Below are 56,297 nucleotides of genomic sequence, written 5' to 3'. Positions count from 1 at the left end.
CGACCAGGACCGCACCGACCTCGCGCGCGATCTCGGCGAACGCCGGGAAGTCGATCGTGCGCGGGATCGCCGTGCCACCGGCGATGATCAGCTTCGGCCGGTGCTCCTTCGCCAGGTCGCGAACCTGGTCGAAGTCGACGCGGCCGGTCTCCTTGCGCACGCCGTACTGCACCGCGTTGAACCATTTCCCGGTGATCGACACCGACGCGCCGTGCGTGAGGTGGCCGCCGGCGGGCAGGCCCATGCCGAGCACCGTGTCCCCCGGCTGCGCGAACGCGAAGTAGGCGGCGAGGTTCGCCGGGGAGCCGGAGTAGGGCTGGACGTTCGCGTGGTCGGCGCCGAACAGCGACTTGGCCCGCTCGATCGCGACGGCCTCGAGCCGGTCGATGACCTGCTGGCCCTCGTAGTAGCGCTTGCCGGCGTAGCCCTCGGAGTACTTGTTCGTCAGTACGGTGCCGGTGGCTTCCAGCACCGCCTGCGAGACGTAGTTCTCCGAAGCGATCAACCGGATCTTCTCGGCCTGGCGGCGGGCCTCGTCCTCGACGAGCCCGGCGATGTCGGGATCGGCTGCGGTAAGGGTCGGAATCGGTGGCTGGTGCGTCATGTCTCTACTCCTGACACTGGCCACACCCAGGCGCGCGGTGCCGGCCTCGTCGGTCGCTTCCCGGTGGTGCTCCACCTCTACGGCGCCAGTCGCTGTACGGGAAGCCAGCTTAGTCGACCGGGGCTATTCCATTGGCGTGACGCCGGGCCAGGTCCTGGTAGACGGCCGCGTTGTGCTCGACCCAGGCGCGGGCCGAATCGGTCAGCGGCACGAACTTCTTGGCCGGGCTGCCGATCGCGATGTGCTCGGCGGGCACCTCCGTGTTCGGCGTCACGGTCGCACCGGCGGCCACGAGCGCGCGCTCCCCGATGACGGCCTGGTCGAGCACGGTCGAGCCGTTGCCGATCAGCGCCTGCTCGCCGACGGTGCAGTCGTGCACGAGGCACATGTGCCCGACGGTGACGTTGCGGCCGACCTCGCACACCCCGTCGTTCACGTGCAGCACCGAATTGTCCTGGATGTTCGCACCCTCGCGGATGACGATCTTGCCGAAGTCGGCGCGGAGCACGGCGCCGTACCAGATCGACACGTTCTTCTCGACGACGACGTCGCCGATGAGGGTGGCCGTGGGGGCGATCCAGGCGTCGGGGTGCACGGTCGGGCTGACGCCCTCGAACGAAAACAGAGGCATACCCGCACCTTATGCGAGGCAGAGCAGTTCGATCTCTTCGCGCAGGGTCGCGAACGGGCGGCGCCGGACGTTCTGCTGCACGATCGCGCCGAGCAGGTAGGACTGGAGCGCGCGGGCGCGGGCGCGCGGATCGTCGATGCCGAGGTCGCCCAGCAGGTCGGTGAGCAACTCGATCACCGAACGCAGCATCGCCTCGGCGGCGCGGACGTGTTTGGCGCGGCCGACCGCGACCCAGTACTCGAACCAGCCGAAAGCGGCGTTGGGGTTGCTCGCGAACGTGTCGAGGTACGCCTCGAGCACGGCCCACAACCGCTCTTCCGGATCGTCGTACTTCGTCGCGACGGTGCGAAGCTCGGCGAGGAAGTCGGTGACGAGCGCGGCCATCGCGCGGTCGATCAACAGGTCCAGATCGGAGAAGTAGTAGTGGATGGCACTCTTGGTGAGCGGGCTGGCGTCCGCGATCGCGCGGGCGGTGCACCCGGCGAGGCCGTCCCGGACCAGCACCCGGCGCGCGGCGTCCACGATCTGCTCCTGCTTGGCCAGTTGATTGGGCGAAAGCGCTTCGCGCAGGCCCGGCGGCGTCACGGCCATGAGTCCTCCCTCCGGTTCGGACGATCAGCCTACCTTTCGGGACGCGTGTCCTGAGGGGCGCCCGACCACAGTGGACAGTAGTGTTCGGCCATGATCGCTCGCGCGTGGTTCGCCGTGACCGCACTGGTCGTGCTGGTGGGTGTGGCGGTGCAACTGGTCGACGCGGCGCATGCGACGGGCGGGCTGTTCGCCTCGCCGGCCGCACGGGTCGCCAACGTGTTCTGCTACTTCACCATCCTGTCCAACCTGATCGTCGGCGGGACGAGCCTGCTGCTGGCGATCCGCCCGGATCGTCCGTCCACCGCGTTCCGGACGCTGCGCCTCGACGGGGTGCTCGCGATCGCGGTGACGGGCGTCGTCTACCACCTCGCGCTCGCCGGACTGGTCGAGCTGACCACCGCCGGCGCGGTCGCGAACCAGTTGCTCCACACGGTCTCGCCGATCCTCGGGGTGCTCGGCTGGCTGCTGTTCGGCCCACACGGGACGCTCGGCCCGCGCATCGTGTGGTGGAGCCTCGCGTATCCGCTGTTGTGGCTGGTGTTCACGCTCATCCGCGGCGCGGCGACCGGGTTCTACCCGTATCCCTTCCTGGAAGCCGATTCGCTCGGCTACGCGCGGGTGACGCTGAACTGCGTGCTCATCGCCGTGCTGTTCCTCGCGCTGGCCGGCCTGCTGATGCCGCTGGACCGGCGGCTCGCGCGGCCGGCCTGAGGGTCGCGGTAGGCCCTGCGACGGTCAAGGCCATATGCCATGATTGCGCAGGTGACCAGCAGTCCGGACGTCGAACAGCACCTGCGCGACCTCGCGCGGCTGCGCCGAGTCCGCGACCGGATCGACCGCGAGTACGCACAACCGCTGAACGTCGAGGCGCTCGCCCGCGACGCGCACATGTCTGCCGGGCACCTCAGCCGCGAGTTCCGGCGCGCCTACGGCGAATCGCCGTACAGCTATCTGATGACGCGGCGCATCGAGCGTGCGATGGCCCTGCTGCGCCGTGGCGGCCTCAGCGTCACCGACGTCTGTTTCGAGGTCGGCTGCTCTTCGCTCGGTACCTTCAGCACCCGCTTCACCGAACTGGTCGGGATGCCGCCCAGCACCTACCGGAACGAGGGGGCCGGCGCGACGGAGGGGATGCTGCCGTGCGTCGCGAAACAGGTCACCAGACCGATCAGGAATCGAGAAGCGCCGTCCTCGGCCCGCGCTTAATGTGACCGTCATGGACATCACAATTCATTCAGCCCTCCTTCCGCACAACGACCCGGACGCCTCGTTGGCGTTCTACCGCGATGCTCTCGGCTTCGAAGTCCGCAACGACGTCGAATACGGCGGGATGCACTGGATCACGCTCGGCTCGCCGGACCAGCCCGGCACGTCGATCGTGCTGTACCCACCGGCCGCGAGCCCCGGCGTCACCGACGACGAACGCCGGACCATCTCCGAGATGATGGCCAAGGGCACCTTCGCCAGCATCAACCTGGCCACCAAGGACCTCGACAGCGCCTTCGACCGGCTGCAGTCCGGCGAGGTCGAGGTCGTCCAGGAGCCCACCGACCAGCCGTACGGCATCCGTGACTGCGCCTTCCGCGATCCGTCCGGCAACCTGGTGCGCATCCAGGAGACGCACTGAGCCTCGGCGGCGGGGGCGCCGCACCTGGTGCCCCTGTCGCCGGCCTGGGTGAACGAGCGGGTGGTGATCGCGCTGGACGGCCGCACCTTGATGCGTGACGGGCACTGGTTGGGCTGACCGAGAAGATGGAGAAACGCTGAGCATGGCCACGAGCAAGAGACCGCAGGCGCCGGCCGCCGACAGCCATGAGCTGATCCGGGTGCACGGTGCACGCGAAAACAACCTCAAGGACGTCAACGTCGAACTGCCGAAGCGGCGGCTGACGGTGTTCACCGGCGTCTCGGGCTCCGGCAAGAGTTCGCTGGTGTTCAGCACGATCGCGGCGGAGTCGCAGCGGCTGATCAACGAGACCTACAGCGCCTTCCTGCAGGGCTTCATGCCGACCCTCGCGCGCCCCGAGGTCGACGTGCTCGACGGGCTGACCACCGCGATCATCGTCGACCAGCAGCGGATGGGCGGTGACATCCGGTCCACGGTCGGCACCGCCACCGACGCCAACGCGATGCTGCGCATCCTGTTCAGCCGGCTCGGCAAACCGCATATCGGCTCGCCCAAGGCGTTCTCGTTCAACGTCGCCTCGATCAGCGGCGCGGGCGCGGTCACCCTGGAGCGCGCCGGGCGGACCGTGAAGGAGCGCCGCAGCTTCAGCATCACCGGCGGCATGTGCCCGCGCTGCGAGGGCCGCGGCTCGGTCAACGACATCGACCTGTCCCAACTGTACGACGACGGCAAATCCCTCAACGAGGGCGCGCTGACGATCCCCGGTTACAAGGCGGGCGGCTGGAACTACCGGCTCTACACCTCGTCGGGCCTCGTCGACCCGGACAAGCCGATTCGCAAGTACACGAAGAAGGAGCTGCAGGACTTCCTCTACCGCGAGCCGACGAGGATGAAGATCGAGGGCATCAACATGACCTACGAGGGCCTGGTCGTCCGGGTCCAGAAGTCGATGCTGTCGAAGGACAAGGAGTCGATGCAGCCGCATATCCGGGCGTTCGTGGAGCGTGCGGTCACCTTCACCACCTGCCCGGAATGCGAGGGCACCCGCCTGTCCGCGGACGCCCGCTCGTCGAAGGTCAAGGGGATCAGCATCGCCGACGCCTGCGCGATGCAGATCAGCGATCTCGCCGACTGGGTCAAGGGCCTCAAGGAACCGTCCGTGACGCCGCTGCTGACCGCGCTCGGGCACAGCCTCGACTCGTTCGTCGAGATCGGGCTCGGCTATCTCAGCCTCGACCGGTCGTCGAGCACGCTCTCGGGCGGCGAGTCGCAGCGGGTCAAGATGATCCGCCATCTCGGCTCCGCGCTCACGGACGTCACCTACGTCTTCGACGAGCCGACGATCGGGCTGCACCCGCACGACATCCAGCGGATGAACGATCTGCTGCTGCGGCTGCGCGACAAGGGCAACACCGTGCTCGTCGTGGAGCACAAGCCGGAGGCGATCGCGATCGCCGACCACGTGGTCGACCTGGGCCCCGGCGCCGGTACCGCCGGCGGCGAGGTCATGTTCGAAGGCACCGTGGACGGGTTGCGCGGCAGCGGCACCGTCACCGGCCGGCACCTGGATGACCGGGCCTCGCTGAAGCCTTCGGTGCGAACGCGTTCGGGCATGCTCGAGGTGCGCGGCGCCAGCACCCACAATCTGCGGGACGTCGACGTCGACATCCCGCTCGGCGTGCTGGTGGTGGTCACCGGGGTGGCGGGCTCGGGCAAGAGTTCACTCATCCACGGCTCGGTGTCCGGGCGGGACGGCGTCGTGTCGGTCGACCAGGCCCCGATCCGTGGCTCGCGCCGGAGCAACCCAGCGACGTACACCGGGCTGCTCGAACCGATCCGCAAGGCGTTCGCCAAGGCCAACAACGTGAAGCCGGCGCTGTTCAGCGCCAACTCCGAGGGCGCCTGCCCGAACTGCAACGGCGCCGGGGTCGTCTACACCGACCTGGCGATGATGGCCGGTGTCGCCACCACGTGCGAGGAGTGCGAGGGCAAGCGGTACCAGGCATCGGTGCTGGAGCACCACCTCGGCGGCCGCGACATCAGCGAGGTGCTCGCGATGTCGGTGGCCGAGGCCGGGGAGTTCTTCGGGGCCGGCGAGGCGCACACGCCCGCCGCGCACGCCATCCTCGACCGGCTCTCGGACGTCGGTCTCGGCTACCTCACGCTCGGCCAGCCGCTCACCACGCTGTCCGGCGGCGAGCGGCAGCGGCTCAAGCTCGCCACGCACATGGCCGACAAGGGTGGCGTCTACATCCTCGACGAGCCGACCACCGGGCTCCATCTCGCCGACGTCGAGCAACTGCTGGCCCTGCTCGACCGGCTCGTCGACGCCGGCAAGTCGGTCATCGTCATCGAGCACCACCAGGCGGTGATGGCGCATGCGGACTGGATCATCGACCTCGGCCCCGGCGCCGGCCACGACGGCGGCCGGATCGTCTTCGAGGGCCCGCCCGACGAACTCGTCGCCGCCCGGTCCACCCTCACCGGCGAGCATCTCGCGGCCTACGTCGGCTCCTGATGGCAGACGCAGCCGGTCAGCTGGTTCGACGCGCTCATCCTGCCGGATCAAGACTCTCGCCGGCCCCAGATCTGGGCGGGAATCCGGCTGAGCAACTCGGCCAGGAAGTCGGCAGGCGGGCCCAGCGTCTCGACGTGCAGGCCGCCCCTGTCGATGGTGCTGACGGCCGCCTGCACCGCGATCGGCAGCGCGATCGCAACGACGGTCCGGTGCTCGCGCCGCGGCCGCCGGGTGCCCGGTTCGCGCCATGTCCACTCGTACGCGAACGTGTGGAAACCCCGGTGCTGCCTGGACATCGCGACGCTGATCTCGTCGCCGTGCCCGAGCCCCAGCATCCGGGTCGCACCCGTCGGGTGAACGTCCCGGATCCAGTCCAGCGCCTGCTGATCCGGCTCGCCTGCGCGACCTCTTTCATCCGCCCGGAGATGTTGGTCCAGGTGTTCGCGACACCTTTTATGGTGTCCGGGTTGCCGGCCAACGCGGTGCCGATGGGGTCCAGTTCGACGGCGATCGTGCCGAAGAAGACACCGACGAGATCACGGTCCTTGATGGACTGGGCCAGCTGGTTGCAGTCGTCCCACAGCCCGGAACCCGCCCACCAGTCGCCGCCCGAGGTGATCGGCCTGGCGGGGCTCAGGTCCCCGCGCGCGATCTTGTCCGGGTTGGGGAAGTAGTCGTCGCGGTTGACCTGCGAATCCGGATCGACCAGCGGGTTGTCAGCGCCCATGGACCGCGGTGTCGTCGCCGACATTGCCGTGCATCCTCGTCGTACGTCCCGCACACCGTATCGAGCTTCTTGGGCGAAAGTGGGCCGAACCGGCCAAATCGCCACCGGCGGCGGTCCGGGAGCGGTCCCGGGTGCCGGTCCTATGGTCCGGCCCATGACGACTCCGGAAACCGGCGAGACTGGGAAGGGACGTCAACCGCGAATGCGCGGCCGGGGCTGGCTGCTCTCCTCCGGTGCGATCCTTTCGTGGGAGGCCGCGTTCCTGCTCTTCGGCTCCATCGCGTTCGGACCGCCGAGCGGCGATGCGTGGTATTTCACGGTGGGCCCGCAACTGGCGATGCTGCTGCTGTTCGGCACGCCGGTGACCTACCTCGTCGCGTGGCGCCGTCCCCGGCCGTTCCTCCATGTGCTGCTGTGGGCGCTGCCGGTGTTCGTGGTCCTGCTTGGCGTCACACGGCAATCCTGGTGACCGCCGCTACCGGTGGCAGGTCGCGCCCCGGATGGGCTTCGCCTGTGTCGTCCAGACCTGGTTGCCGTCCGTGGCCCGGAGTTCGAAGCGGTACTTCCGCACCCGGCTGTCCAAACACTCCCTCAACGACAACCTCATCCGCCATCTCATGGAAGACCACCACGCTCGTCCCGCAGACCTGCGCCTACTCGACGACGTCGACTGAGTCGGACGCCGACAGGAGTCAGGGGCCCTCCGAAGAGAGCCCTGGTGAGGGTTCGGCGGCGTGTCGCAGGCCGGGGCAGTGTTGTTGCGGCGCACGGCCGAAGCGGCCGGGCTGACCGCGGCCTTGTCGAGGGCGTTGTCATCGCGGTGAAAGCGCCGCGCCGTGCATGATCCGGGCAAGATCGTGCTGGATGCGGCGGTCGCAGTCGCGCTGGGCGGGGACTGCCTAGCCCATGCCGGTCTGCTGCGGGCCCGAGCCGGGCGTATTCGGGCAGGTGGCGTCGGATCCGACGATGTCCCGGCTGAAAACTCCGATGCCGACAGTTCGCATTGAGAAGGTCACGATCGCGGCGCTGGCGTCGTCGGAGCCAGGCGGAAGCCATTCCTTACCTGGAGTCCTACTCCGGATAGGTCGGCAGGCACCAGACCCCGGGAATGGCGCCGGAACCGGCGGGCTCAATGTCGCCGCTGCGGGACCGCGGCGGCCAGTGCGCGCCGGTGCTCCGGCCGGGGGAAGGCCAGCTTGACCGACAGGTAGGCGAAGACCGGTCCGAGGAAGTTCATGGCGACGACCGAAACCCAAGCGGCCCAGGGGTTTCCGGGGGCGAATCCGAAGCCGCCGAAGAAGGTGGCGAAGAAGGAGGCGAACCCGAAGAACATGCCCGGAATCAACGCGAACGGCTTGAGCCGTCCGGTGTACATGAGCAGGGAGTTGACCGCGAAGATGATCAAGGCCAGGACCGCGTCCTGAGCGACGCGGCTCGTACCGAGGGCGGTGCCGATGTTCTTGTCGATGAGCACGATGGCCAGCGCGAACGCGGAACCGGCCGGCATCGCCAGCCACAGGCGCTTGGCGTTGGCCATCGTGGGGCCGCCGAGGAGAAAAGTTCCCGCCCAGCTGATGAAAATCGCCCACGGCGGGAGGTTGAGGGTGGTGCCGCCGATGAAGGCGGTGGTCCCGGCCAGTACGGAGGCGACGATCTCGTGGGGGATCCGGTCACGCATGGGAGGGCTCCTTGAGGCGGGTGGTTCGGACGGTGGTGGCCACGACCCGGCCGTTTTTAATGACGAAGCAACGGTCAGGGCGGTCGAGAAGCACGTCGGCGACGCAGCGGGTCGATAGCACGACCAGGTTCGCGGCGCAGCCGGGCTGAATCCCGTAATTCGCCGAGATGCCAACGACTTTCGCCGCTGAATGGGTGGCCATGTCCAGCACGCGGGCCAGGTCGGCATGGCCGGACAGGTGGCTGGTCTGCGCGAGAAGCAGGCCGATGTCGAGCAGGTCCGCGTTGCCGTACGGGGTGAAGGCGTTGCGGACGTTGTTCGACGAGTAGGCACAGGTAACCCCGGCCTCCCACAGGTCGCGGACAGGCGCGACACCCCGGCGGACGTTCTCACCGTCCGAACGCCCCCCGAGGTGCAAGTCCGTCGCGGGCAACGGCACGACCGCGACGCCTGCGTCCGCGAGGCGGGCCAGGGTCGACCGGCGCTCGGCGACCGGCCGTCCGGCCAAGGAAGTCATGTGCCCCAACGCAACCCGGCCCGCCATACGCCGCCGGACGGTGTTCTCGGCGATGTAGTCCGCAAGTGCGAACCGCGGATCCGCGGCGTCGTCGGCGAAGTCGGCGTGTATGTCGGCCGGCACCCCGAACTCTTCCGCGAGATCGAAGACAGCCTCGATGTGGGCATGACATTCGGCCAGGCTGTTCTCGTTGTAGGCGCAACCGCCGATGACGTCGGCGCCGCGCTGCAGGGCTTCGCGAAGCAGCTCAAGCGTCCCGGGGGCCTTGAAGATCCCCTCCTGCGGAAAGGCGACGATCTGCAGGTCGACCAGGCCGCGGTAGTCCTCGCGGAGACCGAGCAGCACGTCGACGCCGAGCAGGCCGACGATCGGATCGACGTCGGGGTGGGCGCGGATGGCCGTCGTTCCGTTGCCGATGGCCTGCTCGATCACCTGGCTGGCCCTGGCCCGGACGTTCTCGGCGGTGAAGTCGCGCTTCAGCTCTCCGGTCACCGCGATCGCCCCGGCGAGCGTGCCGTCGCGGTTCGGTTTTTCCCGGTCCAGCAAGGCTTTGTCCAGATGCAGGTGGCTCTCGATGAGGCCGGGGATCACGACCCGGCCGGCGCAATCGATCTCCTCGGGCGCGGAGTGCCCGCCGTCCACCGAGACGTCGACGATCAACCCGCCCGCGATGGCGATGTCGGTGAGCGGGGCGTCGTCGGCAAGTCGCGCGTTGCGCAGGATCAGGTCCACCGGGGCTCCTCGTGATCGATGGAATTTGCCCACGGTCGTTCCGTCGTGTTTCCGTCTCTCGCCCCTTGGGTAACGCGCAGGTAAGACTTGGCCATACCAAGAAACCAAAGGCGGGAATGGTCTAGTCTTGGCCGGACCAAGGAGCCAACCGACTGGTGGGGAGACGCCAATGGCGATGCGACGCGGGCGCACGTTGAGCGCGGCAACGGCCGCCCACCTGGAGAAGATGGTCACCAGCGAGCTGTGTCCCGGGGACCGTGTCCCGCCCGAGCGGGTGCTCGCGGAGAACCTGGAGGTCTCCCGCACGACCATCCGGGAGGCACTCCACGAGCTGGAACAGCGGCGGCTGGTGTCGAGGGCGCCCGGGCGTGGCACCGTGGTGCTCCCGCGACCGGTGGCAGCGACCGCGATGCTCGAGACGCTCACCGATGACGACGCGGAACAGGCCAATGTGGCCGAGCTGCGAATGCTGATCGAACCGCAGGTCGCCAGCCTCGCCGCCGAGCGAGCAACCGAGTCCGACCTTCTCCTGCTCGAGGAAATCCTGGCGTCCACGCATGCTGGGCTGAACCCGGCCGAGTCACTCCGGCAGGACGTGGCTTTCCACGTGCAGCTGGCTCGCGCGTCGGGGAACCCGCTACTCGTATCGCTGTGCGAGCTCAGCAGCACCTGGGTCCATGAGGTCCGGGCCAGGTCGCACGCGACCCGCGAAGGGCGGCGCTCGTCGTTCAACTGGCACCGGACGATCTACCAGGCTGTCGAGCGCGGCGACCCAGATCCCGCCAGGCAGGCCATGGCCGACCATCTCGCCGACGTGGCGCGACTCGTCACCCGGAAGACCCGCTGACCCCCCGATCCTCAGGCGAGAGGACCTGCCAGTGTCCGACATCGAAACCCTGCAGCCTGGAAGCGGGCGAATCCCCGCCCGCCACTACCTGCCGACCGAGCCCGGCACCTACCTCTGGGGGCGTCTCCCCAGCGAGGCGGACGTTGCCGTCTTAAAGGTTTCACCCGGCGAGGAGGTCACGATCGATACGGTGAGCCACGAGGGCATCCTCGAGGACCAAGGCCGGGATCCGTTGGGGTTCTTCGGTTCTCACGGCGTCGACCCGGCGAACGTGCTCAGCGACGCGATCGCGATCGCCCGCAGCGGGGTCCGGGACACCGCGAACGACGGTCCACACGTCGTCACCGGCCCGATCGTGGTCGATGGGGCGCAGCCCGGCGACCTGCTCACGATGACTGTCGTCGAGACGACTCCCCGCGTCGGCTATGGGGTCATCTCCAACCGGCACGGTCGTGGCGCGCTCAGCGGCGAGTTCCCCCTGGGCGCCGGCAACATCAGCGTTTTCGCCGACGTGGCAACCGCCGTCGATGGCACGCTCGTCGGCCGGCTGCCCCTGACCGAGGGCGCCGAGCGGTCGATCCGGTTCCCGCTGGCGCCGTTCCTCGGGATCATGGGTGTGGCCACCAAGGGCGAGCGGCTGCACTCCGTGCCGCCCGGCGCGCACGGTGGCAACATCGACATCAACCTCCTGCAGGCCGGGGCGAGCCTGCACCTGCCGGTGCGGGTGCCCGGTGCGCTCGCCTACCTGGGCGACCCCCACTTTGCCCAGGGAGACGGCGAGGTTGCCCTCACCGCAATGGAAGCGTCCCTCCGGGCGACTGTCCGATTTGAACTGACCACCGCCGCGGAAGCGACCGAGCGCTTCGGTGAGCTCGCCGGTCCCGTTGCCGAAACCCAGGACTTTCTGGTCCCAACCGGGATGGACACCGACCTCGACGAGGCCGTGCGCGCCTGCGTCCGGCATGCGATCGCCATCCTCGGCGCCCGCTGGGGGATGGCAGAACATCTGGCCTACGCCTATCTGAGCGCCGCGACCGACTTCAACATCTCTCAGGTCGTCGACCTTGTCACCGGGGTGCACGCTCGGATCCGCAAATCCGACTTCTCGGGGGTGAGCCGATGACGTCCACTTCGGACACTCCGGCTCCGGAAGGACTGCTGGCAGCCCTTACCGGATATGAGGCCGCACTCATGGCGAATGATCTGCCCGCGCTCGACAGCGCGTTCGCGCCGGGGCCGGCAACACTGCGAGGCGACGAGAAGGCCCTGCTCGTCGGCCACGACGCGATCAGTTCCTTCCGCAGCGCCCGGGGCGGGGTGGCCCGTCGGCGAATCGGCCAAGTCGAGGTGCGCGAGCTCGGCCCGCATCTCGCCCTCGTCGTCTCGGTGTCGGAGTTCGCCACGGGCGGCCGGGGGCTGCAGAGCCAGCTGTGGCGGCGGACGGACGGAACCTGGCGGATCGAGGCGGCCCACGTCACCAGCCGCCCCGCCCCGCTCGACCGAACGATCTGGCGCGCTGTCGGTGATCCATTGATGGCTGCGACCGGTTCAGGTCCGCTGGACGGGCTCACGGTCGCGGTCAAGGATCTCTATGCCGTGCCAGGACAACCGGTCGGCGCCGGCAACCCGACGTGGCTTCGTGAGGCCGCCGTCGAGACCGAGGCGGCCGCGGCGCTCGCCCTCCTGCTGTCCGCCGGGGCGGCCATGCGCGGGATCGCCCGCACCGACGAATTCGCTTACAGCATCGCCGGGCGGAACGAGCACTACGGCACGCCACCGAACGGGGTCACGCCCCTGGCCATTCCCGGCGGCTCGTCGAACGGTTCGGCCAGCGCCGTCGCGCTGGGCCTCGCCGACATCGGGCTCGGCACGGACACCGGAGGTTCCGTCCGCGTTCCGGCCTCGTACCAGGGGTTGTGGGGCCTGCGTACGACGCATGGCCTTGTTCCCCGGGACGGGTTGCTCGCACTCGCGCCCAGCTTCGACACCGTCGGGTGGCTGACTCGCGACGGATCCGTCCTCTGCCGCGTGGCCGGCGTTTGCCTGCCAGGCGTGTCCGCGAGCGAACCACCTGCCGAGTTTCTGGTGGTTGAGGAGCTGCTTTCCTGTGCGGAACCGGCGACCGTCGCGGCGTTCGAGTCGTGTCTCGCCGACGTCGGCATCCCGGTCCGCCGTGTACGTCTTGCCGAGTACGGCATTCCGGAACCGGCGGCACTGCGGGAAACCTTTCGCCTGGTCCAGGCCGGGGAAGCCTGGGACGTGCGCGGCGAATGGATCGAAGCGCATCCGGGGGCGCTCGGGCCGACTATCGCGGCGCGTTTCGCGGCCGCACGCGACGTCGATCCGGGAACCCGGGCCGCGGCCGTGGACCGGCTTCCGCGCGACCGCGATGCGATCAGGAAAATGGTCGGCGACGGGATCGTGGCACTGCCCACTGTCCCGGGGCCGGCTCCGCTGCTCCGCGCCGACGCGGGGGCGCTAGCACGCACCCGCTCCGCAACTCTCGCAATGACCAGTCTCGCCGGAATCGGCGGCCTTCCCGCGTTGTCGGTCCCCGCGCTCACTGTCGCCGGCGCTGCCGGGCAGCCGACAGCGGTCGGCATCTGCCTCGTCGGAGCCGCTGGCACGGACCGCGGCCTGGTCGCCGCGGCAACGGAACTGTTCGACGCCGCGTGAGGCACGCACGCCAGCTTGGGTGATCACGTCGTCTTGAGTCGATCGTCGCTGCGGGTCTGCCCGGATGATCGCGGTGCTGGTGCGGTGCGTGTTGTCTGGCACGGTGTCACTTCAGACGGCCCAGAGTGCTTGGGTGGGGGACATGCGGGCGGCGCGGAGGGCGGGCAGGAGTCCGGCGAGGAGGCCGATGAGGATCGCGGCGCCCAGTCCGCCGGCCCAGGCGATCGTGGGCACGATGACGGCCCAGTGTTTGCTGGTGGCATAGAGGGTGGTGGCGCCGGCGCCGGTGGCGACGCCGAGGGTCCCGCCGAGTAGGGCGAGCAGCATGGCTTCGGTGAGAAACTGGGCGCGGATGTGGCCCTTGGCCGCGCCGAGGGCGCGGCGTAGCCCGATCTCGGAGCGGCGTTCGAGGACCGAGATGACCATGATGTTGGCGATGCCGATGGCGCCGACCAACAGTGAGACGGCGCCGAGGCCGAGGAACAGGCCGTTGAGGGCGCTTTGGGCGGCGGCGCGGGCGACGAGTGTGTCGGAGGGCCGGCTGACGGTGACCTGGCTGGGATTTTCCGGGTTGGCAGTGGCGGCGAGCACGGGTTGCACGGCGGTGACGCGGTCGGTCGCCGCGCGGACGTAGATGGTGGAGGGGTGTCCGTCGAAGCCGAGGTATTTCTTGGCGGCGGGGAAGCCGACGAGCACCGCCGTGTCGATCTCGGGGGCCAGCGCGGAGGGTGCGAGGATGCCGGTGAGGGAGAACCATTTCCCGCCGACCCAGATCCGCTCGCCGGGGTAAATGCGGTCGATGCCCAGGCGTTGTGCCGTGGTAGCGCCGAGCACCGCGACGGGGTAGCGGGCGGTCGCGGCGTTGAGGTAGCGGCCCTGCGCGACGCGGGTGCCGATGGCGTCCGGTAGTCCGAGGCTGGCGGCCTGGACGGAGATCGAGTTGGTGTTGACGGCCGGGATGTGGGGGCTGCGGTAGGCGTGAATGGTGTTGAGCGCGCCGACGGGTTCGACGGCGGTGACGGGGCCGATGCGGCGGATCATGCCGGGTGCGGCGGTGGGCAGTTCGGCGGTGCCGCCGACGAGTGTCCGCCCGTTGGCGACGGTGAGCAGGTTGGTGCCCAGCCGGTCGATCTCGGCGAGCAGCCCCGCTTGGGAGGAGGAGGACAGGCCGAGCACGGCGACGATGGCGGCCACCCCGATGGCGATACCGAGCGCGGACAGCGCGGCGCGCAGCTTGCGGGTGCGCAGCCCGACGCTGGCCAACCGGGCCAGGTCGCTGAGCCCGAGGTGTGCGAGTGCGGTCATTGCTGCCCCCAGTCGTAGCGGGTGGCTGTGGTGTCCGTGGTGATTTGTCCGTCGAGCATCTCGACACGACGGGGCATGCGGGCGGCGACGTCGCGGTCGTGGGTGATCACCACGATGGCGGTGCCGCGAGCGTGCAACTCGTCAAGCAGGGTGAGGATGGTCTGTCCGGTGGCGTGGTCGAGGTTGCCGGTGGGCTCGTCGGCAAGCACGATCCCGGGCTGGCCGACCAGTGCTCGGGCGATGGCCACCCGCTGGCGCTGCCCGCCGGACAGCTGGGTGGGCCGGGCCGTCAGCCGATCGCCGAGGTCGACCGCGGTCAGCGCCGCCGCGGCCTGCTCGCGGCGTTGCCGGTGACGGGTGCCCGTGTAGAGCAGGCCGTCGGCGACGTTGTCCAGGATGGTGGCGTGTTCCGCGAGGAAGAACTGCTGGAACACGAACCCGATGCGGGTGGCGCGCAGCCGGGCGAGTTCCCGGTCGGTCAGGTCGGAAGTGTCCAGGCCGGTGACCCGCACGCTGCCTGACGTTGGCCGGTCGAGGGTGCCCATGACGTGCAGGAGCGTGGTCTTGCCCGACCCGGACGGGCCGACGACGGCGACCAGCTCGCCGGCGGTGACGGTCAGGTCGACGCCGCGCAGCGCGGGTACCGGGGGGTGGCTGGGGTAGGTCTTGGTGACCGCGGCCAGCTCCAACACCCGCTGGGCGGTGGCGGGAGGGTGCTGGTGTGTGTCGGGGGTGGTGGTCACGCCGGCACCACCACGCGCTGGCCGGCCGCGAGCCCGGCTCCGGTGACCTGGACCAGCCCGGCGTCGTCGTCGAACAGCCCGAGTGACACCGCCACCAGGTGGCGCGTGCCGTCGGGGGCGAACACCTCGACGGCGTACCCGCCGCCGGCCAGGGCGACCAGCGCGGTCACGGGAACGGCGAGGGCGTCGCGGACGGTGTCGGTGGTGATCTGCACCTGCACCGGTGCCTGGTCCAGCGTGCCGGTGGCGGAGGCGTCGGTCGGGCTAATGTCGACCTCGACGGTCGGTCCGCTGGTCGAGTCGTTGGCCGGGGTGGTGGCGACCGTGCCCACCGCGCTCACCCGGCCGGTCGTGGTGCGCCCGTCCGGCAGGGCGATGCCGACCTGCTCACCGACCGCGATCTGCGACTGCCGGGTGGCGCCGAGGTTGACGGTGACCTGGCGGGTCGTCGAGCTGGCCTTGAGGATCGGGCCGCCGGTCTGCCCACCGAGGGTGGCCGACAGGCTGGTGACCCGGGCGGCGGTGGGCAGGAACACGACCTGGCCGAGGTCGAACCGGCCGGTCTCGGCGACGCCAAGGTGCTTCTGTAGCGCCTTAATGGCCGCCGTGGTGGCCCCGGTGAACTCGTTCGAGGACGGGTTCAGGGCTTTCGCGCTCGCGTAGCCGAGGGCCACCAGGTCGCGGTTGAGCTGTCGCACGTCGGTGCCGGTGACGTCGGAGGCCTTCTGCCCTTGGGCCAGTGCGCGGTAGGCGGGCGTCGACCCGTACAGCAGCACGACCGGTTGCCCGTCCACCCGGTAGAGCACCTCGCCCTGGCCGATCACCTGGCCGACCGAGGGTAGCCACGTCATCGTGCCATGGTCCGCATCGGTCACGGTGTAGTCCCCGGCGTAGCCCAGCGTGCCGGTCAGGCTGGTCCGCGCAGACAGCGACTGGCGGGCGACGGTCGCCGTCGTGGTCGCCGCACCGTTGCCGGTGCCAGCTGGATTGGCGGGCTGGCGGACGCCGAGCGGATGAGCGAGGCTGATCCCGTACGGATGGGCAATCTCCACCAAGGCGCCGGCACCGGCCAGGATCGCCAGCACCACCCCACCGATCGCGAGCCGACTGCGTCGACGGGCATGGCGCGGCTGGGGCGCCAGCGGTGCTTGGGGGTCGGTGGGCCGGGTCCTCATGATCCACCGCCGGCGCTGTTGGTCCCGCCAGCGCCGCCGCCAGGCAGGTACTGCTTGCAGGCGCCGTCGGCCGTCTTGTATCGCGGGTTGTTGATGTCGAGGTCGCTGCCCGGCGTCGCCTGGATCTTCAACTCGCCGGTTGGCTCCGGGTCGGGGAAATCGGAGATGCCGTGCGCCCGCATGCACTTGGCGTACTTCAAGGTCTGTGCATGGAGGTTCGTCGGCGGAGCCTGTGCTGGCAGCAGCGACTTGCAGGCGGTGTCGGCGGCCTTGAACGCCGGGTTGTCCGGGGCGAGATCCGACCCAGGACCGTCGGAAAGCCGCAGGTCGCCGTTGGGTTCCGGGTCGGGGAAATCGGAGATGCCGTGCGCCCGCATGCACTGCGAATACGCCAGCGCGCTCGCTGGCGTCGCCGATCCGTTCGATGAAGGTGCCGACGCCGACGAGGAGATGCTGGCCACGGGCGGGCCGCTCGAATCCGGGCTGCCGCATGCCCCGGCGAACAGCCCGCAGACGGCTAGGCTGGCGATCAGGAAAATGCGTCGATGTGTCATGGCGGTGTCCTTCGTCGATGTCCTCGGTTCGAGTAGTTTGTTGATGCCGTTGGTACGCAGGCGACGGTTTCGGGCCGGTATCGTCGGCCGGCGCGCGGGGGAAACCGCGGCGAAACCGTGTGGCGGGCATCCTGGGCCTATGCGAGTGTTGGTCATCGACGACGACGCGGAGCTGGCTGAGACGATTGCGGTCGGATTGCGCCGCGAGCGGATGGCCGTCGACCTGGCCGTTGACGGACCGTCCGGGCTGGACCGCGCCCTGGCCACCGACTACGACGTGATCGTGCTCGACCGAGACCTGCCCGGCATGCACGGCGACGACGTGTGCGCCGAGCTGATCGCGGTCAGCCGACGCGGCCGGATCATCATGCTCACCGCCGCCGGCAGCATGGACGACGTTGTCGGTGGGCTCGGCCTGGGTGCCGACGACTACCTGCCCAAGCCGTTCGACTTCCCGGTGCTTGTCGCCCGCATCACCGCACTGGCCCGCCGCGCCCAGCCGGCGATCCCACCCGTGCTGCGCCACGGGGACCTGCGCGTGGACATCGGGCGACGCCGCGCCTGGCGCGGCGACCGGCAACTCGACCTCGCACCCAAGGAGTTCGGCGTGCTGGAACTGCTGCTCTCCTCAGCTGGCCGCACCGTCTCCGCCGAGGAACTGCTGGAGCGCGTCTGGGACGAGCACGCCGACCCGTTCACGCACGCGGTCAAGATCACCGTCAGCCGACTGCGGGCCAAGCTCGGCGACCCGCCGCTCATCCACACGGTGGCCCGTTCTGGCTACCGGATCTGAGGCGCCTCATGGGTGACCGTCGCCGGCTCGTCGACCGCATCATCCGCGCCCGCGTGCCCCGCCACACGGTGAGGCTGCGACTGACCCTCTTCTATGGCGCTCTGTTCATCGTCTCCGGCGCGGCGCTGCTGGTCATCACCTACCTGCTCGTGGTCCACGCCACCAATGGGGTGATCTTCACCGGCCAGCACTCGAGCGTCGTGGTCGAGACAGGCCACGGATCGGCCGCGCCGGCCACACCACTGGCACAGCCGCACGGCCCCGGCGCCCAGCCACCGAACAACGCGCCGCAGGTCAGCCCGCAGCAGGCCGCGCAGCTGGCCCTCCAGCAGCACAGCGCCGAGCTACACCAACTACTGCTCCAGTCTGGCATCGCGCTGGCCATCATGACCGTCGTCTCGATCGGCCTCGGGTGGATCGTCGCCGGGCGTGTGCTGCGCCCCCTGCGCACGATTACCGCGGCGGTACGTGACATCTCCGCCACCAGCCTGCATCGCCGCCTCGCGCTCAGCGGCCCGCGCGACGAGCTCACCGAACTCGGCGAAACCTTCGACGGGCTACTCGCCCGGCTTGAGGCGTCTTTCCAGGCGCAGCGCCGGTTCATCGCCAACGCCTCGCACGAGCTGCGCACCCCGCTGGCCCGCCAGCGCGCCCTCGCCCAGGTCGCCCTCGCCGACCCCGACGCCACCGCCGAGTCGCTACGCACCGTCCACCACCGGATACTCGCCGCAGGAGCCCAGCAGGAGCGGCTCATCGACGCCCTGCTCACCCTCGCCCGCGGCCAGGCCGGCATCGACCGGCACGACCACATCGACCTCGCAGACCTGGCCCGGCAAGCCCTCGCCACCCGCGCCGCCGAGGCGACCACCCGCGACATCGACCTGCGCGCCACCCTGCGCCCGGCCCCCACCAGTGGCGACCCGCGACTGGTCGAACGCGTGATCACCAACCTCATCGACAACGCCCTGCAGCACAACCGACCCGCGGGGCACCTCAACGTCGACACCGACAGCCGCGACGGGCACGCCATGGTCACGGTCAGCAACACCGGCCCACGCATCCCAGCCGATGCCATCGACCGCCTGTTCCAGCCCTTCCAACACCTCGGCACCGACCGAGTCGGCGACCGGCTCGGACTCGGCCTCTCCATTGTGCAAGCCATCGCGAGCGCCCATCACGCCATGATCACCGCACAACCGCGCGCAGACGGCGGCCTGACCGTCACGGTCAGCTTCCCGGACCCGATCGGTCAAGTCGGCTCAAACCACGGGAGCACAACAAGAACTCAGCCGGACGAAGCCCACTCGAGATCGTCGTCGCGGTAGCCGGCCAACTAGGAGATCCGCCGCGGTGTCCACAGACTGGGCAGCCAAGGCATGATCGACTGGTCCCGCGCGGTCCTCGACGGAGCATCCGTCAGGGCCAAAAAGGGGGCGGACTGACTGGGCCGAGCCCAGTCGACCGCGGCAAACCCGGCTCGAAGATCCATGTGCTGTCCGACCGGGCAGGCCTGCCCCTGACCGTCGCCATCTCCGCAGCCAACACCCACGACAGCCACGCAAGCTTCGACGTGACTCCGACGGAGATTCTCGCCAGGTGCTAGTGGATTGTTCGTTCTCGTTTTGGTGTGGCGGTACGGAGCGCGCAAAGCTCGGCGGGCGGCAGAGACCGCGCGAGCAGGTGCGCGGGCCGTCTCGCTGGCCGGGCGGGTGTTGCTCATGGCGGCCGGGATGGTCGGCGTGCAGTGGCTCCTCGTCACGCACGCGTCCGACGTCACGTTGCGCGTGGTGGCGCTGGCTTTGCCTGACCTGATCGCCGCGCACGTCCTTACGCGGGCGCTGACGGTCACGGACCTCAGCACCAGGCGGCGAGGTGATCGGCGATGACCGGAACCGAGCGGCTGCCGTTCATGAACGGGGTGACCCGGTCATGAACGGCAACAAGTCGATGGAGAAGGCGGAACCGGTCCACGACGCCGAACTGGTCGACGACACGTTGCCACAGCCTCGCCGCCGAACGGCTCACGAGCGGTTCATGCAGTGGTGGCACCGCTCACCCCGGGTGCCGCGCAGCTTGAAGAGCCGCGCGCAAGCCCGGCAAGCGGCGAAGGACGCCACGGTCACGCTCGTGAAGCTGCCGTTCCGGTACCTCGGCTCCGTCGCGCGAGGGCTGATCACGGGTGCTCGCTGGTGGCGCCGCTGGGTCACGGTCCGGGACTACCGGGACGCCGCCGAGCAACAGGAGAAGCTGGCCGACAAGTTCGCGGACATCCGAGAACTGACCTTGTTCCGCTGGCGCGTCACCGGAGCCGTCGCGGTCGCCGGCGCGACCACATCCACGCTCGTGGTCGTGCTCTGGGGCTACGGACCACTGTGGATCGCGAGCGGGCTGCTCTCGGCATGCCTAGCGTTACTCGGCCGGAGGAAGGACGGAAGCCCAGGCAGGAAACCAGCGTTGGCAGGCCCGCGCACGCTCACCTGGACGATGGACCCTCAAGTTCTCGTCGACGCGTTCCGGGACGCAAAGCTGATCGGCAAGGACGAGGCCCTTCGGCTGGTCGAACGGGCGACGCGAGTAGGCGACGGTTGGGCGGTCACCGTCGACCTCCCGGCTACGCGCAAGGCCGCTGACGTGATCAAGAACCGGGAAGCGCTCGCCTCTGCCCTTGCCGTCGACGAGATCCAGCTGATCGTCGAACGCGTGCGCGGCAAGGGCGGACACGCGGGACGGGTCGCGATGTGGGTTGCCGACGAAGACCCATACTCGTCGCCACCCTTGCGGACCCCACTCCTCAACGTGGATCGATGGGACGCCTGGCGTCCTGTCCCCTTCGGACGAGATGCACGGGACCGCAGGATCGACCTGCCGCTGGTCTGGACTTCTGTGCTGGTCGGTGCGATCCCCCGGCAGGGCAAGACCTTCGCCGCCCGGCTCGCGGCGGCCGGGTTGATCCTCGATCCGCACACCCGGCTGTACGTGGCGGACTTCAAGGCCGGAAAGGACTGGGACGCCGCCGCACAGGTAGCTCACCGGTTCATGTCGGGCGACGAGACGGAGCACGTGCTCGCGCTCAAGGACTGGCTGGTCGAGCTTGTCGGTGAGGTCCAAGGGCGATATCGGCGTATGCGGACACTCGACGACGTCGTGTGCCCCGAATCGAAGATCACTCCGGAGATCTCGCGGGATACGAGCCTGAACATGCCGGTGACGGCGGTCGTCGTCGACGAGGTTCAGGTTCCGCTGGAGGATCGCACTCCTGTTGCGGCACAAGGAAAGATACTCACCGCGGGCGAGTACATCGACGAACTCCTGACCTGGCTGGCGAAGAAGGGGCCGGACTCGAAGACGATCCCGTCCGGCTTGCGCGCAGTGCTCGGGTCGCGGTTCGCGCTGCGAGTGATGGACTGGCGGGACAGCAACATCGTGCTCGGCGAGCAGATGAACACCAGAGGCTACGACAGCAGCCGCTTGCTTCCCTCGCACAAAGGGGTCGGGATCTTGCGGCCGGATGGAGATGTCGGCGGCGTCGATCTTGCGTGGTACGCGAGCGGCTCACGGACGTGCTGTTCTGACGTGTCAAGCCGGCCACAGCGGTAACAACGTTGGTGGGTCGCCCGTACCTTTGGCCATCACTCGGCCTAGCCTCACGCTACGAACGACCCGGAGCGGCTCTGGAATCAGGCGAGCAGGAGCAAGGCAAGTCCGCCGAGCCCTGCGACAAGCTGAACGAGCGCTAGCAGGGCCGCCTGCTTGCGGGTCCGCACGCGCGAAATTCCGACAATGCAGGCCACCACGACCACCGCGCATAGAAGCGGAAGCGCCAGGAGCGCGGTCTGATGCTGGATATACAGAAGCACCACCGACATGACGATGACAATGGCGATGGGGATCCCAGAAACACGCCAGCGCAGCGGCGCACGAAAACATTCGACGTCCGACTGATCCGTTTCATGCCCCGATGGGTTTTTCACGGCGCGGGGTCTCCCTTGAACGACGCCCCGGGAGCTCTGGACGCCAAGTTCTCCGACGACGCCAAACCCTTCGTCGAGAAGTGGGTCCATCTTGAGGGTGGCGACGGTGGCATGATCTTCAACTTTCTGGTGGGCAAGGTTGGCGAGGTCTGCGACCATCTGAACTCGGATTACGCCTCGATCACTTCCTGCCTGACGGGCTCCGCGGGCGGCCTGACGAGATCTGCGCAAGCATACCGAGCGCAGGACCGAGCCTCGGCTGCCCATCTGGACTCGATCTACAAGACCGGGGCCGTCACTCCCCTGGATGACGGTGTCGACTGGATGACGGTGTCGACGCGAAATCCCCTGAAGTCGACCCTTCTTCGAAGCTGACCGAACCGAGTAATGACGGTGCCGTACCTGACATGGTGCAGCAAATTCTTGACGGCGCGGGCTTCTTCAGCGAAAGCGAGATCGTCCTCAAGATCCTCACGCTATGTGGGCTCGACGTGGAAGACTGGGTCAAGGAACGGTTCTTCGGCAACTTCGAAGCCGTCGCAAAGAGCCGTAACGCCCTGAAGAACCTGGCGAATTTCGATACCGCTTCAGCAACGAACACCGCCGAAGGCGCCCAGACGATGTTTTCGTCGTGGCAGGGCAACGCCGCTGAAGCGGCCGCCGCACTGGCTGCAGCCGGGTGCCTACAAGAGATCCCCGGCGTCGACGTGCTGATAGACATCATCGGCGCCTGGCGGGTCACGAAGATCATCCTGAAGATCCACGATGTCGCGAACATCTGGAATGCCGTTTGGTCGGGAAGCGAGGGCATGATGGGGCTGATCACGGTGCTCGTCGGCGGGCTGTCAAGCTTCGACGCCTCCGCCAAGCTGCCGAAGATCGGCTACGCCAATGCCGCGCAGGGCGACAAGCCGAACAGTTCTCCGGCACCTCAACAGACGGGCGGGCTGCGCTGATGGAATCCGGTACCGATCCCTCCGGCATCACCAAGCTCGTCGGCGGAAACCCCGACGACGCCCGTGAACTACGCGCCAACCTCTCCCTGTTTGCCCGTCGTGCCGACACGCCTAATGTCCGTCGGCTGGTATCGGACGTGCTCGCCGGCCGGCGCAACGTGCGAGAGGTGTTCCGCACACCGGAATTCGAGCAGCTCGTCGCGAGCAGGGTGGCCAACATCGAAGCCGGCCTGGACCAACTGAACGACGAGGAACGCGCCGAGGTGTGGAACCAGGACCGGCCGCGTACGTCCCCCGAGGCTCTCGAATCCCTGCGCGCTCCTTACGATCCGCCAGCCGAACCCGCGGACACGAAGAAGGCGACAGTTTGGGACGAGCAAGACTTCTCGCAGAACTCGTATCTCCGCTGATCAACCGCACGCACCTACCACGCCCTGCCCGGCGCGACCTGCGGTGCTCAGAGCCGCTGGCGCGCACTCCACCACGTCACCCGGGCACCCGTCGGCGACACCGTGCGGCGACGGACTCCGGGGTGGCCTGATCGCGATCCTCGCGACCGGCGAGCTGCTCGCGCTTCAGCCAGGCGAACTCGTCGAGTTCCTCGTCGTCCACCACGCTGGCCTCTTTGTCGAGGTTGGCACCGGTTCGCGGGCTCCGCCTGTGGTCGACCTGGTTCAGCAGCTTCGTACGGAATCAACGCGCCATCTTCGAGACCGGGTCCCCGCACGCGTAGACCCTTCCACGTGCCCGCTTCCGAGGCCGCCATGGAGCCATGCCAAGTCGGTTTCGAGCCATGTATAGCGCCACGAATGAGACCAGGCCCTCCCCGGGAGACCGGAAAGGGCCTGGTCGCAGGTGGAGCCGCCTGGGGGAATCGAACCCCCGACCTGCTCATTACGAGTGAGCCGCTCTGGCCGACTGAGCTAAGGCGGCGGACCGGATTCAAGTGTAGCGGCATGACGCACGTCACTTTCCACCCCTGCCCTCGTTAGTCTCTCCGACGCCGGTCGTAGCCGCCCGGCCTGGTTTTCGTGGAGGACTTCACGTATGCGTCGACGCCTGTCTCGTACGCTCGCCCTGCCGATCACGGCCGCCGTCGTCGCGCTCTCGGCCGCCCCGGCGCTGGCGGACAGCACGATCCCGACGACGCCCATCCCACAACCCAAGAACCCGGGGCAGGCACCGATCGCCGCGCCGCAGGGGCCCCAGCCGCTGGGCCACGCCGTCGGGGACGCAGCCGCGGCCCTCGGGGTCCTGCGGCTGCTCCCCAACAGCGTCGGCACCAAGTCGATCCTCCCCGGCTACGAGCAGACGCTGCCCAAGCAGTCCGTCCTCGAAGCGGGGATGGGCCTCTCCAGCGCCCAGGCGAACTCCGAGTCCTACCTCAGCTACGAGCGGTCCATCGCCCAGTCCTCACCGCTCGGGCTCGCCGTCGAGGGCAACGCGCCGCAGGCGCCGGGCAGCCTGGTCCAGACCGCCTTACCGGACAACGAGAAGGGCATCAGCGGCGGCTTCACCGCACCGCAGAACCCGCTGCTGAACGTCGGCCTGCTCAACGGGTTCGTGCACGCGCGGTGGAGCGACACGCTCGGCCCCTGCGTCGGGACGATCGCGGACGCCAGGACGTCTATCGCGAGCCTGTCCCTGCTCAACGCCATCCCGACGCTGCCGAACCTGCCGCTGTCCGGCCTCAACGGCCTGCCGAAGCTGGCCGACGGGTTCGACGCGACCAAGGGCCTGCAGTCGCTCGGTGGCCTGCTGCCCGGGGCGGGCCAGACGGCCTCGGACGGTACCGGTTCGCTGCTGAGCCTGCCGAACACACTGTCCTCGCGGTCGGTGATGCAACTGGTCGACCTGCCGAACTCGAAGAACAAGGCCGTGCAGTCGGTGTCGACCATGCAGGCCGCGGACATCGAGATCCTCAAGGGCACCCCGCTCGAACTGTCGCTCAAGGTCGTCAGCCAGCCGACGCTCAAGGTCACCTCGACCGGCGACAAGGCGACCTCGACGGTCGACTACACCGCGCCGGTGATCACCATCCAGCGCGGCGACAAGGTGCTGTACACGCTCGACGCCGCTCACCCGACGAAGGACATCCCGATCGGGCTGCCGCTGCAATCGCTGTCCCAGCAGTTCGGCCCGGTCGAGAACCTTCCGGTCGTGGGCGGTCTGTTCGCCAACGCCGCCGGCCAGGTCCAGCAGGTCACCGACACCACGGGCAAGGTGCTCGACCTCGGTGTGCTCCGGCTGAGCATCGGCGAGCTCGACCAGAAGGGCCAGCAGCTGAGCACGCCGTTCGCCGGCTACCAGCTCGGCGCATCGGCCCGGATGCTGGACCTGCAGGTCCTGCCGACGAGCGGGCTCAAGAACCTGCTGCCGGCGGGGTCGGCCAGCTCACTGCCTTCGTCGCTGGCGCAGCTTTCGCTGGGCGAACAGATCGGCCGCGCGTACACGCCGACCGGCGGGGTGGTGTGCGGCAGTACGAGTCCGGTCGCGCCGGTGGTCAACCCGGCCCCGGGCGTGCCGAAGAAGCTCGCCTACACGGCAGGGGCGTACTCGGCGGTGCCCCTGTTCTGGGTCGGCACGGCGATGTTGCTGGTGGGCGTCCTCATGGTGGCGGCGTTCCCCGGCCGGCGCCGCAAGCCCGTGGCGGTGAAACCCTCACCGCGGCCACGGCCGGAGTGAGCGCCCTCAGCCGTGGCGCAGCGCCGTCACCATCGCTTCGACCGCGATCCGCGGCTTGACGTTCAGGAGGATCGCTTCACGGCAGGCGAGGACCGCTTCGAGCCGGCGTAGCGTCGACTCGGGCGTCCAGCTGCGGGCCGCTTCCGCGGCGTCGGCGGCGTGATCCGGATGGTTCAGGATCGCGTTCGCGCCGCTCGCGGTGACCAGCACGTCGCGGTAGAACGCGGCCAGATCGACCAGCGCGAGGTCCAACGTGTCGCGCTGGGTGCGGGTGGCGCGTGACTTCTGGCGCTTCTCGAGCGCCTTCACCGCGGCTTCGGCCGCCCGCTTGGCGCCCGCTACGCCCTTGCCGGTCGCGTCGCCGCCCATGGCGTTCCGCAACTCTGCCTTCTCCGACTCGTCGCGCGCCTTGCTCTCCTCGCTCGCGTCGCCTTCGGCGGCGGCGATCAGCTCATCCGCGGACGCGAACACGTCCGCGGGACGCCGCAGGCCGAGCGGGATCCTCAGCACGGTCTCGCGGCGCTTGCGCGACTGCTCGTCGGTCGCCAGACGTCGAGCGCGGCCCACGTGCCCGCCGCAGACCGACGCCGCCCACCGCGCCAGCTCCGCGTCCACGCCGTCCCGCTCGACCAGCACCCGCGCGATCGCCTCCGGCGGCGGCGTGCGGAGGTTCACCAGGCGGCACCGGGAGCGGATGGTCACCGACACGTCCTCGGGATGGTCCGACGGCGCGCACAGCAGGAACACCGTGCGCTCGGGCGGCTCCTCGACGGCCTTGAGCAGGGCGTTCGATGCGCCCTCGGTCAGCCGGTCGGCGTCCTCGACGATCACGACCTGCCACTGCCCGGTGGTCGGGCGGCGGGCCGCGGCCTGGACGAGCGCCCGCATCTCGGCGACCGAGATCGACAACCCCTCCGGGACGACCAGCCGCACGTCGGCGTGCGTGCCGTGCAGCGTGGTGCGGCAGCCCGTGCACTCACCGCAGCCGGTGCCGTTGACACATTCCAGCGCCGCCGCGAACGTCCGCGCCGCCACCGAACGGCCCGAGCCGGGCGGGCCGGTGAACAGCCAGGCGTGCGTCATGCCGCCGCCGGGCACCCGCTCCCCGGCGACGATCTTCGCCGCGGCGCCCGCGGCGGCCGAAAGCACCCCGACCGCGGGCTCCTGCCCGACTAGCTGCGACCAGACCGAACCCACCGAACCTCCGCGCGCCTCCGCCGTCATTTCCGGCTGATCCCAGTGTGGCGCATCAGGCCTCGACGACCTCCAGCGGCGCGAGTCCCGCGTGACGGCCCACCAGCACGGCCCGGACGGCGGTCTGGACACGCGCCGCGACCTCTTCGTCGGTGCCCTCGCCGTCCACCACGACGTAGTGGTCCGGATCGGCGGCGGCCATCTCGCTGAGCAGGTTCTGCACGCGCCACTGGTCCTTGAGCGAGATCGGCCCGGGCGGCGCCTCGCCGGGATTGGCGTCCAGCAGGACGGTCACATCCGGCCGTAACCGGCCCGTCGCCCAGTCCGCGAGGCCCTCGAGCTCCTTGGCGTCGAGCCCGGCGATCGCCGACAGATGCGCCAGCGGGGAATCGACGAACCGTTCCATCACGACGATCGAGCCGGAGTCCAGCGCGGGCTGCACGTCACGTTCGACGATGTCCGCCCGTACCGCGGCGGCGGCCAGCGCCTGCGCCCGCGCACCGGACAGCGACGCGCCGCTGACCAGTTGCGCGAGCCGCTTGTCGTCCAGCGCCGGATCGGCGGCGAGCACGACCGGACGGGGCCCGACCGAGCGCAGCCACTCGACAAGGCGCACGGCCTGACTCGCGGTGTCCGCGGCCGTGGTGCCCTCCAGCGCGATGAGCAGGCCGTTCACCCGGCGCGGACGGCGGCGGATCACGTTGCGCAGGTCGGACATGATCGTCTCGGCATGGCGCGAGTCCATCTGCCGGTAGGCGACCACCCCGACGATCGCCGCGAGAATCCCGCCGCCGAGCATCACCGGCCGGGTGCCGTCGATGATGATCGGATGGCCCCACACCTGCACCGTGCGCGGTTTGGTCAGGCCGATGAGCAGCGGCACGATCGCGGTGGACCCGAACACGATGATCTTCATCATCGACTGGTAGATCGCGTTGATCCGGCCGCGGATCGCGTCGTCCACCTGTGAGCCGATGATCGTGACGCCGGTCAGGAACGCCGCCCCGGCGCAGGCCCCGACGATCGCCACCGCCACCAGCGACACCGCGAGGTGCGGCGACACCGCGACCAGGATCAGCCCCAGGCCGGCGACGACGATCGAGATGCCGAACAACCGGTCGTGCGGCAGGCGCCGGGCCAGCTTGGGCGCACCGCCCATCCCGGTGGCGAGCCCGACGAACACCGCGACCAGCAGCAAGCCCCAGGCCGCGTCCCCGGCGAGCAGGCTCGACGAGTACGGCTTGGCCGAGCCGACCACGGCGCCGCCGGCCGCGAACGCTCCCGCCGCGCCGATCAGCAGGCCCCGCACCAGCGGCGTGGTGCGGACGAACCGCGCACCGTCGCGGATGAGCGTCTTCACGCCGACCTTGGCTTCCCCGGCCTCGGCCTGTTTAGGCGCCACCGCGGCCGACGCAGGCGCCATGCGCTTCGACAGCTCCGGAATCCGCGTGATGATCAAGGTCGCGCTGGTCAGGTACAGCAGGCCGATCAGCACCACGATGATCTTCGCGAAGCCCAGGTCGCCGAACACCGTCGGCGACAGGTGCAGGGTCGGCCCGATACCGGTGATGATCGTGTAGATCCCGCCCGCGGACAGCACGGCCAGCCCGTACGTCATCACCAGCCCGAGCTGGTTCGCCGTCTCGACCTGGTCCGGCCTGCGCAGCAGGTTCGGCACCGCGGCGTCCTTCGACGGGATCCACATCATCGCGCTGGCGCTGGCCAGGAAGTTCGCGATGTAGAGCCACCAGCCGGTGCCGACGAACGCGATCGACATGACGAACCCGCAGCGGAGCAGGTCGGCCACGAACATCACCTTGCGCCGGTCGAACCGGTCGGCGAGCAACCCGCCCAGCGGAGCGAAGATCAACCCGGGCAGCAACGCCGAAAGCAGCACGCCGGTGAACGCGAAGTTCTGTGCCGTGTAGTTGTGCGTCAGCTTCGTCGCCAGGCTGGTGACGCCCAGGATGGTGAGCCAGTCGGCGACGCTGCAGATGTACGTGACACCCCAGAGCCGGCGGAACGGCCGGATCGCCAGCACGCTGCGGGCGCGATGGATCGTGGATCGCTCGCGTTTGACCGGCGCCTCCGCACCGGGTTCCGTCTGCACGCTCTCGCTGATCCGACCCACCCCACTCGGTTGCCCGTGGTGCCGGTGCTCCCCTGCGTCTCCGCGTCACCGGACCGGTGTCGCCAGCGTAGCTCCGCTGGGTGGGGCACGACCGCTTCGGGCTCGCCAGTGTCCTGAAAGTGGGCCCTGTGTCTGTTCTGCGCCTAGTTGAACAGCCCGGAGATACTGCTGATCAGGCTGGCCAGGAACTCGATCGCGACGAACGCGTAGATGAGCACCAGCAGCACCGCCACGATGATGGCCGTCGACCCGCTCGACGGGCGCCGGACCTCGCCGACCTGTGGCATCCGGGGCATGCGCAGCTGCGGCCGCCGGAAGGAGGGCAGGCTGGGCCGCGCTCGCTGCCGCGGGAGCATGCCGAGCGGTGGCGCCGGCGGTATCGGCTGGGCCGGGGTCCCCGGCGGGGTGATGTCGAAGTGCGGGGAGCCGGTGAACTCGCCGGACGGCGACTGGCCCTCGGACATCGCGGCGTCCACCATGTCGCGCACCGCGGCCGGATCCGGCCGCACCGGCGAGGCGACCCTGGTCAGCGTGAAGTCGTCGTGGTCGTCCCCATCGTTCAGCGAGCCGGACAGCGCGTCGCCGAATTCCATCGGCGGCGACGAGCTCTGCGTTCCGTCGCCGAACTCGGCGTCGTCCTTCGCAGGCATCACTACTCCCTGTTTTCGGCCGGCCTACGCACGCGCAAGCTTCCCATCCAGCGTAGTCGCGAATCCGGCGGAGGCACTGGCCCATCCGGGTTGCGGCAAGATCACCCAGCGCAAGCTTGATCAACGGCATGCTGGCTCCAGGTGCCGCCGCACCGCCCACCGGATCCAGTGCCCAGCCGGGGCCGGCTCCCGCAGCCTGGCGACCTCCGCCGCCTGGACCCGCCCGAGCGGGTCCGCGTCGATCCGGACCAGCTCACCCGGCCCCGGCACGGCCCGCGCCAGCGGCCGGAGGATCTCGTCGACCAGCCCGAACACCGTCGGGGCCGAAGTCACATCGCTCATAGCCAGCAGTGTGCACCCGACCACCGACAGTTTTCGTCGAACGCCTGTTCGGCGGCTACTTCTTGGCGGTGGCCTTCTTGCGGGCGGGAGCCCGCCGCTTCGGCGCCGGACCCTTCGCACGCTTCTCGGCCAGCAGCTCGGCCGCCCGCTCCGCGGTCAGCTCCTCGATGCTGTCGGCCTTGCGCAGGGTCGCGTTGAACTCGCCGTCGGTCACGTACGGGCCGAACCGGCCGTCCTTGACCACCATCGGCTTGCCCGACACCGGATCATCGCCCAGCTCCTTGAGCGGCGGCTTCGCCGCTCCCTGCCGGCCGCGGCGCTTCGGCTCGGAGTAGATCTTCAGCGCCTCTTCCAGCGTGACGGTGAACAGCTGCTCCTCGGTCTCGAGCGAGCGCGAGTCCGTGCCCTTCTTCAGGTACGGCCCGTACCGGCCGTTCTGCGCCGTGATCTCGTCGCCGGACTCGGGGTCCTTGCCGACCACCCGTGGCAGCGACAGCAGCTTCAGCGCGTCCTCGAGCGCCACGCTCTCGATCGACATCGACTTGAACAGCGAGCCCGTGCGCGGCTTCGGCTTCTTCGCCTTGCTCGTCTTCTTGCTGTCCGCCGGCTCCTCCTGCTCGGGCAAGATCTCCGTGACGTACGGGCCGAACCGGCCTTCCTTCGCCACGATCTCGTGGCCGCTCACCGGGTCGGTGCCCAGTGGCCGCCCCTCCTGCGGGGTCGCGAACAGCTTCTCCGCGATCTCGACGGTCAGCTCGTCCGGCGGCAGGTCATCGGGCAGGTTCGCACGCTGCGACTTCTCGTCAGTATCTTCCCCGGCCCCCGCCCTGTGTCGTTCCAAGTACGGACCGTAGCGGCCGACGCGCACATACACCGTGCGCCCGGCGTCATCGGTGAACATCGGGATCGAGTTGATCTCCCGCGCGTCGATGTCCTCGACGCCCGTTCCGACCAGCTTCTTCAACCCGCCCAGCCGGCCGATCGAACCGTCCACGCCCTGCTCACCGCCGAAGTAGAACTTCGACAGCCAGCGCGTGCGCTGCTCGTCACCGGAGGCGATGCGGTCGAGCTCGTCCTCCATCGCCGCGGTGAAGTCGTAGTCCACCAGCCGCTCGAAATGCCGCTCCAGCAACCCGACCACGGCGAACGCCACCCACGACGGGACCAGGGCGGAGCCCTTCTTCCACACGTAGCCGCGATCCTGGATGGTGTTGATGATCGAGGCGTACGTCGACGGGCGGCCGATGCCCAGCTCCTCCAGCTTGCTGACCAGGCTGGGCTCGCTGTAGCGCGGCGGCGGCGTGGTGGCGTGGCCGTCCGGCGTCAGCTCCGCCGCGGTCAGCGCCTGGTCCTCGGTCAGGCGCGGCAAGCGGCTCTGCTTGTCGTCGGCGTCGCCGCCGGTCTCGCTGTCGACCGCCTCGACGTAGGCCTTGAGGAACCCGGGGAACGTGATCGTGCGGCCCGACGCGGAGAAGACGCACTCCTCACCCGAGGACGCGGTGCCAGCGATGCGGACCGACATCGTGGTGCCCTTGGCGTCGGCCATCTGCGAGGCGATGGTGCGCTGCCAGATCATCTCGTACAGCCGGAACTCGTCGGCCTGCAGCTCACCCGCGACCTGCCCCGGCGTGCGGAACACCTCGCCGGCAGGCCGGATCGCTTCGTGCGCTTCCTGCGAGTTCTTCACCTTCCGCGTGTACTGCCGCGGGCTCGGCGAGACGTACTCGGAGCCGTACAGATCCGTCGCCTGGCCGCGGGCGGCGCTGATCGCCGTCTCCGACAGCTGCGTCGAGTCCGTACGCATGTAGGTGATGTAGCCGTTCTCGTACAGCCGCTGCGCGATCCGCATCGTGCGCTCCGAGGAGAACCGCAGCTTGCGGCCGGCTTCCTGCTGCAGCGTCGAGGTCATGAACGGCGCGTACGGGCGCCGCGTGTACGGCTTCTCTTCGACGCTGGTGACCTGGAAACCCTGGCCGCGCAGCGCCTCGGCCAGCCGCGTCGCGTCAGCCTCGGCGAGCACGCGGACGTCCTTCGCGGAAGCCTTGAGCCTGCCGTCTGGACCGAAATCCCGGCCGGCGGCAAGGCGAGCGCCGTCCACGGAGATCAGCCGCGACGGGAAGGTGCGCGGATCGGGGCCGGCGACCGTTGTTTCCATGACGGCCGCGATGTCCCAGTACGAGGCCGATGTGAACCGCATCCGCTCCCGCTCGCGCTCCACGATGATCCGCGTCGCGACGGACTGCACACGGCCCGCCGACAGCTTCGGCATGACCTTCTTCCACAGCACCGGCGAGACCTCGTAGCCGTAGAGCCGGTCGAGGATGCGCCGGGTCTCCTGGGCGTCGACGAGGTCGGCGTCGAGTTCGCGGGTGTCGGCCGCGGCGGCCCGGATGGCCTGCTCGGTGACCTCGTGGAACACCATGCGGCGCACCGGCACCTTGGGCTTGAGCGTCTCCAGCAGGTGCCACGCGATGGCCTCGCCCTCGCGGTCGGGGTCGGTGGCGAGGTAGAGCTCGTCCGCGTCCTTCAGCAGGCTCTTGAGCTCGGTGACCTTGGACTTCTTGTCCGGGCTCACGACGTAGAGGGGCTCGAAGTCGTGATCGACATTCACGCCGAGCCGGGCCCAGGCCTCGCCCTTGTACTTGGCCGGTACGTCCGCCGCGCCACGCGGCAGGTCGCGGATATGCCCGACCGAGGACTCGACCACGTACCCGCTGCCGAGATAGGGAGCGATCTTGCGGGCCTTCGTCGGCGACTCGACGATCACGAGCCGCCGACGGCCGGCGCCGTTGGTCGCCCCGCTGCCAGTCTTCTTCGTCCGTGCTGCCACGCTGTCCGCTCTCCGCTCATTCCATCGCCATCCCGCGACGCTGTTCAACCAGCCAGTGTGCACGCTCCGAGCCGGTTGTGTCCGTCCAGGTGGCGCAACACGCCGTCCCCATGTGTCAAGCGCATCGGCGCCGGACCTGGCCGCGTTTCCTTTCCACACCTAGCACGTGATGCGCGCCACGTGCTCCGCGGGGTCATTCGGTGACTGATCCACTACTGTCCGGCCACCCCGGACATTCAGGCCGCCGTGACCGGTTTGACCTGCGGCCATACCGCCATCGCGGCGGCCGGCGGCGCGCCGATCAGCTCCTCCAGCGTCGCCAGCCTCCGCTTGCCTGTCACCCGAACGGCGGGACCACCCGCATTCGGACCGACGACCCGCGCCGGCAGACCCAGCTGCCCACACGCATCCGCCAGCGGCGCGTGCGTCGCGGTCGCCGCTTCGTCGACCGAGAGCAGGTAGTGATTGCCGGTGGGCTGCCCGGCCGCGAGCGCCCACAAACGTAGCGCGCCACCGGTGAGCCGGAACCCTGTTGGTAATTCCTTGACCTCGCCCGCGTGCCACGCTGCCGCGAAGCCGATCAGATCGGCGCGGAACGCCGTCCGCACCAGTAACCCGCTCTCCTCCCGCAGCACGTCCGCGTGCACCCCGCGGCGGGCGAACTCGGTGGCGAGCGCACGCGCCCGCCACGGTTCGCCGACCAGCACGGACAGCCGGGCGGCGGTGCGGCCGAAGGCCGTTATCCGTCCCGGCCCGCACAGCACGCCGGCCAGGTCCGCGAGTTCCGGCCCGCACGCCTCCGCGGAAAAGAACGAGAGCTGATCCACAGCGAGTCAGAGTAGAACACCAGTTCGAGGTCACGAAACCCTTGAAGTTGACGTAACGTCAATCTCTACCGTGAAAATTCCAGGACGACGGGGAGGCGAGATGGCGGACGAGACGCTGTCGATCGTGGAGGTCGCGCGGCTGGCGAAGGTCACTTCGCGGACGTTGCGGCACTACGGCGACATCGGCCTGCTGCCCCCGGCCTACACCGATCACAGCGGGAGGCGCTTCTACCGCCGCGAACACCTGGTGCGGCTCCAGCAGATCCTGCTGCTGCGAGAACTCGGCCTCGGCCTGGACCGGATCGGGCGGATCCTGTCCGGCTCGGTCTCCCCGGCCGAGGGGCTGCGGCTGCACCGGAAGTGGTTGCTGGCCGAGCGCGATCGGCTGGACCGGCTCGCCGCCACCGTCGCCAAGACCATCACGGAGCTGGAAGGAGGGATCTCGATGAATGTCGAGAGAATGTTCGAGGGGTTCGCGCCGGGTTCGGAAAAGGCGGAGCGGCTCGCGAAGGAGGCCGCCGAGCGCTGGGGCGAACGCGTCACCGAGTCCTACGAGCGCACCAAGAAGTGGCCGAAGGACAAGTGGGACGCGGTCAACCGGCAGGGCGCCGAGGCGACCGGGAAGCTGGCCGAGCTCGCGAAGGCGGGCGTGCCGGTGGACGACGAGCGTGTGCTCGACGCGGTCGCCGCGCACTACGGGTGGCTCAAGAACCACTGGACACCGGATGCGGAGTCCTACGCGGGCCTCGGGCGCACGTACGCCGAAGACGAACGGTTCCGCAGCCAGTACGAGACCGTGCACCCCGGCTTCGCGGACTACCTGCGCGACGCGATGGCCGCCTTCGCGGCGGCCCGGCTCACCGCGTAGGGCGCAGGGTCAGCTGCTGGCACACCGGGGCGTGCGCGACCGCGAGCTCCAGATCGGGAACGGTGTCGAAACCGGCGAGCAGGTTCAGTTTCGACACCTCGTCGAGCGGGCCCTTGGCTTCGCCGAGAGTGGTCTGGTTGATCGTGGGAGCAGAGCCCGCGGCGTCGAGGCGTTGTTTCGCCGCGGCGGCGCGGGCGCGCACACCGGTCAGTTCGGCGACGGTGTCACCGCGCACGGCGTCGCCCTGCGGCACGGGCGCCGGCGGCAGGGCCCGCAGGCTGGCCACCGCCTTGTCGAGCCCGCCGATCATCGAGCCGAGCAGTTCGCTGGACGTCTGCACGGCCCGGCGCGGACTGCTCGGATCGACGCTGGGCATCGTCGCGAGCCCGGCGACGAGTGAGCCGACCGCGATGCAGTAGTCGTTGGCCCAGCGGGTGGCCGCGTCCTGACGCTCTACGTCGCTCTTGGACATCCCCGGGCCACCCGGTTGGACCGTATCCCGTTGCGCCGGCACCTGGCCGCACGCGGCCAAGCCGACACACAGACCCGTGAGTATCGCCAGGAAACCGATCTTCCCGGGTCGCACGCGAACACCTCCCGACTACGGCGGTCTTCCTCGACGGTACCGACCCGGTTGCACTGTGCAAATCCTGGGCCACCTACCCGGGCAGCAGAACGGGCCCGCCGCGACGAACACGTGCGGCGGGCCCGTTCCGTTCGGACTCAGGCGGTTTTCGCGGGCTCCTGCGACTCCGCCGGCTGCGCCGGGGTGTCGGTGATCGTCGTGCTGCGCCGCTTCGACACAACGACGGCCACGATGATGATCAACACCGCGACGAGCGCGATGCCGAGCCGCACACCGAACGAGGCGTCCGGGCCGACCGAGAACTGCACGATGGCGGGCGCGATCAGCACCGAGACCAGGTTCATCACCTTGATCAGCGGGTTGATCGCCGGGCCGGCGGTGTCCTTGAACGGGTCACCGACGGTGTCACCGATCACGGTGGCCGCGTGGGCTTCCGAGCCCTTGCCGCCGTGGTTGCCGTCCTCGACGAGCTTCTTCGCGTTGTCCCAGGCACCACCGGAGTTGGCGAGGAAGATCGCCATCAGGGTGCCGGTCGCGATCGCACCGGCCAGGTACCCGGCGAGCGCGCCGGTGCCGAGACCGAACCCGACCGCGATCGGGGCGAACACCGCGAGCAGGCCCGGCGTCGCCAGTTCGCGCAGCGAGTCGCGGGTGACGATGTCCACGACCTTGCCGTACTCGGGACGGGTCGTGCCCTCCATGATCCCGGCGATCTCGCGGAACTGCCGGCGCACCTCGTACACGACGGCGCCCGCCGCGCGCGAGACCGCGTTGACGGCCAGACCGGAGAACATGAACACGACGGCGGCACCGATCATGACGCCGACGAGGGTGTTCGGGCTGACGATCGTGTCGATGAACGACTTCACGCCCTCGGTGGACATCCCGCTCAGCGCCTTGGTGATGGCGTCCTGGTAGGACCCGAACAGCGCGGTCGCGGCGAGCACGGCGGTGGCGATGGCGATGCCCTTGGTGATCGCCTTGGTGGTGTTGCCGACCGCGTCCAGTTCGGTCAGGGTCTGCGCGGCGTCCTCGTCGACGTCGCCGGACATCTCCGCGATGCCCTGCGCGTTGTCGGAGACCGGGCCGAAGGTGTCCATCGCGACGATCACGCCGACGGTGGTCAGCAGGCCCGTGCCGGCGAGCGCGACGGCGAACAGCGCGATCGCGCCGCCTAGCAGGTACGCGCCGAACACCGCCGCACCGATCACGATCGCGGTGTACACGGCGGACTCGAAGCCGACGGAGATACCGGAGAGGATCACCGTCGCGGCGCCGGTTTCCGAGGTCTTGCCGACGTTCTTCACCGGACCGTGCTCGGTGCCGGTGTAGTAGCCGGTCAGCCGCAGGATGAGGCCGGCGAGCACGATGCCGATGATGACCGCGACGGTCGCGATGACCGCCGGGTTGCCGTCGTTCGCGTACTGGGAGCCGAACTCGGAGAACGAGCTGGGCAGGAACACGAACGCGGCGACCGTGCACAGCACCGCCGAGATGACCGCGGAGACGTAGAAGGACCGGTTGATGGTGACCAGACCGCCTTCGCCCGACCGCGCCCTCGTGATGTACACCCCGATCACCGCGGTGATCACGCCGATGGCGGGCACGATGAGCGGGAAGATCAGCCCCGAGGAGCCGAACGCGGTGCTGCCCAGGATGAGCGCGGCGACCAGCATCACCGCGTAGGACTCGAACAGGTCCGCGGCCATCCCGGCGCAGTCACCCACGTTGTCGCCGACGTTGTCGGCGATGGTCGCGGCGTTGCGCGGGTCGTCCTCGGGGATGTTCTGCTCAACCTTGCCGACCAGGTCCGCGCCCACGTCGGCGGCCTTCGTGAAGATACCGCCGCCGACACGCATGAACATCGCGATCAGCGCGGCGCCGAAACCGAAGCCCTCCAGCACCTTCGGCGCCTGCCCGGTGTAGACGAGCACCACGACCGCGGCGCCGAACAGGCCGAGCCCGACTGTGAACATCCCGACGGCGCCACCGGTGCGGAACGCGATCCGCATGGCCTTCTCGCGTCCGCCCTGCTCCCGCGACGCGGCGGCAACGCGCAGGTTCGCCCGGGTTGCCAGCCACATGCCGGTATAGCCGATGGTGAAGGAGAAAGCAGCGCCGACGAGGAAGAAGATCGAGCGGCCGATGCGCTCGTTCCAGTCGTCCGCCGGTAGCGCGAACAGCAGCAGGAACACCACGACGCCGAAGATCGAGAGTGTGTTGCGCTGCCGTTTGAGATAAGCGGCCGCCCCTTCCTGCACCGCCTTGGCGATGTCCTGCATCTTGGCGGTGCCCTGGCCGGTGGCCAGCACCTCCTTGAGCAGGAAGTAGCCGATGACGAGTGCGATCAGGGCGACCACGGCGACCACGCCCGCGATGGCGTAGTCACCTCCGGAGAGCTCGAGGCCCTCCGCGAGGAATTGCCGGGACATCCGTCCTCCTGGAAACGTCGCCTTGCGCCAGCTTCGGCTTCGCTGCGGACAGCATGCCGACGCTGGCATGGGATGTGCACCACAAGTGGTGTCAGTTTGCCGGAGTGTATTGGTACAGCTTTCGCCACGGTCAGGGCGTCCCTTTATGATCACTCAGCGTGCATGTGAGTCTGCTCACCGTGCCTGGCCGTCAGGCGGTCCTCCAAGGCTGTCGTACATGTGTGCGATCCTGGATCGGTGGCAGACATCGAGCGGGCTCGGCGGCTGCTGCGTCGCGTCACGGCAGGCATTCCGGAGTCCTCGAACCCCGTGACGCATGTCGCCGAGCAGCCCGCCAGGGCCGCCCGGTGCGTCGAGTGGCCGTCATGGGCGGACGAGGGAGTCGTCGCGGCCCTGCGCAAGTCCGGTGTCGAGCAGCCGTGGGCGCATCAGATCGAAGCGGCGGAGCTGGCACGCTCCGGGCGCAACGTCGTCATCTCGACCGGTACGGCTTCCGGCAAGTCGCTGGCCTACCAGTTGCCGGTGCTGTCGGATCTGGTCGAGGACGAGCGGGCGTGCGCGCTGTACCTGTCGCCGACGAAGGCGCTGGGTGCGGACCAGCTGCGCTCGCTGTCCTCTTTGGACATCTCAGGGGTGCGGGCGGCGACCTACGACGGCGACACGCCGATGGCGGAGCGGGACTGGGTGCGCGCGCACGCACGGTGGGTCTTCACCAACCCGGACATGCTGCATCGCGGCATCCTGGCTTCGCATGCGCGCTGGTCGCGGCTGTTCCGGAAGCTTTCGTACGTCATCGTCGACGAGTGTCACGGCTATCGCGGGGTGTTCGGATCGCACGTGGCGTTGCTGTTGCGGCGGCTGCACCGGGTCGCGCGGTACTACGGCTCTTCACCGGTGTTCATCCTCGCGTCGGCGACAACAGCGTCGCCGGCGGAGTTCGCGTCGCGGCTCGTCGGGCAGGAATGCGGGGCGGTGACGGACGACGGTTCGCCGCGCGGCGCTCGCACGGTCGCGTTGTGGGAGCCGCCGCTGCTGGAGGATTTCTCCGGGGAGAACGGCGCGCCCGTGCGGCGGTCGGCGGGTGCGGAGGCCGGGCGGATCCTGGCGGAACTGGTCATCGAGGGGGCGCGCACGCTGACCTTCGTGCGGTCGCGGCGGGGCGCCGAGCTGACCGCGCTGGGCGCCCGGCGCCTTCTGTCCGAAGTAGACAAGGAGTTGGCCGGCAAGGTCGCGGCGTACCGGGCCGGCTTCCTGCCCGAGGAGCGGCGAAAGCTCGAACGGGCGCTGCTGTCCGGCGAGTTGCTCGGGGTGGCGACGACGAACGCCCTTGAGCTCGGGGTCGATATCGCGGGCCTGGATTCCGTGGTGCTGGCGGGATATCCGGGCACGCTCGCCTCGTTCTGGCAGCAGGCGGGCCGCGCCGGGCGGTCGGGTGACGAGGCGCTGGTGGTGTTCGTGGCGCGGGACGATCCGCTGGACACCTATCTGGTACACCATCCCGCCGCGATCCTCGACCGGCCGGTCGAGACGGCGGTGCTCGACCCGGCGAACCCGTACGTGCTGGCGCCGCAGCTGGCGTGCGCGGCCGCCGAACTGCCGTTGACGGCGAAGGAACTGGACGCCTTCGGCGGTGACGCGGCCCGCGAGGTGCTCCAGGCGCTGGTCGCGGACAAGCTGTTGCGGCGGCGGCCGAGCGGCTGGTACTGGACGTCGAAGGACCGGCCTCAGTACGAGGTCGACATCCGCGGTTCGGGCGGGGACCAGATCGCGGTGGTCGAGGCGGATACGTCGCGGCTGCTGGGCACGGTCGATCCGGGCTCGGCTTGCACCACGGTGTATCCGGGCGCGGTGTACCTGCACCAGGGTTCGTCGTACGTGGTGGACGAGCTGGATCTGGAGTCCGGGATCGCGCTCGTGCACGCGGAGGACCCGGAGTGGACGACTTCGGCGCGTGAGGTCGCGGACATCAGCGTCCTGGCCGTGCACGAGCGGGTCGACTACGGCGGGGTGACGGTGTGCCTCGGCGACGTGGCGGTGACTTCGCAGGTCGTGGGCTACCTGCGGCGGCGCCCTTCTGGCGAGATCCTCGACCAGGTGGCGCTGGACCTTCCGGAGCAGAAGCTCGAAACCCGTGCCGTCTGGTACACGGTCTCGGACGAACTCCTCGACCGGCCGCCGGTGCCCGAGGATTCAGCGGGGACCGGGGTGCGCTCGGGCACCGGCGAGCCAGGTGGCAGGGCGCCGGGGGGCGCTGGTCTCGAGCCAGCGCGCATCCCCGGCGCCCTGCATGCCGCCGAGCACGCGGCGATCGGCCTGCTACCGCTGTTCGCTACGTGCGACCGCTGGGACATCGGCGGGGTTTCGACCGCGCTGCACGCTGACACCGGGGAGGCGACGGTGTTCGTGCACGATGGCCATCCCGGAGGCGCGGGATTCGCCGATCGCGGTTTTGCCGCTCTGGTCCCTTGGCTGGCCGCTACGCGGGAGGCCATTGTCTCCTGCGAGTGCCCGGCGGGATGCCCGTCCTGTGTGCAGTCACCGAAATGCGGGAACGGTAACGATCCACTGGACAAGGCGGGGGCTGTGGCCGTACTGGATACCGTGCTCGGGGCGGTGTGTCATCACGGCGACCAGCGCGACCACGTGGTGGTCTTTCAAGCCGCGGCGGATGCCCCGACAAGCTGCTGAGCCCAGTCACGGTTCTCGGCTTCGTCCAGCGCGCGGGCGAGGACCGAGTGCACCGCGGCGGCCTGCGGCAGGTGCCAGCCGAGCACGTCGGGCTTGACCCGCCAGTGCACGACACCGTGGTGGAACGGGGTGGGCGGCAGCGGAACCCAGCTGCCCTGCCCGTGCCAGCGGATCTGGTCGCTCGCCGCGAGCCGCTCGGGCAGGCCGTCGGCCACGGTGCTCAGGAACAGCCAGCGGCCGTCCGGTGTCGCGACGATCGGTGCCGGGTGCCCGGTGGCGCGGAGCAGCCGCGCGGCTCGCTTGCCCAGCTCGACGCCGACCTCGACGGCGTCGACGACCTCGCCGGTGGCGACCAGCAGGCTGTACGGGTGATCCCCGTCCCACCAGCCCGCGATCTCACCGGGGTGCGCGTCGAGCCGGTCGGCCCAGTCGCCGTGCACCGGGACGGGGCCCGACCAGGCCTCGTCGCCCGACTCCGTCGCCGGAGCGGTACCGGGCAGCACCGGCCAGCCGTGGCAGGCGAGTCCGATCGCTTCTGCACGTAGCTCGATGCGGAACGCGTCCCGCCAGCTATCCGACCAATCCGTGTCCAACATCCGCAAACAACTCCTTGTTCGTTCCACCGCCCGCGGTGGCTTCTATTTCAATAAACGGCAAATTGCAGAGTGCCGGTAGTGGGCGGTCGACAACCGGCCGTTACGGAACGACGAGCGAACGTCGGCGCACCGCCCGAGCTGAACACCGTTTGTCGATCACCGCACGCAAGGCGATCGCTCCGGCACATGTCGCCCAATCGTGACCATTCACACGGTTTTTCCTTTCAGCGCAACGGGTTCAGCTGATCAAACCCTCGACTATCGCACCGCCGGCGCCGACCGCTCGGCGCGTGAGGGCGACCGTCCGTCCTCGATCCAGGTCGGCCCGTGCGACTCGGCCGCCGCCGCTCGTCGCGCCACCGGCCCGGCTCTCGCATGTGCCGAGCAGACCCCGGGGAGGCCTGGCACGTCGGCCTCGACCTCGACGAGCGCGTCCCACCGCTCGAAGCGGCAGCCGACCAGCCGGACCGCCATCCGCACGGCCACCGACCGGGCCCGCTCACACGCCGCAACCGGTCCCGCTCCGGCCCGTCCGGCCGCAGCCAGGGCCGCGAGGTCCGCTGCGCTCGTCGCTCTGTGCCGGGTCTCGATGACGGACCCCAGTGAGAGAAGCAGGCCCACGACGACCATGAGCGAGGCGATCGCGCCGGCCGCCCAGACGGTGGCCGTGCCCCGGTCACCCCGGAGCATCGGGAACTCCGGGTTCGAGCAGGGCGTAGGCATGTCCGTGCAGGTGCAGACCCGGCAGCAGACCCCCGAGCGGTTCTGCTGTCACGTCCACGGTGACCGCGTCACCGGTCACCTCGACCCGCAGGCGCGCGCCGGACATGATTTCGGCGACCGCCCGGGCGGCCAGTGGCCGGTCGCCGCGAGCGACCAGCCGGGCGGCCTCCCTGGCCGCGTCGGTACACCGGATCTGCCCGGCGACCGCGACGACACCGGCGAGGACCAGGCCGAACACGAGGGTCAGCGCGCCCAGCGCGATGGCTGCCTCGACGGTGACGGCGCCACGGTCCGGCTCGGCCCTCGCCGGCGGAGACATCAGGCGTTCACCGACAGCGCGTTCTCGATGAGCGAGGTCAGGGCCGAGGTGACCGAGTCGCCGGTGACGATGCTGTAGAGCACGGCGGCGAGCGCGCACGCGGCGACCGTCCCGAGGGCGTACTCGGCCGTACTCATTCCGTCGTCACCGATGAGCAGCGGCCTTCGCCGGCGATGCCACCACCGGATCTCGTACCGGGCGTGACGACCTGGTGCCTGCCAGAACATGAGTTCTCCTTTCGGGGGTATCCTTTGTGGACATTCAGAAGATGCTGAGCCTGCTGGCGAGCCCGATCACGACGGGCACAACTCCCAGGCAGAGGAAGGCCGGCAGGAAGCAGAGGGCCAGCGGTCCGGCGATGAGCACCCCGGCCCGTTGCGCCCTGGCCTCGGCCTTGTCTGCCATCGAAGTTCGCAGTTGCGCGGCCAGTTCCTCGGCAACGGTCGCGAGCGCGCTGCCTGACCGGGCGGTGCGCTGGGCGGCCCTGGCGAGTTCGGCGGTGGCGGGGCCGGCGCGGGCGGGCGCCCAAGCTTCCGCCGGGCTCGCGCCCAGTGCCAGCAGGCGCGCCGTCGCCCTGAGCGCTTCGGCCTCCGGCCTTGTCTCTCCTTCGATGACCACCGAAATCGCAGTAGCCACCGGAAGCCCGGCACGAAGGCAGGCGGCGAGCAGGTCCCAGGTGGCGGCGAGGCCGAGGTCGCCGGGTTTCGGTTTCGCACGAAGCCGACTGCTCGACGGCGCTCTGGCGGCCACGAACAGGTGGCGCAGCCGGAGGCCAGCGGCAGGCCCAGGTACAAGCAGCAACGCCAAGCCGGCGAGGGCTGCGCTCATCGCGGTCACCGGACCGCTCCCAACTTCGTGAGATGGGAACTCCACACGACTCCCGCAAGGATCAGCGCTGCGCCGAGCACTAGCAGCAGGTGACCTGCCGAGGTACCGGTCAGGACGTGGAGCGGCCTGGCGCCGATGGCTTCGCCGAGCAGGAGACCGACACCTGGCAGGACGGCCAGCACTGACGCGCTGGCCCGGGGCCCCGCCATGCTCGCGTCGGCGCGCGCCATGAAACGCGCACCCGCCACGACATCGCGCCTGACCGCATCGAGCAGATCGGCGAGCGGGAGCCCGTGGCGCCGGCTCAGGGACCAGGCCTTGGCCACTTGGCCTTGCCGTCCGGAGGCGGGCGGCAGGTCGGCGCCGAATCGGGCCGAGGTGGCCAGTGCGTTCAGTACCGCGGCCACGGCCGGTGGCGCATCCGCGGCCGCCGCCTCTGCCGATGCCGCAGGCGGCGCTCCGCTGCGTAGCTCGGCGACCGTCGTGCGCAGGGCTTCTGCCATCGCCTTCGCCGCGGCCAGTTCGGTTCTGGTTCGTTTCCGCGACAGGCGCTGACGCCACGCGGCGAAGGCCAGCAGGGCCGCGGCTGCCGCTCCGGCGGGCCCCAGCAGGGCGACCACCGGGACCGCGCAGGCCGCCAGGAGCCAGCGGACGTCCGGCCGCCACCGTTCGTGCCGTTCGTGCGGTACGAGCGACGCGAGGCGGGCCGTCGCCGTCCTGGCAGCAGGCCAGGCGAAGAACGCGGCGGCCGAGCAAACGAGGGCGGCGATCACGGCAGCGTCACCCCTCGGGCGGCCAAGAGCGCGGTGAGCAGCGGCCTGCGTCTGGTCCACGCTCCGTCGCGCCAAACCGGGACCACGCGGATGTCTCCGCTCTCGGCCCGGGTCAGGACGGCCAGGTCGGCCAGGCGACGGGTACCGCCTTCGGCGCGGCGCATGTGCAGCACGATCTGGAGCGCCGCGGCAAGCTGGCTGTGCAGCGCGGCACGGGAGAGACCGCCGAGCGCGGCCAGGGCTTCCAGGCGAGCCGGGACCTCGGCCGACGAATTCGCGTGCAGGGTGCAGGCGCCGCCGTCATGGCCGGTGTTCAGCGCGTTGAGCAACTCGCAGACCTCCCGCCCCCGCACTTCACCGACCACGAGGCGGTCCGGGCGCATGCGAAGCGCCTGTCGGACCAGATCCCGCAACGTGACTTCACCGGCGCCCTCGACATTCGGCGGGCGGGCGATGAGACGCACGAACTGGGGATGCGCCGGTTGGAGTTCGCCGGCGTCTTCGACGCAGACGATGCGCTCGGCCGGCTCGACCGCGCCGAGCATCGCCGCGAGCAGGGTGCTCTTGCCGGCTCCCGTGCCGCCGGTGACGAGGAACGCCAGCCGCGCGGCGACCACCGCCCGGACCAGCCGGGCTCCCTCGTCGTCGAACGTCCCGAGCGCGCGCAGCGCCTCGAGACCGTGCACGGCCGGACGCAGCACCCGCAAGGCGATGCACGTGCCGTCCGCCGCGATCGGGGGAAGGACCGCGTGCAACCGCACTCGTCCGTGCGGGCCCGCGCCAGGAAGCCAACCGTCCACATAGGGCTGCGCGTCGTCGAGCCTGCGGCCCGCTGCGAGCGCAAGCCGCTGGGCGAGCCGGCGGACCGCTTCGTCATCGGGGAAGCGGATATCGGTGCGCCGCAAGCCTTCCGGCCCGTCGGCCCAGACCTCGCTCGCGCCCGTGACGAGGACATCGGTCGTGCCCGGTTCGGCGAGGAGCCCTTCGAGCGGACCGACGCCGGTGAACTCGTGGCGCACCTTGCGCAGCGCGTCGAGTACTTCGGCGGACCCGACCGGGCCGCCCGCCTCGGCACGCACGGCTTCGGCGACCGTGGCCGGATCGGTGCCGGAACCGTTGCCGGCCAAGCGAAGGCGAACGCGTTCCAGGAGTTCGGGGGTCATCACGGCCTGCCTTTTCTGGCCGCGCGTCCGGAAAAGTCCCTGTTTCGTGCCGGTGCCACGGCGATCCCGCCGCCGTTTCCGTCAAGCGCCGGATCGGCGAGGCGGAGGCACGTGCTGGGTGCGCTCGGTCGTCCGCAAAGATCGAGTTGTGCGGATGGGACCGGGATGGCTTTCAGTGGGCTGCCGTCGGATGGCCAAGGCTGTTGTTGCCGCCTGTGCTGCCACCCTCGTGCTGACTGCTGATTAGGCGCTGCGGACCATCGCTGCGTAGGGCGTTGACGGCGGAGCCAGGGCTGCCGCACACCGACCAGTTCCGACGAAGTAGCGGAGGAAGCGCGCCCCTCGAGATGCTTGGCGGTGTTGCGGGATTGATTACCGCCATGGTGAACCGCGCCCATTACGGGACCCGTGGAGGCGAGAACTAGTCCGAGCCTCGCGATGCGCGAGTCATCGCGGACCAGCTGCGCCTGCGCGATGATTGGCGTCAGGTCAACGGAAGCGACGACCTTGGCATCGAGTTGAACCTGCTGGTGGCCCGTCGCCGGGAACCCCGCGACATGCTGACCAGCATCTTTCCCGAGTCGGCATGGGCCATGCATCGTGCGAGAAACCTTGCCTGCGCGGCCTTGGATGCCGCTGGCCGGCAGAAGAGCGCGGTGCCCGGAGAGGCGGTGGCCCTTGTCCGCAACTTGCCTGGGATGGGGGCCACCCTCACCGCGGAATTCCAGCGCAAGCGGTCCGAAGGAAAGCGACATCAACAGGCCCAGATCGCGCTCGCCCATCGGCGCATCAACGTCCTGCACGCGACACCTCGGACGCGACGGCCGTGCCCCTGGTCGTCCGGAATGATCGGAGTGTGCAGGCTCAGGAGGCTTGGCTCCCCGTCCAGGCGGATTGACAACGAGCCGGACAGCATTCGCGAGTTCAGTGCCGAGCATGGCCGCGCGATCAAGAGCGGACCTGCCAGCAAACCCTTCTACCGACGCAGACGCCACCACCAAACCGTGATCGCACTGGCCAGGCGACGCATCAACCTCTGCGCCCTGCTGCGCAACCCCCACCGGCACAACATGACCGCGGCTGCTCGATGACGACATCAGGCTGCCACCTCAGCGGGGAGCGTGCCTTCGCGGAGGTCGGCGAGCACGATGCGGGCCGCGCTGAGCAACGGGCCACGGACGCGCGGGGTGAACTCGCCGTTTTCCATCGACTTCACGAGGTGCTTTTCCGGCGCCATGGACGTCAGCAGCGGAACCTGCACCGTCTCCGCCGCGTCCTGCGGGGCGAGGCCGCCGGGCGCGGGGCCGCGGACGACGAGTTTCACCCTGTCCGCCCGGTCGCCGAGCGTCTCGACCAACCGCCTAGCCGAGACGCAGGCCCGAACTTCGGCCGGCACCACCAGCACGAGCAGATCAGCCCTTGCCACAACGGGTTCGATACCGTCGCAGAGGTGCCTGGGCAGATCGCAGACGACGACCTTGCCGGCCCGGCGGCCGGCGTCCACAACGGACACCAGCGCCGCGGACGTGGGCCCGCCGCCTTCGCGATCGCACGAGACGAACGGGAACCGGCCGTGCCGGTGGGCATGTTCGGGTAGGGCGCCGCGGAGCGCCTTCATCGAGATACGACCGCCGTCCACCCGGAGCCCGGGCCACCGCACTCCCGTGACCGATTCCGCGCCCAGCAACAGATCCAGCCCGCCACCGAGCGGATCACAGTCGACGAGGAGGGCGCCGTCCTCACCTGCGGCAAGGCCGAGCCCAGCCGCGAACACCGACGCACCGGCGCCACCACGGCCACCGAGCACCCCGACGACGCACCCGCCGGGCACCGCCGGACCTTCGGCGGCTTCGGCGAGCGCACCGACTATCGCCGATTCCGCGTCCGGAAGGGACAGCACCTGGTCGACCCCGGCGGCGAACGCGCGCCGCCAGGTCTCCGGGGCGGGGGTGCCTTTCGTGATCAGCAGGACCCCAGGCCGCCGCCGCGGCAGGTCGGCTTCGCCGTCGATCACGTCTTCGCCGATCAGCACGAGCGGCGCGCGGACCCAGGCACGGCCGGCCGATACGAGGTCCGGCGCGCGTTCGACCTCGCAGCCGACGGCCGCGGCAAGGCGGAGGATCTCGTCGAGCAGCGTCTCGTCGGACACGATCACGAGCAGGCGATCGTCGGTCATCTCAACCCCCAGATACGGTTGGCGCGAGGAATTCGGGCTGACTCCACCGTCGCCTGGGGGCTGGGGGAAGAACAAGATGGAATCGAGTCGGCTGTGGATAACCCGGGTGTTGTGGACAACTCCGAAACCGCGGGAAAGAGGCGACCCCCGCCAGGGGGGAGGGACGGGGGTCGCCAGCGGTTCAGCCCCGGGGGGTCGGGCTGAACCTGGCCGGTGAACACACCGGTACCGAAACACTCTAACCCCGCCCCCGGCCGTCAAACCCGGCTTCGGCCACCCACAATTCGGTAACGCCACCAGCAATCGTTTTCTTGTCCTCGTAACGAATTTTCCCGCGCGGCGCGGCGTGCGCGGTCGCCTGGCGAACCGGTGCGCCGGAAGCTTCTATCCTGGAGCCGTGGCAGAACCGATCAGCTCACCGGCGAGCGCCCCGCGTGCGGCGGCCTTCTTCGATCTCGACAAGACGATCATCGCGTCGTCCAGCGCCCTCGCCTTCAGCAAGCCGCTGCTGCGCCAGGGCCTGATCAGCAGGCGGGCGGCGCTCAAGAGCGCGTACGCGCAACTCGTCTTTTCACTGTCCGGCGCCGACGAGGACCGCACCGAGCGGATGCGTGCCGAGATCTCCGCGCTGTGCACGGGCTGGGACGTCGCCCAGGTTCGCGCGATCGTCAACGAGACACTGCACGACATCGTCGACCCGCTCGTCTACGCGGAGGCGGCCGAGCTGATCGCGTCGCACAAGGCGCAGGGGCACGACGTGATCGTGCTGTCCGCGGCCGGCGAAGAGGTCGTCACGCCGATCGCGGAGATGCTCGGGGCAACCCGTAGCGTCGCGACACGGATGGAGATAGTGGACGGCCGGTATTCCGGGCAGGTCGATTTCTATTGTTACGGCGAGCAAAAAGCCTCGGCGGCCAAGCAACTGGCCGCCGAGCACGGTTATGAACTCACCGAGAGCTTCGCCTACACCGACTCGAGCACCGACGTGCCGTTGCTGGAAGTCGTCGGTAACCCCTTCACGGTCAACCCGGACCGCATACTGCGCCGGATCGCCGCCGAGCGCGGGTGGCCGGTGCTGACCTTCGACAACCCGGTCTCGCTGCGAAGCCGCATCCCGGCTCCCTCGCCCACCGCTGTCGCCGTCGGCGTCGGTATCGGGGCGATGGCCGCGGCCGGGGTGACCTGGTACGGGCTGGCCCGGCGCAAGCGCGGAGGTGATACAGCGTAGTCGCTTTGAGTGGCCTCGACACCGGATCGAGTCTCTGTACCGGTGCACCCGATAGAACCCTTGAAGTGACGGCGGTCACTGGGTACAAAAGTGAGTGCGGACATCTTGTCGGCCAGGGAACGGGGCGAAGATAAGCCCTGATCCACCCCGAGAGATCTCCGTGCGCGGACCTCGGGCACCCACGCGCAGCGCGCCGCGGGAGGCTTGTCGTCAAGGGACTGCGTACCGGGACGCCGGACGCCGAGTCCAGGTAGGTACGACACGAGTTGCACGCTTGGTCACCCGGGTGATCCGCGCGGGCGGGGCGCCGTCGGCAGTAGCCGGTGGCGCCCCGCGCATGTTCGGGCGCGAGTACGTTGCCCCCCCTTCGGGAAGGTGAGTAGCTTTCCCGCTACCGGCCAGTTCCGGTGGGAATTCCCACGACGGCCGGCACTGGAGGGAGACGCTCGTGAGCTGGAGGAACAATGCCCTCGCCCTGCCGATCGCCGGGCTTCTCGTGGTGACCGGCGCGAACGCGGCATCGGCCGCCGACTGGGCGCATCACGTCCTGCGCGGTATGAGCCTGGCGGAGAAGGTCGGCCAGCTGTTCGTCATGGACGTCTGGGGCGAGTCCGCGAACGAGCCCGACTGCGGCAACCAGGCGAAGTACGGGGTGGACACCGCGGCGGAGGTCGTCGAGCGGTATCACCCGGGCGGAGTCATCTACTTCAACAACTCCGGCACCGACAACGTCGACGATCCGGCACAGGTCGCGAACCTGTCGAACGGGCTGCAGCGAGCCGCCCTGTCCTCGGGGGCACATCTGCCGCTGATCGTCGCGACCGACCAGGAAGGCGGGCGCGTCACCCGGATCGCCGCTCCCGCCACCGAGTACCCGTCGAGCATGGCCGTCGGCGCCGGGCGCAGTGCCGGCGACGCCAGCCGGCTCGCCTCGATCAACTCCCATGAGCTGCGGGCGATGGGCATCAACCAGGACTTCGCACCGGACGCCGACGTCAACTCCAACCCGCTCAACCCGGTCATCGGCTCGCGCTCCTTCTCCGGCGATCCGGCGCTGGCCGGCGAGATGGTCTCCGCGGAAGTGACCGGCTACCAGAACTCGGGGCCGCCGACGGAGACGGTTTCCGCGGCGGCCAAACACTTTCCGGGACACGGTGACGCGGCGACCGACAGCCATACCGGGCTGCCGGTGATCAGCCGGACCGAACAGCAGTGGCGCGAAATCGATCTGCCGCCGTTCGAGGCAGCGATCAAGGCCGGGACCGACGTCGTCATGACCGCGCACATCACGGTGCCCAGCCTCGACGCCTCGGGCGAGCCCGCCACGCTGTCGAAGCCGATCATCACCGGGATCCTGCGCGACGAGCTCGGCTACCAGGGTGTCGTCGTCACCGACTCCCTCGGTATGGCGGGCGTGCGGCAGCTGCATCCGGATTCGGAAATCCCGGTGCTCGCCCTGGAAGCGGGCGTCGACCAGATGCTCATGCCGCCGGACCCGGCGGCGGCGATCAAAGGCGTGCTCGACGCGGTGAAGAGCGGGCGGCTCACCGAAGAGCGCATAGACCGGAGCGTCCTGCGCATCCTCGAGCTGAAGTCCAAGCGAGGGATCGTCGCCAAGCCACTGGTCGATCCGCGGGCGGTCCCGCGCACCGTCGGCACGCCCGCGCACCAGGAGCGGATCCAGCAGCTGACCGACCGCACGACGACCGTCCTGCGCAACGACGCGGGGCTTCTGCCGCTGAAGGATCCCGGCCGGATCCTGGTGACCGGCTGGGACAACCCGGGCTACCCCGGTTATCCGGCGGAACCCGTCGTGACGCTGGCGGACCGGCTCGGCGGTACGGCGATCTCGACCGGTGCGAACCCGTCCGCGGCACAGATCAGCACCGTGGTGGACGCCGCCGAACAGGCGGGCACGGTCGTGGTGCTGACGAACGGCCTGCGCACGTCCACCGCGCAACGGGATCTGGTGGACGGGCTCCTCGCGACGGGCAAACCCGTCGTCGCGGTCGCCGTGCAGGAGCCGTACGACCCGGGCTACGCCGACGTGCCGACCTGGGTCGCGACCTACGACTGGCGGGACGTGACGATGAGTTCGCTCGCGAAAGTGTTGCTGGGCAAGATATCCCCGCAGGGCAAGCTGCCGGTGTCGATCCCGGCGGGCGATGTGGTCAGGTACCCCTTCGGCACGGGACTGACGTGGTGAGCGTCAACCGCCGCGGCTTCCTGGCAGCCGGTGCGCTCGCCACCCCACTGCTCGCCACGAGTTCCGGGATCGCACAGGCCGCACCGGAAAGTGCCGTCGTCACGGGTGCCGACCAGCTCGCCGCGCAGGGCTGGCGCACGCTCGCCGGGCGCAAGGTGGGCGTGCTGTCGAACCCGACCGGCGTGCTCGCGAACCTCGACCACATCGTCGACTCGATGGTGGCCGCCGGGCTGAAGCCCGTCGCGGCGTTCGGGCCCGAGCACGGATTTCGTGGCAGCGCACAAGCCGGTGGTGCCCAAGGCGACTACACCGATCCCCGCACCGGCATCCCCGTGTACGACGCCTACGGGGCGACGTCCGACGGTCTCGCGGGGATGTTCACCAAGGCCGGAGTGGATACCGTCGTCTTCGACATCGCCGACGTCGGCGCGCGCTTCTACACCTACATCTGGTCGATGTACACGGCCATGGTGGCCGCGGCCCGTGTCGGCGCGTCGTTCGTGGTGCTCGACCGGCCGAATCCGGTCGGCGGCAAGGCAGCCGGACCGATGCTCGACCCCGCGTACGCCTCGGGTGTCGGGCTGAAACCGATCGTCCAGCAGCACGGGATGACCGTCGGTGAACTCGCCCGGTTCTTCGCCGGTGAGTTCGTCCCGTCCGCGAAGCTCGACGTGGTTCAGGTGCGCGGCTGGCGGCGCGACGAGTTCTTCGCGGGGACCGGGTTGACGTGGACGCCGCCGAGCCCGAACATGCCGACCCCGGACACCGCGCTGGTCTACCCCGGGCTGTGCCTGTTCGAAGGCACCGTGTTCAGCGAGGGCCGGGGCACCACGCGGCCGTTCGAGATCATCGGCGCGCCCGGCGTGGACTGGCGCTGGCGGGACGCGCTGTCCGCGCTCGGACTTCCGGGCGCCGAGTTCCGCGAAACCTATTTCGTGCCCACGTTCGCCAAGTTCGCCAACCAGACCTGTGGTGGCGTGGAACTCACGGTCACCGAGCCGCGCCGGTTCGACGCCATCCGCACGGCCGTCGCGATGCTGGTGACGGCCAAACGCCTGCATCCGGACCAGTTCGGCTGGCGCCCCGATCTGGCGATCGACAAGCTGTCCGGATCGGACCGGCTGCGCAAGATGGTCGACGCGGGCGCGGACGTCGACGAAATCGCCGGATCGTGGCAGGCGGAACTCGACGCGTTCGTCGACCGCCGCAGGCCGTACTTGCTCTACTGGTGACGTGCACACCGTGCTGCGCGACGGCAGTCCCGCCGACGCCGGTCTCAACGCGGCGCCGATCCGGGAGGCCGAGCGGTTCCTCGCCGGCTGCCCGCATTTCTCCGGCGCCGTCGGCGTGCTCGTGCACGACGGCGTGATCGTGGACCGGTACGCGACCGGGCAGGCGCTGCGGTACTCCGGCGCCGCCGAGCTGCCCGCGGACCGGCAGGTGCCGACGCGGGTGGACACGATCTTCGATCTGGCCTCGATCACCAAGCTGTTCACCTCGATCGCGGTCATGCGCCTGGTCGAGACCGGGCAGGCCGAGCTGACCGCACCGGTCGCGAAGTACCTGCCGAGGTTCGGCACGCACGGCAAGCGGGACGTGACCGTCAAGCAGCTGCTGACGCACACCTCCGGCCTGGACGCCAACCCCTCGCCTCCGCTGTGGCAGGTTCCCGCCCGCCGCGAAGCAGTGCTCGACAGCCCGCTCGTCCACCGGCCCGGCTCGGCATACCTGTACTCCGACCTCAACTTCATGACGCTCGGGTTCCTCATCGAGCGGCTCACCGGTTCGACGCTGGACGAGGTCGTGCACGAGCACATCGCGCGGCCCCTGGGCATGAGCGACACCGGATTCGGCCCGCCGGCGAGCAAGCTCGGCCGGATCGCCGCGACGGAGTACCAGACGGACCCGCCTCGCGGCCTGGTGCACGGGCAGGTGCACGACGAGAACGCGTGGGCGCTCGGCGGTGTGTCCGGGCACGCGGGCATCTTCTCGACCGCCGGTGACCTAACCGTGCTCGCGCAGACGATCCTCAACAGCGGCCGCTATCACGACGCCCGCATCCTGGAGCCGGAGACCGTGCGGCAGCTACTGGCGAACCACAACCAGGCCTTTCCCGGCGAAGACCACGGCCTCGGGTTCGAACTGAATCGGAGGTTCTACATGGGCGCGCTGTGCTCGCCCGTGACGGCCGGTCATACCGGGTTCACCGGAACCAGCCTGGTGATCGATCCGGCGTCGCGGTCGATCGCGATCCTCTTGACCAATCGGGTACATCCGACCAGGAACCGGGGCTCGATCAACCTCGCCCGGCAGACCTGGGCGACCGCACTGGCGCACGGATGGCGGCACAACTACCGGCGGCTGGTCAGGTGATTCTTCGCTTCGCGCGCGGCGACGGGCACTTGTCCACCCAGCGGACCGTTTCGGTGGATGGTGTGCGAGCAACCAGCACCAACGGCACCGTGTGGAAGGCTGAACGGCCCCAGATGTCACTCTCCGCGACTGTCTGGCAGCGGGAAATGGCGGCTATTGGGATACGAATTTCAAGCCGAATGCGACATACCATGCGGCTGGGATTCCTAGCACCGATCGAACGCCGAGGGCTACCGACGATCGTTGGCTGTTTCGGGAACCACAGCACGTTGCCAAGTCGTTAACAAGTAGACGTTAACAACTTTGACCTGGTTGGCGACTTTCTGGGCAACTGAGTCAGCGCAGCTCGGACGTGCAGGGACGGACGAGTTGCGATCGTCCCGAAGGATGTGGTTAGCCTTGTCCCAAATGCCGACGGTTAGTAACTTTCCCACGGAATCACATACCGATTCCGTAACCGAACCTGCACCGAACGACACGATTCCTCCGGTCCGGGAGTCCGAAGCGAGTCCGCTGGTGCGGATTCGCTCTCTGCTGCCCGGCTTGGCCCGTGCTGAACAGCGCGTAGCCAAGGTGGTGCTCGAGGATCCGTCGGCGGTGGCCCGCAGGAGCATCACCGAAGTCGCCCTCGCGGCGAACACCAGCGAGACGACCGTCACCAGGTTCTGCAAGGCTGTCGGCGTCGGCGGCTACCCGCAGTTACGGATCGCGCTCGCCGCCGACACGGCCCGGTCCGAGGCGCGCTCGTCCCGCAACCTCGGCGGGGAGATCGGCTTGGACGACGACCTCGCGGCCGTCGTGGGCAAGGTGAGCTTCGCCGACGCCCGCGCCGTCGAGGAGACCGCGGACCAACTCGACATCGCGACGCTCGAGCGCGTCATCGACCTGCTCGCCGACGCCGGCCGCACCGACGTCTACGGCGTCGGCGCGAGCGCGTTCGTCGCCGCCGACCTGCAGCAGAAGCTGCACCGCATCGGCCGCGTCTGCTTCGCGTGGTCCGACACGCACATCATGCTGACCTCGGCCGCGGTGCTGGGCTCCGGCGATGTGGCGATCGGCGTCTCCCACACGGGCGCGACCACCGACACCGTCGAGGCGCTGCGGGTCGCCCGCGAGCACGGCGCCACCACCGTCGCGCTGACGAACTTCCCGCGGTCCCCGATCACCGAGGTCGCCGACTACGTGCTGACCACGGCCGCGCGCGAGACGACGTTCCGCTCGGGCGCGACGGCGAGCCGGATCGCACAGCTGACCGTCATCGACTGCCTGTTCATCGGTGTGGCGCAGCGCCATATGGACGAGGCTTCCCGCGCGCTGGACGCCACCAGGGAAGCGGTCGGCACGCATCGGCTCGGCGTGCGGCCGGACGGGCGACGGCGTCCTCGCGAAACCGGTAAATGAGCAGAACCGAAACGGCGGGGGGCCGGAACCGACACAGGAGGAGCATGATGAGGGTGCCGAGCCCGGTAGTGCACGTCGATTCTCCGACCGAGCAGCGCAACCCCCGGACGATGGACATAGACCGGCTGCCGACGCTCGGCGTCCTCACGCTGATCAACTCCGAGGACCGGCGCGTGCCCGAAGCCGTCGGCGAGGTGTTGCCCAAACTCGCGAACGCGGTGGACCACGCGGTGGAAGCGCTGCGGAACGGCCACCGGGTGCATTACGTCGGCGCCGGCACGTCCGGCCGGCTCGCCGTCCTCGACGCCGCGGAACTCGTGCCCACGTACAACGTTCCCTCGGGATGGTTCGTCGCGCACCACGCCGGCGGTGCGGACGCCCTGCAGAAGGCCGTCGAAAACGCGGAAGACGACGCGCAGGGCGGTGCCGAGGAGCTGGCGGCGGCCGTCGAGCCCGGCGACTTCGTGCTCGGCCTGACCGCCTCCGGGCGCACCCCGTACGTGCTCGGCGGGCTGCTCGCGGCGCACCGCGGCGGCGCGCGAACGGCGCTCGTCTCGGGTAATCCGCGTGCGACGCGGCCTGCCGGTGTCGACGTGCTCATCGCGGTCGACACCGGGCCGGAGGTGGTCGCCGGCTCCACCCGGATGAAGGCGGGCACGGCGCAGAAGACGATCCTCACGGCGTTCTCGACCGCCACAATGGTCCAGCTCGGGCGGACCTATTCGAACCTGATGGTCAGCATGCGCGCCACGAACGCGAAGCTGCGCGGGCGGACGCTGCGGATCCTGCACGAGGCGACGGGGGCGAGCGATCGGGAATGCGCCGAGGCGCTCGCCGAAGCGGACGGCGACCTCAAGGTGGCGCTGATGCGCCTGCTGTGCGGAGTCGACGCCGCGACCGCGACGGCCATGCTCGCGGCCAACGGTGGGCACGTGCGCAACGCCGTGAATGCTTGCGCCGCCTGCTCCGCCTGAAGGATCAGCTCGCGGCCTCCGCGATCCCGCGCGCCTCGCGAGCCCCCATTTCCATCGCATCGCAACAGAACAGGAGCCAGGCACGCACACCGTCCGGCTCCCCGGTCGCGAACGCCTGCGCCGCTTCCCGGTACCGCGCGACGCGGCGCAGGCACGCCACCTCCGGCACGGTGAGCGACTTCGGATCCGTTCCGGTCGCCACCATCGTCAGCCGGGCCGCCGCTCGCGCCACCACGCCGTCGGCGGTTCCGAAGGGCCCCAGCGCCAGCAACTCCCCGTGCACGACGGCCGCCTGCAGGGGGCCGGGCACCGACGTCGCGCCGGTGACAAGCTGAGCCAGCAGTTCCAGTCGCTCCCCGGTCCCGGCGCGTGGGCGCCCGAGCGTGTCCGCGTCCGAGACCAGATCGGCGGCCGCGAGCACATGCATCCGGGCCAGCGCCTGTGCCGGGGCCCGGCGCCAGGTCGGCAGCAGCGACTCCAGCGACTCCGCCACGCGCAACGCCCCGGCGAGCAGCGGATCCTTCACCGCGGCATCGGCGGGGATTTCCGGGTCCGCACCGTCGATCGCGGCCGAGGCTCGTGCCGCGCGGACGGACGCTTCGGCGGCGGTCGCCGAGCCGCCACGGAGGTTCGCGGGATGCCGGTGCACCGCGAAGACCGCGTCCTGCGCGGACTTCACGGCAGCCGCGACGCCATCGAGTTCGAGCAGCGGGGCGAGCGGGTCACTCATGCGTCCACCACCCGCCCCGCGTGCTCGACGACCGGCGGCAGCGCCGACCACGCGAAGTTGATCCACTTGTCGGTGCGCCGCCAGACATACTCGCAGGACACCTCCGAGCGCGGCTTCTCGTAGATCACCGCACAGCGCACCTCGGCCACGTGCTCGGCGCAGAAGTCACGCACCAGCTTGAGCGTCGCCCCGGTGTCGGCGACATCGTCGGCGACCAGCACCTTCGCCCCGGCCAGATCGACCGCGTTGGGTACCGGCGGCAGCACCACGGGCAGGTCGAGCCGCTGGTCCACGCCCGTGTAGAACTCGACGTTCATCACGTGCAGGTTCTTCACGTCGAGCGCGTAGCCGAGCGCGCCCGCGACGAACAGCCCGCCGCGCGCGACGGACAGGATCAGGTCAGGCTCGAACCCGTCGTCCGCGATCATGCGTGCCAGCGCCCTGCTGGCCGAACCGAACAACTCCCAGGTGAGCTCTTCCCGCTCAGCCATGCAACCTCCTTGCAACCCCGTCGCGGCGAGCATATGCGGCATGCCGATGGACCTTTCGAGAGCGGCGTTCGGAGAGGTCCACCCGGCGGCGGAGATCGTGAAAGGATGGGCGTGCACTCACCCGAAGGGTAGTGGTGGACCCCATCCACAAGCCCATGTCACGGTGGACCCGGAAGCGCGCCCTTTCGCTCCGCACAGCAACGTCGCTAACGTGCTTCCCGCGTACCACAGATCGATAACTTCAGGAGGCCGTGCACCATGACAGAGCAGTCCCCCGGCTTGTCCAACCTGCTCACGGAGAACCGGACATTTCCCCCGTCCGCAGAGTTCGCCGGGCAGGCGAACGCGACCGCGGAGTGGTATCAGCGGGCCGAGTTGGATCGTGAGGGGTTTTGGGCGGAGCAGGCGGAGCGGTTGTCGTGGGATACGAAATGGTCG

At 69.6% G+C, this 56,297-nt stretch carries 57 protein-coding genes, 1 tRNA gene and 3 pseudogenes (1 of these 61 running past the window's edge); 30 read left to right on the top strand and 31 right to left on the bottom strand.

The features are described from left to right. From FG385_RS29390 to FG385_RS29380, 3 genes are all read right to left on the bottom strand, one after another. Positions 1–604, bottom strand: partial view of a serine hydroxymethyltransferase gene (locus FG385_RS29390; protein WP_139100055.1) — the beginning only. Its footprint begins 665 nt before the window's first position; 604 of the gene's 1,269 nt are visible here — the first part of the coding sequence; its start codon is at positions 602–604; the stop codon falls past the left edge of the window. Between the two features lie 109 nt (positions 605–713). Next, entirely contained in the window at positions 714–1,235 is a 522-nt protein-coding gene (locus tag FG385_RS29385; protein WP_139100054.1) for a gamma carbonic anhydrase family protein, read from the bottom strand. Positions 1,236–1,244: 9 nt separating this feature from the next. Next, on the bottom strand, positions 1,245–1,826 hold the full coding sequence (locus FG385_RS29380) for a TetR/AcrR family transcriptional regulator (protein WP_139100053.1): 582 nt from the start codon (positions 1,824–1,826) through the stop codon (positions 1,245–1,247). Between the two features lie 90 nt (positions 1,827–1,916). On the opposite strand from FG385_RS29380, the gene FG385_RS29375 reads away from it, so the two are divergent. The 4 genes from FG385_RS29375 (at position 1,917) to FG385_RS29360 (ending at position 5,971) form a co-directional block, all read left to right on the top strand. Next, entirely contained in the window at positions 1,917–2,537 is a 621-nt protein-coding gene (locus tag FG385_RS29375) for a Pr6Pr family membrane protein (RefSeq protein WP_139100052.1), read from the top strand. Positions 2,538–2,588: 51 nt separating this feature from the next. Next, on the top strand, positions 2,589–3,032 hold the full coding sequence (locus FG385_RS29370; RefSeq protein WP_139100051.1) for a helix-turn-helix transcriptional regulator: 444 nt from the start codon (positions 2,589–2,591) through the stop codon (positions 3,030–3,032). Positions 3,033–3,042: 10 nt separating this feature from the next. After that, complete coding sequence (locus tag FG385_RS29365; RefSeq protein ID WP_200834715.1) at positions 3,043–3,453, top strand: VOC family protein; 411 nt, start codon at positions 3,043–3,045, stop codon at positions 3,451–3,453. 142 nt (positions 3,454–3,595) lie between these two features. Further along, a complete protein-coding gene (locus FG385_RS29360; RefSeq protein WP_139100049.1) occupies positions 3,596–5,971 on the top strand; it encodes an ATP-binding cassette domain-containing protein in 2,376 nt (791 codons plus the stop codon). A 47-nt stretch (positions 5,972–6,018) separates the two neighbouring features. Here FG385_RS29360 and FG385_RS29355 read toward each other — a convergent pair whose 3' ends face one another. Next, positions 6,019–6,306, bottom strand: coding sequence for a hypothetical protein (locus tag FG385_RS29355; RefSeq protein ID WP_139100048.1), 288 nt, complete (start codon positions 6,304–6,306; stop codon positions 6,019–6,021). Here FG385_RS29355 and FG385_RS29350 point away from each other — a divergent pair. The 4 genes and pseudogenes from FG385_RS29350 to FG385_RS35110 form a co-directional block, all read left to right on the top strand. Further along, positions 6,289–6,645: a hypothetical protein gene (locus FG385_RS29350; RefSeq protein WP_139100047.1), complete on the top strand. Its 357-nt coding sequence runs from the start codon at positions 6,289–6,291 to the stop codon at positions 6,643–6,645. The two genes, FG385_RS29355 and FG385_RS29350, sit on opposite strands and share 18 nt — an antisense overlap. A gap of 207 nt (positions 6,646–6,852) precedes the next feature. Further along, the gene (locus tag FG385_RS29345; protein ID WP_139100046.1) at positions 6,853–7,167 is read left to right on the top strand and encodes a hypothetical protein; all 315 of its coding nucleotides are present in this window, start codon (positions 6,853–6,855) and stop codon (positions 7,165–7,167) included. Beyond that, positions 7,142–7,372, top strand: coding sequence for a hypothetical protein (locus FG385_RS29340; protein ID WP_139100045.1), 231 nt, complete (start codon positions 7,142–7,144; stop codon positions 7,370–7,372). The genes FG385_RS29345 and FG385_RS29340 overlap by 26 nt, the downstream gene beginning before the upstream one ends. Positions 7,373–7,432: 60 nt before the next feature. Then, positions 7,433–7,676: pseudogene (locus FG385_RS35110) on the top strand (transposase); the annotation flags it as partial. A gap of 151 nt (positions 7,677–7,827) precedes the next feature. Here the strand turns inward: FG385_RS35110 and FG385_RS29330 are convergent. Together FG385_RS29330 and FG385_RS29325 are read right to left on the bottom strand one after the other, a co-directional pair. Then, a complete protein-coding gene (locus FG385_RS29330) occupies positions 7,828–8,376 on the bottom strand; it encodes a DUF1097 domain-containing protein (RefSeq protein WP_139100044.1) in 549 nt (182 codons plus the stop codon). Further along, complete coding sequence (locus tag FG385_RS29325) at positions 8,369–9,625, bottom strand: amidohydrolase family protein (protein WP_139100043.1); 1,257 nt, start codon at positions 9,623–9,625, stop codon at positions 8,369–8,371. The genes FG385_RS29330 and FG385_RS29325 overlap by 8 nt, the downstream gene beginning before the upstream one ends. Before the next feature lie 169 nt (positions 9,626–9,794). On the opposite strand from FG385_RS29325, the gene FG385_RS29320 reads away from it, so the two are divergent. The 3 genes from FG385_RS29320 to FG385_RS29310 are packed head-to-tail and all read left to right on the top strand — an operon-like array spanning position 9,795 to position 13,148. Continuing rightward, positions 9,795–10,472 carry a FadR/GntR family transcriptional regulator gene (locus tag FG385_RS29320; protein WP_200834714.1) on the top strand — a complete coding sequence of 226 codons (678 nt, stop codon included), beginning with the start codon at positions 9,795–9,797 and terminating at the stop codon, positions 10,470–10,472. 31 nt (positions 10,473–10,503) lie between these two features. Further along, positions 10,504–11,595, top strand: coding sequence for an acetamidase/formamidase family protein (locus FG385_RS29315; RefSeq protein ID WP_139100042.1), 1,092 nt, complete (start codon positions 10,504–10,506; stop codon positions 11,593–11,595). Further along, complete coding sequence (locus FG385_RS29310) at positions 11,592–13,148, top strand: AtzH-like domain-containing protein (protein ID WP_139100041.1); 1,557 nt, start codon at positions 11,592–11,594, stop codon at positions 13,146–13,148. The genes FG385_RS29315 and FG385_RS29310 overlap by 4 nt, the downstream gene beginning before the upstream one ends. Positions 13,149–13,259: 111 nt before the next feature. Here the strand turns inward: FG385_RS29310 and FG385_RS29305 are convergent, their stop codons facing one another. The 4 genes from FG385_RS29305 to FG385_RS34100 are packed head-to-tail and all read right to left on the bottom strand — an operon-like array spanning position 13,260 to position 17,081. Beyond that, entirely contained in the window at positions 13,260–14,453 is a 1,194-nt protein-coding gene (locus FG385_RS29305; RefSeq protein ID WP_139100040.1) for an ABC transporter permease, read from the bottom strand. Further along, on the bottom strand, positions 14,450–15,196 hold the full coding sequence (locus tag FG385_RS29300; protein WP_235022864.1) for an ABC transporter ATP-binding protein: 747 nt from the start codon (positions 15,194–15,196) through the stop codon (positions 14,450–14,452). Before FG385_RS29300 ends, FG385_RS29305 begins: the two co-directional genes overlap by 4 nt. Beyond that, positions 15,193–16,371 carry a peptidoglycan-binding protein gene (locus FG385_RS34105; protein WP_160148912.1) on the bottom strand — a complete coding sequence of 393 codons (1,179 nt, stop codon included), beginning with the start codon at positions 16,369–16,371 and terminating at the stop codon, positions 15,193–15,195. The genes FG385_RS29300 and FG385_RS34105 overlap by 4 nt, the downstream gene beginning before the upstream one ends. Further along, the gene (locus FG385_RS34100; RefSeq protein ID WP_160148911.1) at positions 16,368–17,081 is read right to left on the bottom strand and encodes a hypothetical protein; all 714 of its coding nucleotides are present in this window, start codon (positions 17,079–17,081) and stop codon (positions 16,368–16,370) included. The genes FG385_RS34105 and FG385_RS34100 overlap by 4 nt, the downstream gene beginning before the upstream one ends. Between FG385_RS34100 and FG385_RS29290 the strand changes: the two genes are divergently transcribed. The 5 genes and pseudogenes from FG385_RS29290 to FG385_RS29270 all read left to right on the top strand — a co-directional run. Next, complete coding sequence (locus FG385_RS29290) at positions 17,065–17,718, top strand: response regulator transcription factor (protein WP_139100038.1); 654 nt, start codon at positions 17,065–17,067, stop codon at positions 17,716–17,718. The two genes, FG385_RS34100 and FG385_RS29290, sit on opposite strands and share 17 nt — an antisense overlap. A gap of 8 nt (positions 17,719–17,726) precedes the next feature. Then, entirely contained in the window at positions 17,727–19,043 is a 1,317-nt protein-coding gene (locus tag FG385_RS29285; RefSeq protein ID WP_139100037.1) for a sensor histidine kinase, read from the top strand. Between the two features lie 36 nt (positions 19,044–19,079). Continuing rightward, positions 19,080–19,279, top strand: a pseudogene (locus FG385_RS34515) (IS5/IS1182 family transposase); the annotation flags it as partial. Positions 19,280–19,325: 46 nt separating this feature from the next. After that, positions 19,326–19,604 carry a hypothetical protein gene (locus tag FG385_RS29275; RefSeq protein WP_139100036.1) on the top strand — a complete coding sequence of 93 codons (279 nt, stop codon included), beginning with the start codon at positions 19,326–19,328 and terminating at the stop codon, positions 19,602–19,604. 43 nt (positions 19,605–19,647) lie between these two features. After that, positions 19,648–21,252: pseudogene (locus tag FG385_RS29270) on the top strand (cell division protein FtsK); the annotation flags it as partial. A gap of 143 nt (positions 21,253–21,395) precedes the next feature. Here the strand turns inward: FG385_RS29270 and FG385_RS29265 are convergent. Next, positions 21,396–21,689, bottom strand: a complete 294-nt coding sequence (locus tag FG385_RS29265; protein WP_139100035.1) for a hypothetical protein — start codon at positions 21,687–21,689, stop codon at positions 21,396–21,398. A gap of 15 nt (positions 21,690–21,704) precedes the next feature. Here FG385_RS29265 and FG385_RS29260 point away from each other — a divergent pair, with 15 nt between their 5' ends. Genes FG385_RS29260 through FG385_RS29250 form a run of 3 tightly spaced genes read left to right on the top strand, consistent with a single transcriptional unit; the run spans position 21,705 to position 23,055 of the window. After that, a complete protein-coding gene (locus tag FG385_RS29260; RefSeq protein ID WP_139100034.1) occupies positions 21,705–22,064 on the top strand; it encodes a hypothetical protein in 360 nt (119 codons plus the stop codon). A gap of 32 nt (positions 22,065–22,096) precedes the next feature. Further along, entirely contained in the window at positions 22,097–22,645 is a 549-nt protein-coding gene (locus FG385_RS29255) for a hypothetical protein (protein ID WP_139100033.1), read from the top strand. Next, on the top strand, positions 22,645–23,055 hold the full coding sequence (locus FG385_RS29250) for a hypothetical protein (protein ID WP_139100032.1): 411 nt from the start codon (positions 22,645–22,647) through the stop codon (positions 23,053–23,055). Before FG385_RS29255 ends, FG385_RS29250 begins: the two co-directional genes overlap by 1 nt. Before the next feature lie 76 nt (positions 23,056–23,131). Here FG385_RS29250 and FG385_RS35355 read toward each other — a convergent pair whose 3' ends face one another. Beyond that, entirely contained in the window at positions 23,132–23,260 is a 129-nt protein-coding gene (locus FG385_RS35355) for a hypothetical protein (protein WP_268815953.1), read from the bottom strand. A 241-nt stretch (positions 23,261–23,501) separates the two neighbouring features. Beyond that, a tRNA-Thr gene (locus FG385_RS29245) sits at positions 23,502–23,578 on the bottom strand. 114 nt (positions 23,579–23,692) lie between these two features. On the opposite strand from FG385_RS29245, the gene FG385_RS29240 reads away from it, so the two are divergent. Further along, positions 23,693–25,330 (top strand): hypothetical protein, encoded by a 1,638-nt coding sequence (locus FG385_RS29240; protein WP_200834713.1) that lies wholly within the window; start codon positions 23,693–23,695, stop codon positions 25,328–25,330. A 6-nt stretch (positions 25,331–25,336) separates the two neighbouring features. Here the strand turns inward: FG385_RS29240 and FG385_RS29235 are convergent, their stop codons facing one another. The 6 genes from FG385_RS29235 to FG385_RS29210 all read right to left on the bottom strand — a co-directional run bounded on the left by FG385_RS29235 (position 25,337) and on the right by FG385_RS29210 (position 33,304). Continuing rightward, complete coding sequence (locus tag FG385_RS29235) at positions 25,337–26,554, bottom strand: DNA polymerase III subunit delta' (protein ID WP_139100031.1); 1,218 nt, start codon at positions 26,552–26,554, stop codon at positions 25,337–25,339. Between the two features lie 25 nt (positions 26,555–26,579). Beyond that, positions 26,580–28,655, bottom strand: coding sequence for a bifunctional MFS transporter/dTMP kinase (locus FG385_RS29230; protein ID WP_139100030.1), 2,076 nt, complete (start codon positions 28,653–28,655; stop codon positions 26,580–26,582). Positions 28,656–28,798: 143 nt separating this feature from the next. Then, entirely contained in the window at positions 28,799–29,305 is a 507-nt protein-coding gene (locus FG385_RS29225; protein WP_139100029.1) for a hypothetical protein, read from the bottom strand. Between the two features lie 120 nt (positions 29,306–29,425). Further along, entirely contained in the window at positions 29,426–29,647 is a 222-nt protein-coding gene (locus FG385_RS29220; RefSeq protein ID WP_139100028.1) for a hypothetical protein, read from the bottom strand. A 55-nt stretch (positions 29,648–29,702) separates the two neighbouring features. Continuing rightward, entirely contained in the window at positions 29,703–32,477 is a 2,775-nt protein-coding gene (gene topA, locus FG385_RS29215; protein WP_139100027.1) for a type I DNA topoisomerase, read from the bottom strand. 236 nt (positions 32,478–32,713) lie between these two features. After that, positions 32,714–33,304 carry a hypothetical protein gene (locus FG385_RS29210; protein WP_139100026.1) on the bottom strand — a complete coding sequence of 197 codons (591 nt, stop codon included), beginning with the start codon at positions 33,302–33,304 and terminating at the stop codon, positions 32,714–32,716. A gap of 100 nt (positions 33,305–33,404) precedes the next feature. On the opposite strand from FG385_RS29210, the gene FG385_RS29205 reads away from it, so the two are divergent. Further along, positions 33,405–34,172, top strand: coding sequence for a MerR family transcriptional regulator (locus FG385_RS29205; RefSeq protein ID WP_139100025.1), 768 nt, complete (start codon positions 33,405–33,407; stop codon positions 34,170–34,172). On the opposite strand, the gene FG385_RS29200 is transcribed toward FG385_RS29205, so the two are convergent. Together FG385_RS29200 and FG385_RS29195 are read right to left on the bottom strand one after the other, a co-directional pair. Then, positions 34,162–34,644, bottom strand: a complete 483-nt coding sequence (locus FG385_RS29200; RefSeq protein WP_235022863.1) for a hypothetical protein — start codon at positions 34,642–34,644, stop codon at positions 34,162–34,164. The two genes, FG385_RS29205 and FG385_RS29200, sit on opposite strands and share 11 nt — an antisense overlap. A gap of 251 nt (positions 34,645–34,895) precedes the next feature. Then, positions 34,896–37,190 carry a sodium-translocating pyrophosphatase gene (locus FG385_RS29195; RefSeq protein ID WP_139100023.1) on the bottom strand — a complete coding sequence of 765 codons (2,295 nt, stop codon included), beginning with the start codon at positions 37,188–37,190 and terminating at the stop codon, positions 34,896–34,898. 237 nt (positions 37,191–37,427) lie between these two features. Here FG385_RS29195 and FG385_RS29190 point away from each other — a divergent pair, with 237 nt between their 5' ends. After that, the gene (locus tag FG385_RS29190; protein ID WP_139100022.1) at positions 37,428–39,878 is read left to right on the top strand and encodes a DEAD/DEAH box helicase; all 2,451 of its coding nucleotides are present in this window, start codon (positions 37,428–37,430) and stop codon (positions 39,876–39,878) included. Here FG385_RS29190 and FG385_RS29185 read toward each other — a convergent pair. The 7 genes from FG385_RS29185 to FG385_RS29155 all read right to left on the bottom strand — a co-directional run bounded on the left by FG385_RS29185 (position 39,845) and on the right by FG385_RS29155 (position 44,280). Continuing rightward, positions 39,845–40,474: a bifunctional DNA primase/polymerase gene (locus tag FG385_RS29185; protein ID WP_139100021.1), complete on the bottom strand. Its 630-nt coding sequence runs from the start codon at positions 40,472–40,474 to the stop codon at positions 39,845–39,847. The genes FG385_RS29190 and FG385_RS29185 overlap by 34 nt on opposite strands. A 258-nt stretch (positions 40,475–40,732) precedes the next feature. Next, positions 40,733–41,164: an Rv3654c family TadE-like protein gene (locus tag FG385_RS29180; RefSeq protein ID WP_139100020.1), complete on the bottom strand. Its 432-nt coding sequence runs from the start codon at positions 41,162–41,164 to the stop codon at positions 40,733–40,735. Beyond that, entirely contained in the window at positions 41,151–41,516 is a 366-nt protein-coding gene (locus FG385_RS29175) for a TadE family type IV pilus minor pilin (RefSeq protein WP_139100019.1), read from the bottom strand. Before FG385_RS29175 ends, FG385_RS29180 begins: the two co-directional genes overlap by 14 nt. After that, positions 41,516–41,743 carry a DUF4244 domain-containing protein gene (locus tag FG385_RS29170; protein ID WP_139100018.1) on the bottom strand — a complete coding sequence of 76 codons (228 nt, stop codon included), beginning with the start codon at positions 41,741–41,743 and terminating at the stop codon, positions 41,516–41,518. Before FG385_RS29170 ends, FG385_RS29175 begins: the two co-directional genes overlap by 1 nt. A gap of 34 nt (positions 41,744–41,777) precedes the next feature. Then, positions 41,778–42,344, bottom strand: a complete 567-nt coding sequence (locus FG385_RS29165) for a type II secretion system F family protein (RefSeq protein ID WP_139100017.1) — start codon at positions 42,342–42,344, stop codon at positions 41,778–41,780. A 5-nt stretch (positions 42,345–42,349) separates the two neighbouring features. Continuing rightward, the gene (locus FG385_RS29160) at positions 42,350–43,117 is read right to left on the bottom strand and encodes a type II secretion system F family protein (protein ID WP_235022862.1); all 768 of its coding nucleotides are present in this window, start codon (positions 43,115–43,117) and stop codon (positions 42,350–42,352) included. Next, positions 43,114–44,280: a TadA family conjugal transfer-associated ATPase gene (locus FG385_RS29155; RefSeq protein WP_139100016.1), complete on the bottom strand. Its 1,167-nt coding sequence runs from the start codon at positions 44,278–44,280 to the stop codon at positions 43,114–43,116. The genes FG385_RS29160 and FG385_RS29155 overlap by 4 nt, the downstream gene beginning before the upstream one ends. A gap of 518 nt (positions 44,281–44,798) precedes the next feature. Between FG385_RS29155 and FG385_RS29150 the strand changes: the two genes are divergently transcribed. Continuing rightward, positions 44,799–45,371 carry a hypothetical protein gene (locus FG385_RS29150; protein ID WP_139100015.1) on the top strand — a complete coding sequence of 191 codons (573 nt, stop codon included), beginning with the start codon at positions 44,799–44,801 and terminating at the stop codon, positions 45,369–45,371. A gap of 5 nt (positions 45,372–45,376) precedes the next feature. Here FG385_RS29150 and ssd read toward each other — a convergent pair whose 3' ends face one another. Continuing rightward, positions 45,377–46,456 (bottom strand): septum site-determining protein Ssd, encoded by a 1,080-nt coding sequence (gene ssd, locus FG385_RS29145; RefSeq protein ID WP_139100014.1) that lies wholly within the window; start codon positions 46,454–46,456, stop codon positions 45,377–45,379. Positions 46,457–46,853: 397 nt separating this feature from the next. Between ssd and FG385_RS29140 the strand changes: the two genes are divergently transcribed. From FG385_RS29140 to FG385_RS29115, 6 genes are all read left to right on the top strand, one after another. Then, positions 46,854–47,684, top strand: coding sequence for an HAD family hydrolase (locus tag FG385_RS29140; protein ID WP_407645567.1), 831 nt, complete (start codon positions 46,854–46,856; stop codon positions 47,682–47,684). 448 nt (positions 47,685–48,132) lie between these two features. Continuing rightward, positions 48,133–49,890: a glycoside hydrolase family 3 protein gene (locus FG385_RS29135; RefSeq protein WP_407645566.1), complete on the top strand. Its 1,758-nt coding sequence runs from the start codon at positions 48,133–48,135 to the stop codon at positions 49,888–49,890. Next, positions 49,887–51,122, top strand: coding sequence for an exo-beta-N-acetylmuramidase NamZ family protein (locus FG385_RS29130; protein ID WP_139100013.1), 1,236 nt, complete (start codon positions 49,887–49,889; stop codon positions 51,120–51,122). The genes FG385_RS29135 and FG385_RS29130 overlap by 4 nt, the downstream gene beginning before the upstream one ends. A 1-nt stretch (position 51,123) precedes the next feature. Further along, a complete protein-coding gene (locus tag FG385_RS29125; RefSeq protein ID WP_139100012.1) occupies positions 51,124–52,263 on the top strand; it encodes a serine hydrolase domain-containing protein in 1,140 nt (379 codons plus the stop codon). Between the two features lie 408 nt (positions 52,264–52,671). After that, positions 52,672–53,664 carry a MurR/RpiR family transcriptional regulator gene (locus tag FG385_RS29120; protein ID WP_235022861.1) on the top strand — a complete coding sequence of 331 codons (993 nt, stop codon included), beginning with the start codon at positions 52,672–52,674 and terminating at the stop codon, positions 53,662–53,664. Between the two features lie 44 nt (positions 53,665–53,708). Further along, a complete protein-coding gene (locus tag FG385_RS29115; RefSeq protein WP_139100010.1) occupies positions 53,709–54,638 on the top strand; it encodes an N-acetylmuramic acid 6-phosphate etherase in 930 nt (309 codons plus the stop codon). A gap of 4 nt (positions 54,639–54,642) precedes the next feature. On the opposite strand, the gene FG385_RS29110 is transcribed toward FG385_RS29115, so the two are convergent. Together FG385_RS29110 and FG385_RS29105 are read right to left on the bottom strand one after the other, a co-directional pair. Further along, positions 54,643–55,368, bottom strand: a complete 726-nt coding sequence (locus tag FG385_RS29110) for a Fic family protein (RefSeq protein ID WP_139100009.1) — start codon at positions 55,366–55,368, stop codon at positions 54,643–54,645. Next, complete coding sequence (locus tag FG385_RS29105; protein WP_139100008.1) at positions 55,365–55,859, bottom strand: phosphoribosyltransferase; 495 nt, start codon at positions 55,857–55,859, stop codon at positions 55,365–55,367. The genes FG385_RS29110 and FG385_RS29105 overlap by 4 nt, the downstream gene beginning before the upstream one ends. 258 nt (positions 55,860–56,117) lie before the next feature. Between FG385_RS29105 and FG385_RS35105 the strand changes: the two genes are divergently transcribed. Beyond that, on the top strand, positions 56,118–56,297 hold a 180-nt coding region (locus FG385_RS35105), incomplete at its 3' end, for an acetyl-coenzyme A synthetase N-terminal domain-containing protein (RefSeq protein WP_139100007.1).

Source organism: Amycolatopsis alkalitolerans (assembly GCF_006152065.1).
Lineage (GTDB): Bacteria > Actinomycetota > Actinomycetes > Mycobacteriales > Pseudonocardiaceae > Amycolatopsis_E > Amycolatopsis_E alkalitolerans.
Note: the sequence above shows the minus strand (reverse complement) of the source record. Positions and strands in the feature narration are given on the sequence as shown.

Coding starts and splice junctions, on each gene's coding strand:
- FG385_RS29385 (WP_139100054.1), bottom strand. CDS start 1,235: ATGCCTCTGTTTTCGTTCGAGGGCGTCAGCCCGACCGTGCACCCCGAC.
- FG385_RS29380 (WP_139100053.1), bottom strand. CDS start 1,826: ATGGCCGTGACGCCGCCGGGCCTGCGCGAAGCGCTTTCGCCCAATCAA.
- FG385_RS29375 (WP_139100052.1), top strand. CDS start 1,917: ATGATCGCTCGCGCGTGGTTCGCCGTGACCGCACTGGTCGTGCTGGTG.
- FG385_RS29365 (WP_200834715.1), top strand. CDS start 3,043: ATGGACATCACAATTCATTCAGCCCTCCTTCCGCACAACGACCCGGAC.
- FG385_RS29360 (WP_139100049.1), top strand. CDS start 3,596: ATGGCCACGAGCAAGAGACCGCAGGCGCCGGCCGCCGACAGCCATGAG.
- FG385_RS29355 (WP_139100048.1), bottom strand. CDS start 6,306: ATGCTGGGGCTCGGGCACGGCGACGAGATCAGCGTCGCGATGTCCAGG.
- FG385_RS29345 (WP_139100046.1), top strand. CDS start 6,853: ATGACGACTCCGGAAACCGGCGAGACTGGGAAGGGACGTCAACCGCGA.
- FG385_RS29330 (WP_139100044.1), bottom strand. CDS start 8,376: ATGCGTGACCGGATCCCCCACGAGATCGTCGCCTCCGTACTGGCCGGG.
- FG385_RS29320 (WP_200834714.1), top strand. CDS start 9,795: ATGGCGATGCGACGCGGGCGCACGTTGAGCGCGGCAACGGCCGCCCAC.
- FG385_RS29310 (WP_139100041.1), top strand. CDS start 11,592: ATGACGTCCACTTCGGACACTCCGGCTCCGGAAGGACTGCTGGCAGCC.
- FG385_RS29305 (WP_139100040.1), bottom strand. CDS start 14,453: ATGACCGCACTCGCACACCTCGGGCTCAGCGACCTGGCCCGGTTGGCC.
- FG385_RS34105 (WP_160148912.1), bottom strand. CDS start 16,371: ATGAGGACCCGGCCCACCGACCCCCAAGCACCGCTGGCGCCCCAGCCG.
- FG385_RS29290 (WP_139100038.1), top strand. CDS start 17,065: ATGCGAGTGTTGGTCATCGACGACGACGCGGAGCTGGCTGAGACGATT.
- FG385_RS34100 (WP_160148911.1), bottom strand. CDS start 17,081: ATGACCAACACTCGCATAGGCCCAGGATGCCCGCCACACGGTTTCGCC.
- FG385_RS29285 (WP_139100037.1), top strand. CDS start 17,727: ATGGGTGACCGTCGCCGGCTCGTCGACCGCATCATCCGCGCCCGCGTG.
- FG385_RS29255 (WP_139100033.1), top strand. CDS start 22,097: ATGGTGCAGCAAATTCTTGACGGCGCGGGCTTCTTCAGCGAAAGCGAG.
- FG385_RS29250 (WP_139100032.1), top strand. CDS start 22,645: ATGGAATCCGGTACCGATCCCTCCGGCATCACCAAGCTCGTCGGCGGA.
- FG385_RS29240 (WP_200834713.1), top strand. CDS start 23,693: ATGCGTCGACGCCTGTCTCGTACGCTCGCCCTGCCGATCACGGCCGCC.
- FG385_RS29235 (WP_139100031.1), bottom strand. CDS start 26,554: ATGACGGCGGAGGCGCGCGGAGGTTCGGTGGGTTCGGTCTGGTCGCAG.
- FG385_RS29225 (WP_139100029.1), bottom strand. CDS start 29,305: ATGCCTGCGAAGGACGACGCCGAGTTCGGCGACGGAACGCAGAGCTCG.
- FG385_RS29220 (WP_139100028.1), bottom strand. CDS start 29,647: ATGAGCGATGTGACTTCGGCCCCGACGGTGTTCGGGCTGGTCGACGAG.
- FG385_RS29205 (WP_139100025.1), top strand. CDS start 33,405: ATGGCGGACGAGACGCTGTCGATCGTGGAGGTCGCGCGGCTGGCGAAG.
- FG385_RS29200 (WP_235022863.1), bottom strand. CDS start 34,644: ATGTCCAAGAGCGACGTAGAGCGTCAGGACGCGGCCACCCGCTGGGCC.
- FG385_RS29195 (WP_139100023.1), bottom strand. CDS start 37,190: ATGTCCCGGCAATTCCTCGCGGAGGGCCTCGAGCTCTCCGGAGGTGAC.
- FG385_RS29185 (WP_139100021.1), bottom strand. CDS start 40,474: ATGTTGGACACGGATTGGTCGGATAGCTGGCGGGACGCGTTCCGCATC.
- FG385_RS29180 (WP_139100020.1), bottom strand. CDS start 41,164: ATGCTCCGGGGTGACCGGGGCACGGCCACCGTCTGGGCGGCCGGCGCG.
- FG385_RS29175 (WP_139100019.1), bottom strand. CDS start 41,516: ATGTCTCCGCCGGCGAGGGCCGAGCCGGACCGTGGCGCCGTCACCGTC.
- FG385_RS29170 (WP_139100018.1), bottom strand. CDS start 41,743: ATGTTCTGGCAGGCACCAGGTCGTCACGCCCGGTACGAGATCCGGTGG.
- FG385_RS29165 (WP_139100017.1), bottom strand. CDS start 42,344: ATGAGCGCAGCCCTCGCCGGCTTGGCGTTGCTGCTTGTACCTGGGCCT.
- FG385_RS29155 (WP_139100016.1), bottom strand. CDS start 44,280: ATGACCCCCGAACTCCTGGAACGCGTTCGCCTTCGCTTGGCCGGCAAC.
- ssd (WP_139100014.1), bottom strand. CDS start 46,456: ATGACCGACGATCGCCTGCTCGTGATCGTGTCCGACGAGACGCTGCTC.
- FG385_RS29120 (WP_235022861.1), top strand. CDS start 52,672: ATGCCGACGGTTAGTAACTTTCCCACGGAATCACATACCGATTCCGTA.
- FG385_RS29115 (WP_139100010.1), top strand. CDS start 53,709: ATGATGAGGGTGCCGAGCCCGGTAGTGCACGTCGATTCTCCGACCGAG.
- FG385_RS29110 (WP_139100009.1), bottom strand. CDS start 55,368: ATGAGTGACCCGCTCGCCCCGCTGCTCGAACTCGATGGCGTCGCGGCT.
- FG385_RS29105 (WP_139100008.1), bottom strand. CDS start 55,859: ATGGCTGAGCGGGAAGAGCTCACCTGGGAGTTGTTCGGTTCGGCCAGC.